Below are 55,767 nucleotides of genomic sequence, written 5' to 3'. Positions count from 1 at the left end.
CGACACCGCCCGCAACCTTGCCGCCCGCCGGCCCGAGGAGGCCGACCGGCTGCTGAGACAGGCGCGGGAGGATGCCACGGCGGCGGTCGCCGACGTACGGCGGCTGGTCCACGATCTGCGGCCGCCCGCGCTCGACGACGTGGGCCTGCTCGGCGCGGTCCGGCAGCAGGCGGCCCGGCTGCGGGCGCCCGGTCTCACCGTGACGGTCGAGGGCGGCGACGAGCTCGAGCAGTTGCCCGCGGCGGTGGAGGTGGCGGCGTACCGGATCGCCTCGGAGGCACTGGCCAATGTGGCCCGGCACGCCTCGGCCGCCTCCTGCCTGGTCCGGCTGGACGTGGCCGGCGGCGACCTGACCGTCGAGATCACCGACGACGGCGTCGGCATCCCGGCCGGCACGCCGAGCGGCGTCGGTCTCGTCTCGCTCCGGGAACGCGCCGCTGAGCTGGGCGGCGACTGCCGGATAGAGTGCCCCGGCGACCGCGGCACTCATGTCCGCGCCCGCCTGCCTCTGGGAGTGTTCACATGACCGACCCGATCCGGGTCCTGGTGGCCGACGATCACCCGATCTTCCGCGACGGCCTGGCCATGCTGCTGACATCGGTCGACGGCCTCGAGGTGGTGGGCACCGCCGCGGACGGGGTGGAGGCGGTCGCGGCCGCGACCCGGCTGCTGCCGGACGTCGTGGTGATGGACGTGCAGATGCCCCGGCTCAACGGGGTGGAGGCCACCCGCCGCCTGGCGGTGGACGCGCCCGGGGTCGGCGTCGTGGTGCTGACCATGTCCGAGGACGACGGAACGGTCTTCGCGGCGATCCGGGCCGGCGCCCGCGGCTATCTGGTCAAGGGCGCCGAGCAGGAGGAGATCGTCCGCGCCATCAGCACGGTGGCGGCCGGTGGCGCGATCTTCGGCGTCACCCTGGCCCAGCGGATCGCCGAGTTCTTCGCCGCCGGGCCGCCGCAGCCGACCGACGCGTTCCCGCAGCTCACCGCCCGGGAACGGGAGATCTTCGAGTTGCTGGCGGCGGGCCGCAGCAACGCGCAGATCGCGGCCGCGCTCTACCTGTCGCCGAAGACGGTCCGTAACAACGTCTCCAACGTCTTCGCGAAACTCCAGGTCGCCGACCGAACCGAGGCCATCCTGCGGGCGCGCGAGGCGGGTCTGGGCCGCTGACGCGGGCATTTTTGCGGGCCGCCCGCGGCTTTCGCGGGCGGCCCGGTGACGATGGTGGGCGAGGCATCCCCCCGTGTGCGACGCCTCGCCCGGCTCGGGGGCGGGAGCTGCCGACGGGCACAACGGCGCTGGGCACGCGGCGTCCACGCTCGAAGGCGCCCCGCCGCTGTCGCCTTTATAGCACGGGAAGAAAGCGCTTCCACGACGATTTTGGGAGCGTTTCCACAAATGCGCGGGTGCAGGTCAGGCCGACCACGGCCGCCAGATGTCGCACAAGACGGGCGGAACACACACATCACCCGGTCGGGTCTTACCTTCCTCGTACGTTTGCGCGCCCCGCCGCGCGGCATGATGGGTGCCGTGACGGGCGCGGTGGGCAGAGGGCTGGTCCTCGTGGTCGAGGACGAGCGGCCGATCGCCGACCTGGTCCGGCTCTACCTGAGCCGGGAGGGCTTCGGGGTGCAGGTCGAGCACGACGGCGCGGCCGGCCTGCTCGCCGCCCGGCGGTTGCGCCCGGTCGTGTGCATCCTGGACATCGCCCTGCCCGGCATGGACGGCACCGAGATCTGCCGCCGCCTGCGCGCCGACGACGACTGGACCCCGGTGATCTTCCTGACCGCACGGGACGACGAGGTCGACCGCATCCTCGGGCTGGAGCTGGGCGGCGACGACTACGTCACCAAGCCGTTCAGCCCACGCGAGCTGGTCACCCGGGTCAAGGCGCTGCTGCGGCGCGCGGCCGGACCGGCCGGGGCGGAGCGGGTGCGCAGCCTGGGCCCGCTCACCCTGGATCCCGGCCGCCGGACCGCCGCGCTCCAGGGGCGGTCGCTGGCCCTCACGGCGACCGAGTTCGACCTGCTCGCGCACCTGGTGGGCCGGCCCGGCCGGGTCTTCACCCGGGAGGAGCTGCTGGCCGCCGTCTGGGGTTACGCCTCGCACGCCGGCACCCGGACGGTCGACGTGCACGTGGCGCAGGTCCGCGCCAAGCTGGGCCCGGCCGCCGCCCTCATCCGGACGGTCCGCGGGGTGGGGTACACCGCCGATGCGTGAGTCACCTCGGGCGTGGGGCCCCGCCGTGCGGCGGTTCTTCGGCACGCTGGCCGGTCGCGCCGTCCTCGTCACCACCGCCACCGCGCTCGTCTCGGTGATCGCGACCACGATGGTCGCGGTGCCGATCGCGATCCGGTCGGTGAACACCCAGGTCCGCACCGAGTTGATGAACCAGACCGTGCTCGCGGTCGAGTTGCTCACCGACGAGCGTCCCGCCGTCCGGGCCCGGATCGTCGACCGGCTGCGCGCCGAGGGCGTCGAGATCTACCTGATCCGCAACGGCCGCGCCGACCGTGCCGGGCTTCCGCCACGGGTGGTGCGGCGGGTGGCCGCGGGCGAGACCGTCGACATCCGCGGCCAGGTCTCCGGGCGGCTGTCGTTCGTCGCGGCCCGGCCGCTTCCCGGCCGGGCCGGCGGCGTCGTGCTGACCCGTAAGGTCGCCACCAACCTGGCCGCCCGGGTGCTCGGCGGGGTCTGGGTGGCGCTGGTCATCGGCCTGGCCGGCGGGGTCCTCGCCGGCACGGTGCTGGCCCGCTTCGTGACCCGGCCGATCGCGCGGGCCGCGGCCGCCGCCGCCCGCCTGTCCTCGGGGGACCGTTCGGTGCGGATCTCCCGGGCCGGCCCGTCCGAGGCGGCCCGGCTCGCCGACGCGTTCAACCAGCTCGCCGCCGCCCTCCAGACCAGCGAGGGCCGGGAGCGTGACTTCCTGCTGTCGGTGTCGCACGAGCTGCGCACCCCGTTGGCCACCATCCGGGGATACGCGGAGGCGCTCGCCGATCGCGTGATCACCGGCGACGACGCGGCCGGCGCGGGCGCCACCATGCTCGGCGAGGCCCAGCGGCTGGACCGGCTGATCTCCGACCTGCTGGTGCTCTCCCGCCTGGAGGCCGCGGACCTGCCGCTCGACGTGACCGAGGTGGACCTCGCGGAGCTGGTCCGCGACGCGGGGCGGGCGTGGGCGGCCCGCTGCGGCCCTGACGGTCCGTCGCTGACCGTCGAGGCGCCGGACGGCCCGGTCGTCGTCCACACCGACGCCGGGCGGATCCGGCAGGTGCTCGACGGCCTCTGCGAGAACGCGTTGCGGGTGGTCCCGGCGGGCGCGCCGCTGATCCTGGCGGCCCGGCCGGCCGCCGACGGCGAGGGCCGGTTCGGAGAGGTTCGCGATCAGGAGGGCCGGCTCGTGGCGGCCTCCTCCGGCCGGCTGAGCGGGGGGATCGTCGAGGTCCGTGACGGCGGGCCCGGGTTCACCGACGACGATCTGGCCGTGGCGTTCGAGCGGGGCGAGCTGAACCGGCGCTACCGGGGTGTGCGTGAGGTGGGCAGCGGGCTCGGACTGGCGCTGGCGGCCCGTCTCGTGACCCGGCTCGGTGGCCGGATCACGGCGGGGCACGCTCCGGAGGGCGGCGCCATGTTCACCGTGGAGCTTTACCGTTCCCGAACAATGGGCTGACATGGCTCGATCGCGGTCGGCCCAGGATCGTGGGCATGACTCATACCCCGAAGATCCTGATGGCGGGCATCGCCCTGGCCCTGGTCCTGACCGGCTGTGGCGGCCCCGATGTGGACACGCCTGATGCGGGCACGCCCGATGTGGACACGGCCGCCGAGGTGGTGGCTCTCCAGGAGGTCGGCTTCACCGAGGTGCTCGCCGACGGCCCGTCCACCGCGCCCGGCAAGGTGCGGCCGCACGCCGTCCGCAAGCTGCTGCGGAAGAACGCGCTGCACGGCGAGGTGGTGGTGGAGACACGTGACGGCGGCACACGCACGATCGTGGTCCAGCGCGGCGAGGTCACCGCGGTGGAGGGTGACCGGTTCACCGTGAAGTCGTCCGACGGGTTCGAGGGCTCGTGGACCTTCGGTGACCCGTTGCGTGTGGTCGACCGGGTGAAGCGGGAGAAGACCGAGCGCGACGCCGTGACCGTGGGCGCGACGGTCGGCGTGGGCGGGGTCCGCGACGGCTCTGCCACCGCGGCCCGTCTGATCATCGTCGGCTGAGACCGGCCCGCCCCTTGGGCCGGCCTCAGCCGACGGTCCCCGACCCGGCCACGCCCCCCGCGCGGCCGAGTCTCGGGGCGATTACTGCAGGAATTCGCCGAAGGGCGACAGGAGGAGCTTGCCGAGACCGGTGGCGGTCTTGTCGAGCCGCCGCCGCTCCTTGTCGAGCTCGATCATGTCGTGGCGCAGAGCCCAGATCTTCTGAGCGTTGCGCCAGGCGACATTGCGGGTGTATTCCACCATCTCGCCCTGCCACCAGTCGTCGAGGTCGCCGTTCATCGTGTCGATGAGCACCTGCCAGCGATCGAGGTAACCGCGGCGCAGACCCGGGATCTCCTCGGCGAAGATGTCGTTGACCTGGAGGTAATCGTGGTGCTGGTCGCTGCCGTCCACCGGATCGCTGCCCAGGTGGTCGAAGGTGGTGACCAGCGCGAACGGCAGATCGAAATTGATGTGCGCGTTGACGCCGGCGACCGCCGACGGGAGCGGGCGGGCATCCGGCCCCGGCACCCGGCAGAACAGGCCGGCCCACACACCCGGACAGGCCGGGCTGCCTTCGGTCCAGTAGCGGAGCGCGTCGAAATAGCGCGCCGCGAACTCGACGTCGAGGCGGGCCAGGAACGCCGGGTCCTTGAACTTGCCGGCGTAGAGACGCTCGAGCACGTTCTCGGTGATCGTGAGATAGAGCTTGTTGAAGTCGGCCAGCGGGTTGCTGTGGAGCAACGGCGGCACCTGGCACAGGACCTCTTGCAGTTTCGCTAGCTGGTCCACCACTCCGGGCACGTCGTCGGGGTGCCGTTGCAGGATGTCGGACATCTCCTGCTGAACGGGGCCCCAGATGGGCTGGGTCATCGGTTCCTCCGTGAATGATGCAGTACAGCGGAGGGCCCCCAGCACCGCCCGGCGAAGCTGGTCGCCGGGCGGTGCTCCCCCGTGCGGCTCACACTTCCACCGGGGGTCCGCCGATCGGATCGGTAGAACTACGTATTCCGCGTACGTAAGTCACGGCGAGATAACGATTGCCTGGTCAGGCCGCTGTCAGATAGACACGACTTGCCTGGACCCGGGTCCGCACCTGCAGTTTGTCGAAGATGTGCCCGAGGTGCACGCCCACGGTGCGCTCGCTGATGAAGAGCAACTCACCGATCTCCCGGTTAGTCAAGCCCTCGGCCACCGCGGCCAGAACCTCACGCTCCCGGCCGGTCAGTGAGGACAGCTCGTCGGCGGGCTGCTCGGGCACCGCCATCGGCACCGTCTCCGCGTCGTCGGCGAGCGTGACCCGGAACCGCTGGGCCACCCCCACGATCTCGCTGGCGAGCGGCCGGGCACCCATCGCGGTCGCCGTCCCGTAGGCCTGGCGGAGCCCGGAGATCGCCGTCGCCCGCCGGACCCGGCGCTGCAACGACGCCTCGGCGTGCCGCAGGCGCGAATAGGCCGCCGGGTAGGGCTGCTGGCGCCGGTCCCAGACCGCCGCCGCCCGTGCCCACGGCTCCGGATCGTGGCGGTCCTCCACCCGGCTCAGCTCGGCGGTGCACAGGTCGAGGTAGCCGTCGACCACCGCCCGGACCGCGGGCGGCGCATCGACCACCCCCTTGACCAGCCGATCCATCACCGTGCGCAGGCGCCGGACCGCACCCGCGTCGACCGGCTGGCCGGCCACGTGCGCCTCCGCCTCGGCCCGCAGCCCGTGCCAGGCCAGCACCGCGAGCAGCGCCAGGTCGTCGGAGCGGGACTCGGTCAGCCCACGCTGCACGGCGGCCCGGGCGTCGGCGTGTTCGCCCAGCCAGATCGCCATGCCGGCCCGCAGGGTCAGCATCGGCAGCACGTGCCGGGCGCCGCCGCCGGCCAGCAGGGTCGCCGCCGCGTCCAGGTTGCGGCGGGCGTTGTCCAGCTCGCCGAAACCGACCCAGAGCCGGCACCGGGCCAGCAGCAGTTCGACCGCGTCGGCGCCGGACGGACGGTTGCGCATGGCGGAGTCCAACACCGCGTCCGCCTCGGCCCACTGTCCGCTTCTGAACAGTCCATTCGCGGCGATCGCCAGTAGCCTGGTCTGGTAGGTCCGGCCGACGCCGAGCGAGGAGAGCTTCTCCGCGCCGCGGCGGGCGACCAGGACCCCCTCCTCGACGCTGTTCAGCGGGCCGGTCAGCAGCTCGGCGAGGTGCAGGTAGGCCACCCCCAGGTCGTCCGGGTGCCCGGACCGCTCGGCGATCTCCACACCGTGCCGGATGACGGCCAGGCCGGCGTCCGGATCCTCACGGAAGGCCGCGCTGAAGCCGAGCGCGGCGCTCGCCCGGACCAGGTCGGCGGTCGCCCCGTTCACCGCGGCCAGTTCCAGGGCCTCGCGGGCGTGCTGGTTGGCGTCCGCGTACCGGCCCAGGTGCAGCAGCAGCTCGGCCAGGTAGGCCGCGGCAGAGGCGCGCTGGCGCGGGGTGCAGTCGGGCGCCTCCAGAGCGCGGTGGTACTCCGTCTCGGCGGTCGCCGAGCGCCCGGCGGCCGCCAGGTAGCGGGCCCGCCGCAGATGCACCCCGGCCTGACCGGGGGCGTCCGGCCGGCCGGCCAGCTCCTCCAGCCGGGCCAGTGCCAGCAGATGCTCGCCGCACTGGTGGGCCGACTCGGCGGCGTTGGCCAGCAGCTCGGTGCGGCGGCGGTCGGCCTCGGCGGTGAGCTGCAGCGCGATCGTCCAGTAGCGGTGCGCCTCGGCGAAGCCGTACATGCTCTCGGCGGTGCGGGCGGCGGCCACCACGGCGGGCAGCGCCCGGCCCGGTTCGCCGGCCCGCTGCCAGTGGTAGGCCAGGCGGGCGTTGTCCGGTTCGCCGTCGATCGACTCCAGGGCCTCCGCGTACCGCCGGTGCAGCGACGCCGCCTCGGCCGGCAGCACCTCCTGCTCCAGCACCTCGGCGACCAGCCGGTGCCGCAGCTTGTAGCCGTCGCCGTCACGGGCCACGAACCGGTGCGTCACGGCGGCCCGGATCGCCTCGATCAGCTGATCCTCGGGCAGCGGCACCACCCCGGCCAGCACGGCGTGCTCCACCGGCTCGACACCGGCCGCGATGGCGTGCACCACGGTGTGCGCGTGCGGCGGCAGCTCGTCCACTCTGGACAGGAAGATCTCGCGCAGCGTGTCGGACAGCTCGATCCGGCCGTCCCGAAGGTCACGGGCCAGCTCCTCGACGACGAACGGGTTGCCGCCGCTGCGCTTGAAGACCCGCTCCGCGTCCTCCACGGCGACCGTGCCGCCGACGATCGCGGCCACCAGCTCGTGGGTCTGGCTCTGATTGAGCGGGGCCAGGTCGACCACCCGCACCGACCGCAGACGGCGCAGCTCGGCCAGCACCCGGCGCAGCGGGTGGGTGCCGTGCAGCGCCTCGGCCCGGATCGCGGCGAGCACCGAGACCCGGACGTCACCGAGACCGGCGAGCAGGTAGAGCAGCAACTGCCGGGTGCTGCGGTCGGCCCACTGGAGATCGTCGAGCACGAGCAGCAACTGCTGGTCGCCGGCGATCCGGCGCAGGTCGCGCGAGACCCGGTCGAGCAGCGCGCCGGCGTCGTCGGCGGCCGCGGCCGGGCCGCTGCCGTCGTGCCGGCGCAACGCTTGCAGCACCGGGTGCAGCGGCGACGCGTCCCCGATGTCGAGACATGTGCCGAAGAGCACCGCGAAGCCCGACCCGCGCAAGGCGTCGGCGGTCTCCCGCAGCAGGCGGCTCTTGCCGATGCCGCTCTCCCCGGTCACGAACACCGCGGCTGTCCCGCCGGGACCGACGTCGCGCAGGTAGGACTGGATGTCGGCCAGCGTGCCGGTGCGCCCGACAAGCGGCCCGTCGTCCCCCTGTCTGGCCATGCCCGGCAGCCTAATCCGTATCGGCCTATCACGTTGTCGTCGGTTCGGACTGTTCTGCGTCACAAAAACGACGGAAATCGATGCTGCAGAGATAGGTAGTTCTGCGGATCCGCGTCTTGTCCAGGGCTGGCACCGTACTCCCGGTCAACGCAGTGATCTGGGGGAGCGTGAGACATGACCACCATCACTACCGCCGTACAGGAGCGGCGCCAGAACGTGACCGTGCTGTTCATCGACATCGTCGGCTTCACCGCTCTGGTGGACCGGCTGGACTGCGCGGAGGTGCGGGCGCTGCAACGGGACTACTTCTCGGTCGTGTCCGAGGTGGTCCGCGAGTGCGGCGGCATCGTCGAGAAGTACGTGGGTGACGCGGTGATGGCGGTGTTCGGCGCCGCGGAGGACGGCTTCGGGCCCGAGGCGGCGGCCTCCGCGGTACGAGCGGGCCTGTCGGTCCAGGAGACGTTGAGGGGGCGACTCCTGGCCGGCAGGTTCCCGGTCCGTACCCGGGTGGGGCTGGCCACCGGGGAGGTGATCGTCGACCTGATGGCGGCTTTCGACGGCGGCTACGGGATGATCAGTGGCAGCGTGGTGAGCACTGCGGCCCGGCTGCAGGCGTACGCGCCGCACGGCACCGTGGTGGTCTGCTCGGCCACCCGGGAGGTGACCGACGAGCTCATCGCCTACCAGGAGCTGCCGCCGGTGTCGGTTCCGGGCAAGTCCTACCCACTGGACCTCTGGCGAGCGTTGCAGCCGCAGGCCGCGCCGCTGGCCGTCGTGTCGTAGACCACTTTTGTGGTCATTTACCCCGATTTTGGCTACGGCATGGTCTAGACCTGCCTCGCCTGGGGCAGAAGTGTCGGAGGCGCCGGGTAGGCTCGCGCCGTCTTGACCACCCATGGCCGATCGGGAGTGCCGCCTCGTGACCGCACAGCCAGAGACCTTGTATGGGGCTGACGACCTCACACACCTGGAAGGGCTGGACGCTGTCCGGAAACGCCCAGGCATGTACATCGGCTCCACCGACAGCCGGGGCATCAACCACCTGGCCAACGAGATCATCGACAACTGCACCGACGAGGGTGTCGCCGGGCACGCGACCACGATCGCGGTGATCCTGCACGCCGACGGCTCGGTGCAGGTCGACGACGACGGCCGTGGCATCCCGACCGACGTGCACGCCAAGTCCGGCCTGAGCGGCGTCGAGCTGGTGCTCACCCGGCTGCACGCCGGCGGCAAGTTCGGCGGCTCCGGCTACAAGACCTCCGGCGGCCTGCACGGCGTCGGCGCCTCGGCGGTCAACGCGCTGTCCCACCGCTTCGACGTCACCGTGAAGCGGGACGGCAAGGTCCACGAGATCTCGTTCCAGCGCGGCGTCCCCGGCGTCTTCGACGGCCCGGGCCCGGACGCGTCGTTCACCCGCGAGCCCGGCCTGCGCGTGGTCCGCCGGATGAAGCGGGGCGAGCCCGGCGGCACCTCGATCCGGTACTGGTACGACGCCCGTTACTTCGAGACCGGCGCCCGCCTCGACGTCGACAACGTGCGGACCAAGCTGCGCAACACCGCGTTCCTGGTCCCCGGCGTTCAGTACACACTCTTCGACGCGACCGCCGAGGAGCCGGCCACCGAGACGTTCCACTACCCGAACGGCCTGGCCGACATGGTGGAGTTCCTCACCCCGGCCGCGGACAAGCCGGTCTCCGGTGTCCTCATGGTCACCGGCGAGGGGACGTACAAGGAGAACGCCGCCGACGCCAACGGCGTGATGCAGTCCAATGTCGTCCGGACCGCCCAGATCGAGGTCGCCTTCCGCTGGGGCACCGGCTACGAGCGCACCGTCGAGTGCTTCACCAACACCATCCGCAACGTGCACGGCGGCACCCACCGCAAGGGCTTCGAGCGGGCCCTGGTGCGGGCCCTCACCGAGGCCGTCCGCAACGCCCGCGCGCTGCTCAAGCCCAAGGAGGAGCCGCCCGTCCTGGACGACTTCCTGGAGGGCATGACCGCGGTCATCCACGTGCGGGTGCCGGAGCCGCAGTTCACCTCGCAGACCAAGGACGAGCTGTCCACGGCCGGGGTCACCCGGGTCATGCAGGGGCTCGTCGAGGCGTACCTCAAAGAGTGGATCGACGGGCGGCGCACCAAGACCGAGGCCCGGACCGTCCTGCAGAAGGTGGTGGACGCGGCCCGCGTCCGGCTCACCCAGAAGCAGCAGAAGGACGCGGCCCGCCGCAAGACCGCCCTGGAGGGCGCGTCGATGCCGGCCAAGCTGGTCGACTGCCGGGCCATCGGCATCGACCGCTCCGAGCTGTTCATCGTGGAGGGCGACTCGGCCCTCGGCACCGCCCGGATGGCCCGTAGCTCGGAATACCAGGCCCTGCTGCCGATCCGCGGCAAGATCCTGAATGTCCAGAAGGCCAGCCTCCAGCAGGTCCTCGACAACGCCGAGTGCTCGGCCATCGTGCAGGTGCTCGGTGCCGGCTCGGGCCGCACCTTCGACATCGGCCAGATGCGCTACGGCCGCGTCATGATCATGGCCGACGCGGATGTCGACGGCTCGCACATCCGGACCCTGCTGATCACCCTGTTCGCCAAGTACATGCGGCCCGTCATCGAGCACGGCCGGCTCTTCGCCGCCATGCCGCCGCTGCACAAGGTCGTCACCAAGGGCCGCAACAGCGAGACCCTCTACACCTACACCCAGCAGGAGATGGAGAGCACCGTCGGCCGGCTGGAGCGCTCCGGCCGCCAGGTGCAGAAGCCGGTGCCCCGGTTCAAGGGCCTCGGCGAGATGGACGCCGACGAGCTGTGGGACACCACGATGAACCCCGCCGAGCGGACCGTCCGGCGGATCACCATCGAGGACGCCGAACGAGCCGAAGCCACCCTCGAACTGCTGATGGGTGAACGGGTCGAGCCCCGGAAGAACTGGTTGATCGAGGCCGCCGGCCGGATCGACCAAGAGACGATCGACGCCTGAGAGGTCCGCTACCAATGGCACGCCGCAAAACCGACAAGCGCGTCGACCTGTCAGCGTTCGACCAGGCCGGCGCCCGGATCATCGACAACCCGCTGGTCACCGAGGTGGAGGACTCCTACCTGGAGTACGCGTACTCGGTCATCCACTCCCGGGCGCTGCCCGACGCGCGGGACGGCCTCAAACCGGTCCACCGGCGGATCCTCTGGTCCATGTCCGAGCAGGGCCAGCGTCCCGACCGGCCGTATGTGAAATCGGCCCGCGTGGTCGGCGACGTCATGGGTAAGTACCACCCGCACGGCGACGTGGCGATCTACGACGCCCTGGTCCGCCTCGCCCAGGACTTCTCACTCAACACGCCGCTCATCGACGGCCACGGCAACTTCGGCTCACCCGACGACGGCCCGGCCGCCGCGCGGTACACCGAAGCACGCATGTCCCGCGAGGCCATGCTGCTGGTCGGCGAGCTCGGCGAGGGCACCGTCGACTTCAAGCCCACCTACGACGGCTCCGAGCAGGAGCCCAAGGTGCTCCCGGCCGCCTTCCCGAACCTGCTGGTCAACGGCACGTCCGGGATCGCCGTCGGGATGGCGACCAACATGATCCCGCACAACCTCGGCGAGGTGGTGGCCGCCGCCCGGCTCCTGATCCGCAAACCCGGGGCCGGCCTCGACGAGCTGATGCGCTACGTTCCCGGCCCCGACCTGCCGACCGGTGGCCAGCTGCTCGGCCTCGACGAGGTGCGCCGGGCGTACGAGACCGGCCGTGGCGTCGTGCGCCTGCGGGCCCGCGCCGAGACCGGTCCGCTCGAGGGCGGCCGGGGCCGGCAGGCCATCACCGTCACCGAACTGCCCTACGGCGTCGGTGCCGAGAAGATCATCGAGGCGATCACCGACGAGGTGAAGGGCAAGGTCATCACCTCCGGCCCGCGGCGTGGCCAGCGTCAGGCCGCCCGGCTCACCGGCATCGCCGACGTCAAGGACCTCACCGACCGCGAGCACGGCACCCGCCTGGTCATCGAGTGCAAGGTCGGCGTCAACCCGCAGGCCTTGCTCGCCGACCTCTACCGGCTCACCCCGCTGGAGAGTTCGTTCGGCATCAACAACCTGGTCCTCGTCGACGGGCAACCTCGTACGCTCGGGTTGAAGGCCCTTCTCGAGGTCTTCGTCCAGCACCGCTACGACGTGGTGACCCGCCGCACCCTGTTCCGGCGCACCAAGCGCGAGGACCGGCTGCACCTCGTCGACGGTCTGCTCATCGCGCTCATCGACATCGACCGGGTCGTCGCGCTCATCCGGGCCAGCGACGACGCGGCCGCCGCCAAGACTGGTCTGATGAGCGAGTTCGGGCTCTCCGACATCCAGGCCACCTACATCCTCGACACCCCGCTGCGGCGGCTCACCCGGTTCGACCGGATCGAGCTGGAAGCCGAACAGGACCGGCTGCGCAACGAGATCGCCGAGCTCAGCCGCATCCTCGACGACGAGACCGTGCTGAAGAAGGTCGTCTCCGACGAGCTGGCCGCCGTCGCCAAGGAGTTCGGCGCGGCCCGGCGCACCACCCTCATCGACGGTGACCTCAAGGAGGTCCTCGCCGCCTCGGTGCCGGCCGGCCCGCTCGAGGTCGCCGACGACCCCTGCCAGGTCATCCTCTCCGCCTCCGGGCTCATCGCCCGGACCGCGGCGGAGAGCGAGGAGTCCACCGAGGCCCACAGCCGCAGCGGCCGGGTCAAACACGACGCGGTCCGCGCCGTCATCCATTCGACGGCCCGCGGGCGCGTTCTGCTGATCACCAACCGGGGGCGGGCGTTCAAGACCGACGTGCTGCCGCTGCCCGTCCTGCCCGAGCAATCGGGGACGGTCTCGTTGCGCGGCGGCATGTCCGCGTCCGAAGTCGTCCCCCTGCACCAGGGCGAACGGGTGGTCGGTCTCGCGCCGCTCGCGGCCGAGGGCTCGCCGGGCATCGCCATGGGCACGAGAATGGGCATCGTCAAGGTGTGCGCCCCGGAGTGGCCGGTGCGGTCCGACGAGTTCGAGGTGATCACCCTCAAGGAGGGCGACGAAGTCCTCCAGGCCACCTGGCTCACCGACGGGGGCGAGGCGCTCGTCTTCGTCACCTCCGACGCGAACCTGCTGCGCTTCCCGGCCAAACTGGTCCGGCCACAGGGCCTCAAGGGCGGCGGCATGGCGGGCGTCAACGTCGCCGCCGACGCCGAGGTGATCTCCTTCAACGCGGTGTCCACGACGGACGACACCCACGGCGCGCCGATGGTCGTCACGTCCACGGGCACCCAGGTGAAGGTGTCGCCGTTCGCCTCCTACCCGGCCAAGGGCCGGGCCACCGGTGGCGTGCGGGTGCAGCGCTTCCTCAAGGGCGAGTCGCGGCTCTCGGTCGCCTGGGTGGGTCCGCGGCCGGTCGGCGCCAGCAACACCGGCGATCCGGTGGAACTCCCCGAACCGGACGCGCGCCGGGACGGGTCCGGGGTCGCGGTCATGATGGGCCCGCAGATCATCGGCCACCTGATCGAGCGCGACTGATCGGTCTCTCCCCTCCGAACCGTCCGGTGCGCCGCTTCGGGAGCGACTTCCCGCTTCCGGCCAGGACGGTTCGGGGCGGGGCCGATTCTCGCTTTCGGTTGGGACCCTCGGGTCTCCCTTTCGGTTTGGTTTGTCGGGCTTTGCTTTCGGCTGGGTCCGTCGGGTTGTGCTTTCGGTTGGGACCTCCGGGACTTGCTTTCGGTTGAGACCGCCGGGTCGGGCGCCGACTTCTGCTTCCGGCTGGGACGGTTCGGGGGCGGGGGTGGCCGACGAAGGCCGTCAGGCTTGATACCTTTCGTTGGCCACCCCCGCCCCCGAACCTTGTCTGGCTGGGCTTTTCCGCAAACCCTTCAGCGGTACGGGCGGGAGCGTTCCGTAGGGCTACGCCGGTCCGCCGAGCCGCGCGAGGTGGGTGGGTGGTTGCGCCTGCGGCGCGGCCGGCGGGCTGAGTCCCTGCCGCTCCGCTGCGCGAAGCGGCCCTAATCGGGAGGAAGTAGGTCTACTTTCGAGTTAGATCGGTGGTCACCGTCCGGACGCTCCACCTCGTTGTCTTGAGGCGAGGGCCGCCGAGACCGGGCGTCGCCGGGGCGGCCGGGTTGGCAAGCCCGGGACTCATTCCGGCTGGGCTTGATGTTCACCCGGATTGCACGGGCGGGTTGCCGGCCGGCTCGGTGGGGGGGGCGGTCAGTTGGCGAAGCGGTGTGTTCGCCAGCCGGGTGGGGGTGGCGTTTCCGACCACAGGGAGAGCAGGGCCGCGGTGGCGGGGAAGAGCGGCTGCGGCAAGCGGGCCGAAGAGTGCCACTCCCAGCGTTCGAAGACGTGGGGTTCCAGCGGGTGGGGCTCGCCCGTGGTGAAGTCGGCTGCCACGCCGGCGGCGAGTCCGCCCTCGACAACGTTGAGCGCGACTCCGAAGGCTCGTGGGTGGGCGACGGTGAGACCGGCTTCTTCGAGGGTCTCCCGCTCGGCCGCATGCTCGAAGGACTCGCCATGTTCCAGATGGCCGCCGGGTAGGCACCAGGTCGGCGTCTCGCCCCGCTTGATCCGGCGTCCCAGAAGCACGGCGCCATCCGGCCGCAGAAGGACCATGCCGACACCGACTGCCGGTCGGGCGCCGGGCGACTCAACCAGTTCGGAAAGCTGATCAGGCATGCCGCCCATTCTGCCGTCCGGGTAGGACGCGAACACACACGAGCCGCGTCACCCACATCGACGAGAGAAGCCGGCGACGGCATCGGCCGCCCGCACCCTCAGCGTCCAACATCACCGGGGGCATCACCACCTCACCGCCCCACGATCTTGGACGTATCGCCACCTCCCGCAGTGGCAAAACGTCCAAGATCCCGGGGCGATGGGGTGGCTTCGCGAGAAGCGCCAACCCGCCAAGCGCGATCTTGGGAAATCGACCACCTGAGTGGGTGGGAAAGCGTCCAAGATCGCGCTTGGCGGCGTTGGTGTTCGTGGAGCGAGGGCGGGCGAGGGCGCGCGAGGGCGGGCGAGGGTGCGCGGGGGTGCGCGAGGGTGCACGGGCGTGGGCGGCGCGGGCGGGCGGGGGTGTGCGGTGTGGGTGAGGGCGCACGGGCGGGGTGCGCGGTGTGGGTGAGGGTGCACGGGCGTGGGCGGCGCGGGCGGGCGGGGGTGCGCGGGGGTGGGTGAGGGCGCACGGGCGTGGACGGCGAGGGTGCGCGAGGCGGGCGGGCGCGGGCGAGGGAGGGGTACGGGTGAGGGGTTCGGGTGGAAGTGCCTCCCGTCCGCCCGGGCGCGATCTTGGACGGTTTACCGCCACCGGCGGTGGGAGAACGTCCAAGGTCGCGCCTGGGTGGTGGGGCTTTGTGGGGGTCGCTGGCTTGTCTGCCGTGATCTTGGGGGGTTGGCCACCTGCGGTGGTGGGGGAACGTCCAAGGTCGCGTTTGGGGCGGTGTGGTGGTGAGTGTGGGAATGGAGGGGTGGGGTCGAGCGGTGGTGAGGGGTCGGAGATGGCGAGAGGGCAGAGGTGGTGAAGGGTCGGGGGTGGTGAGGGGTCAGGGGGTGGTGAGGGGTCAGGGGGTGGTGAGGGGTCAGGGGGTGGTGAGGGGTCAAGGGGTGGTGAGGGGGGTTAGGGCTGTTAGGGCTTCGGGGGAAAGGGGGCCCCGGGCTTCGGCGGTGAGGCATTCGGTCAGTTCGGTGCGGTTCTTGACGCCCAGGACCACGGTGGAGACTCCGGGGACCGTGAGGGCGTAGCGGTGGGCCAGGGCGGCCGGGGTCTCGCCGAGTTCGGCGGCCAGCTTGCGGTAGGGCTCGGCCCGGGCGAAGTCGACGGCGGCCGGATGGGTGGGCGGGACCTCGCGGTCCAGGGAGCTGGTCAGGGAGCCGGCCGCGACGACGCGAATGGCGGTCACCGCCACGCCGGCCGCGGTGGCGGCCGAGATCAGGGCGGCGTTGTCGGGGCGGACCGTGTCGCCGTGGATCCACAGGTCGCCGTTCTGGTTCAGGGGGTTCACGACGATCTGGGCGGTGTCGGGGCGCGGCGTGTGGTGGAACGCCTCGATGATGGGGGCGGGGTCGCCCACCGCGGTGATGCCCCAGCCTCGGATCAGGCCCTCGTCGCGGAGCGCCTCGAAGGTGGGGACGATCTCGTCGCGGTACTCCTCGGGGGAGATCGTCTCGTGCAGGGTGGTTCCGGTACGGCGGAACTGGGTGTGCAGCAGGAGCACGTCCAGGTGGTCGCGGTTCAGCCGGGTGAGGCTGGCCTGGAGGCTGCCGCGGATGCGAGCGGCGGAGGCGCCGTCGGGCAGCTGCACCTTGCTGGTGATCATGACGTCGGGGGCGGGCCGTAGGCGGAGGGCTTCGGCGACCGCGCGCTCGGATTCGAAGTCGGCGCCGTAGCTGGGGGCCAGGTCGAGCATGGTGATGCCGGCGTCGAGTGCCGCGTGGACGGTTGCGACGGCCTCGCCGCGGTCGGTTCCGCCCCACACACCGGCGATGCCGCCACCACCCAGAGTCAGCGCGCTGATCTGTCCCAGGCGGCCGAAGTCACGCAGTTCCATCACTGTTCTCCCCTCGTGGCGGGCTTGCCGGTATCGACCGTAGAACCTGGAGCGCGCTCCAGATCAAGTGATGGATTCTCTTCGGCGTGCCGTCGACGGGCGATTGTCCAGCAGGTGAATAATGCGTGCTCTCACGTTGCCGGAGCAGCGAAGATATCGATGCCGGAGCGGTGCGGACATCGTGGCGGGAAGGGGGAACGGTGGACGTCGTGGCGCAGTGGGTGAGCACCGAGTGGACCAAACGATCGCGGGGTGGCCCGGGTGCGGCGCGGCGTAACGCGGTGCCCGTGGGATTCCGTCTGCCGGGTCGCCGGTCCGGTGTCGTGCACGAGGTGTCCATAACGGAGCGTAATGACTTCGTGCCGGTCGAGTCGATCGACGTGGTGGCGCCGGAGCGGGAGCCGGGCGCGGGCCGGTCGGGTCTGCGCCTGGTGCGGGCGGACAAGGGCGTGCGGGTCGAGTTGCTGCTCGCCCGGCACGGCGCCCCGGGCCGGGATCGCCGGCCGCCGGGCGTGTGGCTGGGCCCGGGGCAGTGGCTGCGCTGGCAGGTGAACTACCGGATGTCGTGGCCGGTGATCGAGGGTGGTCGGTGGGAGTACCGGCAGGACACCCTCAATCTGGCGGTGGGCCCGGCCGATCCGGAGCTGTTCTTCGGCGAGCCCACCCGGCACGTCGACGAGCGGGGTTTCCTGAGGTGAGGAGGGCGGCTACTTGCTCGGTTCGGGGACGTCGCAGTTCACTTTCGGGTTGACGCCCATCCAGTTCAGCGGGCCGGCGAGCGTGGTGACGATGACCGTGCCGGCCTCCGCGCAGCTGGCGTCTTCGCTGTCGGAGAAGTAGCCGCGCTCGTAGGCGGCGATCACGCCGAGCACGAGCCAGATGACGATGAGAACAGCACCGATGCGCATGAGAGCCTCCAAACGGGGATGAGCAGCGGATACCCCGTTGGAGGCGATCATTAAACGGGCTTGCGGGCCTGCAACGTGTACGTGTGCGGCAATCGGAAAGGCTTTTCGGTGAGCTGCCACTCACCGTCGTCGAGCTGGCGCATCCGCCCCGGCAGCGCTTCCCACGGCACGCTCTGGTGTTCCTCGAGCCCGGTGAGGACGAGCCCGGCATCGAGGACCGCGGTGACGATCTCGCCGATGCCGTGGTTCCACTCGTGGGTGACGCTGTGGGTGAATTCGTGGTCGGTGGCCACGTAGGTCCCCGGCTCGTCGTAGATCTGCGGCTGCTCCTGCTCGAAGTACGGCTCGGACAGGGCGATCACCTGGTCGGTCCGGTCGTAGTCGAGCGCCCACAGCACCGGGTGCCCTTCGCGGATGAACAGCCGGCCGCCCGGCGCCAGCAGCGACGCCACGGTCTGTGCCCAACGTTCGACGGAGGGCAGCCAGCACAGCGCCCCGATTCCGGTGTAGACCAGGTCGAACTCCCCGTCCAGGGCATCGCGTGCGGCGTACACCTCGCTCTGAATGAAGTTGATCTTCGCGCCTGCGGAGAGGGCGACGGCGCGCGCCTCGGACAGCGAGGCGCCGGAGAAGTCGAGGCCGGTCATGTCGGCGCCGAGCCGGGACAGCGAGACGGTGTCGGTGCCGATGTGGCACTGGAGATGCACGCCCCGCAGCCCGGCCACGTCGCCGAGGCGTTGTCTGTCGAACCGCACCACGTCGCTCAGGTGCGCCGGATCCTCGGCGAACCTGGCGACGCGGTAATCGGGTGAACTCGCATGGGCGGCCGCACGGTCGTCCCAATTGGCCCGGTTGATCGAGAGATAGTCGGTCATATTCCGGACGCTATGCGATCACGGAACCAGAGCGCACTTCGTTTAGGCGTACGCGTCTGGGTCTCGTAATCGACGTGCACCAGGCCGAACCGTTTCGCGTAGCCCTCGGCCCACTCGAAGTTGTCCATCAGCGACCAGGCGAAATAGCCGCGCACGTCGGCGCCCTGGGCGCGGGCCGCGGCGACCGCGTCGACGTGGGCCGTGAGGTACGCGGTCCGCTCGGTGTCCTCGACGAACCCGTCGCCGTCCGGGTGGTCCTCGTAGACCGCGCCGTTCTCGGTGACCACGAGCGGATATCCGTAGTCGCGGTGCAGCCGCAGCAGCAGGGTGGTGAACCGGTCCGGGGTGATCGGCCAGCCCAGGTCGGTCTGCGGCACGTCCGGCTTGATCTCCCGCACCACCGGGTGACCCGAGGCGTCGACGGTGTTGCCGTCGAGGTCACGCCCGGCGAAGTCCTGCCCGAAGTAGAAGTTGACCCCGAGCAGGTCGATCGGCGTCGAGATGATCTCCATGTCGCCATCCTGGACCGGCAATTCGTAGCCGCGGGCCGCGAGGTCCGCCACCACGTCGGCCGGGTAGCGGCCGTGGCGCAGCGGGTCCAGGAAGATCCGGGCCACGTTGCCGTCGGCCCGCCAGGCCGCCGCGATGTCGACCGGATCGTCCGAGGCGGGCGTGGCCGTGCCGATGTTCAGCGGGATGCTGACCGTCTTGCCCGCCTTCTTGAGCATCGAGGCCTGTAGGCCGTGCGCCAGCAGCAGATGGTGGGTGGCCGCGACGGCCGCGCCGAAGTCCCGCCGGCCGGGTGCGAAGACACCGTATGCGTAGCCGAGGTAGGCCACACACCACGGCTCGTTGACCGTCGACCAGTTCTGGACACGATCGCCCAAGCGGGAGAGGACCAGCTCGGAGTAGTCGGCGAGCCGGTAGGCGGTGTCCCGGTTGGTCCAGCCGCCCGCGTCCTCCAGTTCCTGCGGCAGGTCCCAGTGGTAGAGCGTCAGCCACGGCTCGATCCCGTTGCCCAGCAGCTCGTCCACCAGCCGGTCGTAGAAGGCCAGGCCGGCAGGGTTGGCCGGACCGCGGCCGTTCGGCTGGACCCGGGTCCACGAGGTGGAGAACCGGTAGGCGTTCACCCCCAGGCTCTTGATCAGCTGCACGTCGGCCGGCATCCGGTGGTAGTGGTCGCACGCCACGTCCCCGGTCTCCCCGACCACCTCGCGAGCGAACGTGTCCCAGATGGACGGTGTGCGCCCGTCCTCGGCGGCCGCGCCCTCGATCTGATAGGCCGAGGTGGCCACGCCCCAGGTGAACGCCATCAGCTCTCCACCAGCCAGCACGCCACCGAGCGGTCCCCGTGCGGGGTGAGCACCGGGACCTTCGAGGAGCACGGCTCGAACGCCTTCGGGCACCGCGGGTGGAACGAGCACCCGCTCGGCATGCCCTTCAGATCGGGCGGGGAGCCGGGGATGCCGGTCAGCTCACGGCGCGGGCCGCGCAGGGCCGGGAAGGACCCCAACAGACCTGAGGAGTACGGGTGAAGCGCGTCCCGGTAGATCGCGGCGGCCGGCGCCTCCTCGACGATCCGTCCGCCGTACATGATCGCGATCCGGTTGGAGAACTCGACCAGCAGCGACAGGTCGTGGGTGATGAAGATGACCGAGAAGCCGAGCCGTTCGCGCAGCTCGACGAGCTGGCCGAGGATCTGCCGCTGCATCACCACGTCGAGCGCTGTGGTCGGCTCGTCCATGATCACCACCTGCGGCTGGAGGATCAGCGCCATGCCGATCATGACGCGCTGCCGCATGCCGCCGGAGAGCTGGTGCGGGTAGGCGTCCATCCGGTCCGGCGCGATGCCGACCAGTTTCAGCATCTCCCGGGCCCGGGCGTTGCGGCTGTTCTCGCTCATCTTCGGGTCGTGGGCCCGGAGCACGTCGGTGAGCTGGGTGGAGATCTTGTGCACCGGGTTGAGCGAGTTCATCGCGCCCTGGAACACGATCGCCGTCTCGGCCCAGCGGAACGCCTGCAACTGCCGGTCGGTGAGGCTCAGGACGTCGTACGGGTCGCCCTTCTCCGGGTGGTAGATCACCTCGCCGCCGGTGATCACGCCGGGCGGCGGCAGCAGGCGGGTCATCCCGTAGGCGAGGGTGGACTTGCCCGAACCACTCTCGCCGGCCAGGCCGAGCACCTCACCGCGGTGCAGGGTGAGGCTGACGTCGCGGATCGCGTGGACCGCCTGGTCGCCCAGGCCGTAGTCGACGTTGAGGTTGCGGATCTCGATAACCGGCTCGCTCATGCCATTCCTCCGCTTCGCTCCGGACTGGCATGGATGAAACTGAGCTCGATGGTGAGCTCCCTTCGGTCGCTCACGGGAGGGGCTCCTTACGGATGACCGGGGTGAAGCCGATGCGCATCCGTACCGTACGCCCGGTGTTGGTCTTGATCTTGGTTTTTCCGGCGCTGCGGAGCCGGGGGCTGACGAACTCGTCGATGCCGAAGTTGACCAGCGCGAGGGAGGTGCCCAGGATCGCGATGGCGAGACCGGCCGGCACGAACCACCACCAGGCGTTCTGCGCGAGCGCCTGCTGGCCCTGCGCCCAGAACAGGATGGTGCCCCAGTTCCACGTGGTGGCCGAGGTGACGCCGATGAACGCCAGGGTGATCTCGGAGAGGACGGCGAAGATGACCGTGCCGACGAAACCGGAGGCGATCACCGCGGTCAGGTTCGGCAGCAGCTCGAAGGTGATCACCCGCCAGGTCCGCTCGCCGGTCGCGCGGGCCGCCTCGACGAAGTCGCGCCGTCGCAGCGACAGCGTCTGCGCCCGCAGCACCCGGGCGTTCCAGGACCACGAGGTGAGGCCGATGACCATGGCGATCAGCCAGTCCTCGGCGTTGTTCAGGGTGGACGTGATGATGATGATCAGCGGCAGCGCCGGGATCACCAGGAACACGTTGGAGAGCGCGGAGAGCACCTCGTCGGTCTTGCCGCCGACGTAACCGGCGGTCACGCCGATGATCACCGACAGCACGGTCGCCACGATGCCGGCGAAGAAGCCGACGAACATGACGCTGCGGGTGCCTTCCAGCAACTGGCTGAACACGTCCTGGCCCAGGTGGGTGGTGCCCATCCAGTGTTCGGCGGACGGCGGCTGGACCAGATCGTCGCCACGGGCGCCCGGGTCGTACGGGGTGATCCACGGCCCGATGACCGCGAGGATCCCGTAGATCGCCAGGATGAACAGCCCGACGGCCGCCTTCTTGTTGGCCACGAACCGGAACCGTTGCCGTTTCGCGGGCACCGCGACCGGCGCCACCTGCTCCATCGTCACAGCGGAAGCGGTCATCGCCTCAGCCCTCCTTGCGGGTGCGCGGGTCGAGGAGCAGGTACGCGATGTCCGCCAGAAGGTTCGCCACCAGCACCGAGATGGTGATGATCAGGAAGATGCCCTGCATGAGCGGGTAGTCCGAGGCGCCCAGCGCCTGGAACAGCTGGAAACCGACGCCCGGGTACGAGAAGACGATTTCCACGAGCAGGGTGCCGCCGACGATGAAGCCGAGCGACAGCGCGAAGCCGGAGACGTTGGGCAGCAGCGCGTTGCGTGCCGCGTAGCTCATCGCGACCCGCCGGTCGGACAGGCCCTTGGCGTGCGCCACGGTGATGTAGTCCTCGGACGAGACGGTGACCATCATGTTGCGCATGCTCAGGATCCAGCCGCTGACCGAGGAGATCAGGATGGTCAGCGCGGGCAGCAGGCTGTGCTGGATGGCGCTCGGGATGAAGTACTGGTCGAAGGCCGGCACCAGGCCCGCGTCGAAGCCGCCGGACGACGGGAAGAAGCTGTCCGGGCCGGTGAGCAGGTAGATCGCGATGATGCCGAGCCAGAAGTAGGGCACCGACGACAGGAACGTGGTGACCGGCAGCAGGCCGTCGGTCCACGAGCCGCGCCGCCAGCCGGCCAGCACGCCGAGACCGGTGCCGAGCAGGAAGCTGATCACCGTGGTGATGCCGACCAGCAGCAGCGTCCAGGGCAGGCTGTTGCTGATGATCTCGGAGACCGGCGTGGGGAAGAAGGTGAACGACAGGCCCAGATCGCCGGAGAGCAGCTGCTTCCAGTAGCTGACGTACTCCTCCCACAGGTTCGCGTCCTTGTTCAGGCCGAACAGGACGTACAGGGAGTCGATGGCCTGGGAGCTGAGCTGGCCCTGGTACTTGGTGACCAGCGCCTGCACCGGGTCGCCGGGGATCATCCGGGGGATGAGGAAGTTCAGCGTGATCGCGGCCCACGCGGTGAACAGGTAGAACGCGACGCGCTGGAGGAAGTACTTCACTTCGCCACCTCTTCGGTGTCGTACAGCCAGCAGGCGGCCCAGTGGCCGGGCGAGTCACCGATCTGCAACGGCACCGGCAGGTCGGTCGAGCAGCGCGGCATCGCGGAGGGGCAGCGCGGGTGGAAGCGGCATCCGCTGGGCGGGCGGATCAGGCTCGGCGGCTCGCCGTTGTCCTTCGGAGAGGCGGCGTCGGAGACGCCGGTGAGCCGGTCCGGGTCCGGGGCGCTTTCGATCAAGAGCCGGGTGTACGGGTGAGCCGGCGACTGCGTGACCGTCTCGCTGTCGCCACCCTCCACCATCCGGCCCGCGTACATGACCATCGTCTGGTCGGCGAAGTACCGGGCCGACGCGATGTCGTGGGTGATGTAGAGGATCGCCAGGTTGAGGCGCTCCTTGAGATCACGCAGCAGGTTCAGGATGCCGAGCCGGATCGACACGTCCAGCATGGACACCGGCTCGTCGGCGAGCAGGGCCTCCGGTTCGGCGCCGAGCGCGCGGGCGATCGCGACCCGCTGCCGCTGGCCACCGGACAGCTCGTGCGGGAACTTGTCGAGGTACCGCTCCGGCGGGGTGAGCGCGACCCGTTCGAGCAGGGTGTGCAGCGCCTGCTCCAGCTCGGCGTCGGTCGACCCGGCGTTGCCGTGGACCTTCAGCGACCGGGTCAGGTGGTAGCGGATGGTGTGCACGGGGTTCAGCGACGCGAACGGGTCCTGGAAGATCATCTGAACCCGGGCGCAGTAGCGGCGGAACGCCGCACCCGCCTTGACCCTGGTCGACGCGCCGTGCAGCCGGATGTCACCACCGGTACGGGGATAGAGCTGGGCGAGCAGGCGGGCCACCGTGGACTTGCCCGAGCCGGACTCGCCGACCAGGGCCACCACCTGACCGCGCCGGAGGGTGAGGTTCACGTCATCGACGGCGTGAACCGCGTCATGCCGGTTGGAGAAGAGATCACGCAGTCGCCGGCGGACGGGGAAGTGCTTGGTCAGGCCGATCGCCTCGAGCACCACCTCGTCGGCCGGCGCCTTCGCGTCCGGGATCGACGTCATGCCGGAGTTCCTTCTTGCAGGGAGGGCGGGCGCCCCGGGAACGGACCGGGGCGCCCGCGAGAGGGGCGATCAGGAGTTGGCGGGCTGCAGCTTGAGCACGACGGTCAGCGCGCCGGCCTGGGTGGGCTGGAGCGGGGCGTACGAGTCGGCGTCCGACGGCCAGCCGACCCAGTTCTTGGTGCTGTACGCGCCACCGACGTTGTCCGAGCCGACCGGCAGCATCGGAGCCTGCTCCACGAAGATCTTCTGGATCGTCGCGAGCGCCGTCTTGCGGGCCGCCTCATCGGTGGCGTTCGAGTACGCCTTGAGCGCGGCGGTCGCCTCCGGGCTCTGGAAACGGCCGAAGTTGCCCTGCTGGGCGGCGGTGCCGAGCGGCTTGTAGAGGTCGCCGTCCATCACCGTCTGGTAGATGTCGAACGGGGTCGAGCCGCCGTTGGTCCAGCGCAGGGTGGCGTCGAAGTCACCCTTCTGCACGTTGGCGTCCCAGATGTTCTGGTTCGGCTTCTCGACGGTGGCCTCGATGCCGATCTCGGCCAGGTTGCTCTTGATGATCTCCAGCGTGGTCTGGTAGTCGGACCACGGTCCCGGGTCGGTCAGCTTGATGGTCACCGGCTTGCCGGACTTGTCGAGCAGCTTGGTGCCGTCGAACTTGTAGCCCGACTCCTCCAGCAGCTTCTTGGCGCCGGCCGCGTCGACCGAGAACGTCTTGCCCTTGTACTCGTCGGCGATGTAGGCGTCACCCGCGCCCTCCGGCAGGCCGGTGACGCTCTTGATCTCCGGGTGGAAGTACCCGGCCTCGGCCTGCACGAAGATGTCGTTGCGGTTGATGACCATGTTCATGGCCTGCCGCAGCTTCGGGTCGTCGAACGGCTTCTTGGTGGTGTTGATGTAGAGGCCGTGGATGCCCAGCACGCCCGGTGCCCAGACCTTGAAGTGCTCCGGGTCCTTGGCGACGAAGGTCTGCTGGTAGTTCGGGATGAAGACGAAGCTCCACTCCGAGGCGCCGCTCGACAGAGCCGTGGCCTGCGCGTTGTTGTCGGCGAAGGAGGTGTAGCGCAGCTCCTTGACAGCCGGTTTGGTACCCCAGTAACCGCTCTCCCGGGCGGCAAGGATCGTGGCCTGCTGGGAGAACGACTTCAGGACGTACGGGCCACTGCCGACCGGCTCCTTGATGGTGTCGGTGGCCGGGTCCGCGATCTTCTCCCAGATGTGCTTGGGGACGATCGGGGTCTGCCCGATGACCTTGTGGTGCGTGGTGAACTGCGAGGTCTTGAAGGTCATCTTGACCTTGTTGCCGTCCGCGGTGATCGAGTCGTACGGAATGGCGAAGATGTTGAGCGCCTCGTTGCTCTTGATCATGGTGTGCGTGAACACCACGTCCTCGGCGGTCAGCGGCTTGCCGTCGGACCAGGTGGCGCCGTCCCGGATCACCAGGTCGACGGTCTTGTAGTCGGCGGACCACTTGATCTCGCTGGCCAGCCACGGGGTCAGCGGCTCGGACGGCCGGGTGTTGTTCCACTGACCGAGGGGCTCGTAGATCATCCAGCGGTAGCCGAGCGAGGCGCCGGCCGAGGTCCCGATGAACGGGTTGTTGTTCTCGGTGACGGTGCCGTTGGGCATGCCGATCGACAGGAAGTCGACCTTGCCGCCGTTCGCGGCGTTCTTGTTGTCGTTCGGCGAGTCGCCGCAGGCGGCCAGTCCGCCACCGGCGAGCACACCGGCCAGGGCGAGAGCGAAAAGCCTTCTTCTCTGCATCGAAAACGCTCCTTGCGGAAATCAGCGCGGTGAAAGGGGTGAGAGGGGTGCCCGAGGGCGTGCGGCATCGCGTGACCGGCCGTCGGCCGGCCCCGGGTGCCACCGATCGCCGGCCGTGGGGCGGCCGGGCGGTGCGAGGACCTATGTGGGTACGGGTTACGTGTCGGAGATCAGGTGGAGGAGCGGACCGTGAAGGTCGCCGGGATGATCGTCGGCCGGTTGGGCAGCGGAGTGCCCTCGAAGTGGGCGAGGAGCGCGCGGGCCGCCGCCTCGCCCATCTCCCGCATGGGCTGATGGACCGTGGTCAGCGGCGGCTGCGTGTGCGCCGCCATCGGGATGTCGTCGAAGCCGACGACCGCGACGTCCTCCGGGATCCGGCGGCCGGACTCCAGCAGCGCCTGCATGGCGCCGGCCGCGGAGATGTCGTTGTGGCAGAAGACGGCGTCGAAGTCGATACCGGCCGCGATCGCCCGGTGGATCGCCGCGGCGCCGACGTCGAAGGTGAAGTCGCCGAGCATGATCCGCTCCTCGCTCACCGGGTGGCCCGCCTCGGCGTAGACCGCGGCGAACCCGTCCCGGCGTTGCTGGGTGCAGCCGAACTGGGACGGGCCGGTGATCATGAGCGGCTGGTGGCGCCCGATCGCGAGGAGGTGGCGGGCGGCCGCGCCGGCGCCCGTGTGGTTGGTCGTGCCGACGCTCGGGATCCGGCCCGCCTGCTGGTCGCGATCGTCGATCAGGACCATCGGCAGACCCCGGGAGTGCAGCGTGGCGATGTAGTCGAGGGTGCCCTCCGGCTCGATGACCAGCAGCCCGTCGAAGGACTTGGCCGCCACCTGCGCGGCGAACTGGCGCATCGAGTCCTCACCGCGGTTGCAGGTGAAGAGCAGCAGGCCGTACTCCTCGGCTTCGAGGACGTCGACCGCGCCCTGCACCACCTCGCCCATCCAGGGCCAGGTGAGCGAGGGGACCAGCATGGCGACCACCCGGGTGCGGCCGCGGGCCAGGTTGACGGCCCGGGCGCTGGGCACGTAGCCGAGCTCGTCGATGACCGCCCGGACCCGCGCGGCGGTGGTCTCGTCCAGCTCACCCTTGCCGTTGAGAACCCGGGACACGGTGGTCTTGCTGACCTTGGCCCGGGCCGCCACGTCGGCGATGGTGATGGCCACGCTCGCTCCTCGATGTTGCCTGTGGTGTTGCCTTTGCGTTTCGGAACCGGTTTCGGTACCGGTTCCGGCAGTCAACCCCAGTGAGGGCGGTCACGTCAACGTGCCGAGCGACCTATTTCGATTTCAAGACGGTAACCGCGCTGTTGAATCCGCATTTATCGACAGGTTCGGGAGAATGACCCCGAGTGGGGCGTCGATCACCAGATCGGCATAGGGCTCCCCACGGGTGACGCCCCGGTTCACGATCGCCACCCGGATCCCGTCCCGGACCGCGCGCAGCACGAACCGGCGGCCCGACATGACGGTCAGCGACGAACCCAGGATGAGCAGCGTGCGGGCCTGCTGGAGAAGGCCGAACGCGCCCGCCACCCGGTCCGCCGGGACGGTCTCGCCGAAATAGACCACATCCGGCTTCAACACCCCGCCGCAGGCCCGGCAGTCCACCACCGCGAACCCGGCCACCTCGGCGTCGTCCAGCTCCACGTCCCCGTCCGGGTTGATCGTGGTCGCCACCGCCGCGAACCCCGGGTTGGCCGCCGTGAGCCGCTCCTCCAGCTCGTCCCGGCCGGAGAGCGCACCACAGTCCAGACAGACGATCCGGGCCAGGTTGCCGTGCAGCTCGATCACGTCCCGGGCGCCGGCCGCCTGGTGCAGACCGTCCACGTTCTGCGTGATCACCCCGTCGACCAGGCCGCTCCCCTGGAGCCGGGCCACCGCCCGGTGGCCGTCGTTGGGGCGGGCGCCGCCGATCGTCCGCCAGCCGAGATGGCTGCGCGCCCAGTAGCGCCGCCGGGCCACCGGATCGCCGGTGAACGTCTGGTACGTCATCGGGGTGGAGCGGCGGGCCGAACCGGACGGACCCCGGTAATCCGGGATCCCCGAGTCGGTGGACAGGCCGGCGCCGCTGAGCACCACCACACCGCCCTCGCCCACGAGCGCGTCCAGCCGCCCCAACTGCTCCACCACCTGTAGGTCCATGACACACATGGTCCCTCGCACGGGTGACGGATCGAGAACCCCGTACGGGTGGCCGTGGCGACTTCGGCCGGTGCGCGCCGATTCGGCTGCGAGTAATTTGACTTGGAGGTGCTCCATGGAACCCGTCCTACAGACCATTCTCGGAGCGGTGCCGCAGGCCACCGCGTTCTGGCTGCTGATCCCGCTCGCCCTGGCCATCGCGGTCGCCGTGGCGGCGCTGCCCCGCGGCGTGCGGGCCCCGGCCGTACCGGTCGCCGACGACAACCGGTACGCCGCCGAACTGGAGGCGGCCGCCGCCGAGGCCGCCGAGACCGCCCAGCGCCGTCGCACCGAGTGGCTGGCCGCCCAGACCACCGTCGACGAGGCCTGGCAGGCGTACGAGGAGGCCTCCGAGGCGGCCCGCCGGATCGCCGCCGCCACCGCCTTCCCGCTGATGAGCCGCCGCCGCAAGCCGGGGGAGAACGTCCACCGCCAGCGCTACCTGCACCGCGTCGCCACCGAGCTGTGCCGCTCCCGGCAACTGTCGATCGCCCAGCTCGCCGACGTCTTTGCGCACCGCGGCTGGAACCCGCGACTGCACCCGGTCCAGCAGGAGCCGATCCTGCGCAACGCGGTCCGGGCGTTCCGCCTCGAGGCGTACCGGAAAGCCGTCGAGCGGGAGCGGGCCGCCTGGCGCGGGGCCGAGGCCGCCGCCGAGACATTGCGCACCCTGCGTGCCGACGCGGCCGCCGCCCGGCTGGCCGGTCCCGCGGCCGAGACCGCCGAACAGCACTGGTGGACCGAGCAATGGACACCGGCGGAACTCCACGCCGCCGTCTGATGTCCACGTCCGAGCCGCGCACCGTTCCCAGCGGACGGTGACGACCGCCCGGTAACCTGGCCGGGCGGGACGGCGGTACAGACGCGGCAAGGAGGCGATGGTGACGATTACTCCCGCAGGTGGTTCCTCGCCTGTGGTCCGGATTCACCGGGCGGCACTGATCGAGGACGCCGTGCACGAGATGGTCGAGCGCCGTCTGCGCGGTCGCGGCTGGAAGCCGTACATCACCGCGTACACCGGTTACGGCGCTCCCGGCTGGGCCCGGGTGATGGCCCGTGTGCTGCTCAGCCGCCCCGGACGGGTCCGCCGCAAGCGGGAGAAGATCCGCGGCTGGCGCAGCTTCACCACCACCCCGGTGAGCAACGCCCTGGTCCGCATCGAGGTCGGGGGGACCGTCACCGAGGCGCGCACCGACCGCAGCGGCTACCTCGACGTCATGGTCAAGGGCGACCTCGACCCGGGCTGGGGGAGCGCGAAACTCTCCACCGAGGGCACCGTCCCGATCGACGCCCCGATCCGGGTGATCGACCCCACGGTCAAGTTCGGTGTGATCTCCGACATCGACGACACGGTCATGGTGACCACCCTGCCCCGGCCGCTGCTCGCCGCGTGGAACACGTTCGTCCTCGACGAGCACGCCCGCGCCGCGGTCCCCGGCATGGCGGTGCTCTACGAGCGGATGGTCAACGCCCACCCCGGCACCCCGGTGGTCTACCTCTCCACCGGCGCGTGGAACGTGGCGCCCACCCTCACCCGGTTCCTCAGCCGCCACCTCTACCCGGCCGGCCCGATCCTGCTCACCGACTGGGGCCCCACCCCGGACCGCTGGTTCCGCAGCGGCCAGGAGCACAAGCGCAAGTCGCTGCGCCGCCTCGCCGCCGAGTTCCCGGACGTGAAGTGGCTGCTCATCGGCGACGACGGGCAGCACGACCAGGAGATCTACTCCGAATTCGCCCGGGAACACCCGGACAACGTGGCCGCCGTGGCGATCCGCCGGCTCTCCCCGACTCAGGCCGTGCTGGCCGGCGCCATCCCCGGCCCGTCCGAGACTGCCGAGGTCGTGCCCTCCGGCGGCAAGGCCTGGTTCTCCGCGCCGGACGGCGCCGGCCTGTGGTCGCTGCTGCGCGACACGGACCTGATCTCCTAGGGCTTGTCCACCTCGGGTCTGGTGGTCGCCTCGGCGACGCGCGCGTGCAGCTTGCCCCGGATCTCGTCCGGAGTGTAGGCGCGGCGCCTGCGCTCCGCCCGGGCGATCACCACACCGGTCGCCGCGACTCCCGCCAGCCCTGCCAGTCCCGCTATCTTCCACCACCGCATGAGCCGAGAATAGACACCGTGGTTGCCGAACTCAGCCTCGACGAGGCCATCGACCTGACCCGTACCGGTGACATCTGGATCTTCCGGGGTCGTTCCGGCCCGGACCGGGCCATCCAGACCCTCACCAACAGCCCGGTGAACCACGTCGGCATGTCCCTGGTGATCGACGACATGCCGCCGCTGATGTGGCACGCCGAGCTGGGCAGATCCCTTCCGGACATGTGGTCCGGCAGCTTCCAGCGCGGCGTCCAGCTGCACGACCTGCGCGACGCGGTCACCGTCTGGGCCCGCCGGTACGGTCAGCGCGGCTGGCTGCGGCAGCTCGACCCGGGCGTCACCCGCGCGATGGAGGACAAGGCGCTCAAGACCGTGGCTCGCCTGGACGGCACGCCGTTCCCGTCCACCTCGCAGCTCGCCTTCCGCTGGCTCCGCGGCCGGGTGCCGCAGATCCGTCTGCCGTGGAAGGAGGGCGAGGTCAGCGACGCCACCCTGGAGAAGGCGTACTGCGCCGAGGTGGTCGCGGTGACCTACGAGGACATGGGCCTGCTGCCGCGCGGCCGCAAGGCCAACTGGTACGACCCGGGCCGCTTCTGGAGCGGCGACGAACTCGAGCTGGCCGCCGGATTCACTCTCGGGGAGGAACTCACGGTCCGCGTGCCCGAGGCCTGACCGGGCCCGTCCGGCGGAGAATGAGCCGCATGAGCGAGCGCCCGACCGTCGGCGTGACCGGATGAGCCGCCTGGTCGGCAGGGTGACCGAGGTTGTCGCCCTGGACCGGCTGCGCGCGACGGCCGCCACCGGCTCGGGCGCCGTCGTGCTGATCACCGGCGAGGCCGGCATCGGCAAGACGGCGGTCGTCGAGGAGTTCTCCGCGCGGGCGGCCGCCGCCGGGGCCACCGTGCTGACCGGCCGCGCCGACCCGGGCGAGGGGGCGCCCGCGTTCTGGCCGTGGTCGCGCCTGTTCGACCACGGCTCCGTGCTCCCCGGCCCCCTGCCGGCGGCGGGCGGCGACCCCGGTGAGCCGCCGGCGACCGTGCGATTCCGAACCATCCACGCCACCGTCCAGCTCCTGCGGACCGCGGCGGCCGCCGCCGACGGCGGCCTGGTCCTGGTCCTGGAGGACCTGCACTGGGCCGATCCCGCCTCACTCGCCCTGCTCGCCGCCCTGGCCCGGGACGTGGCCGACGCCCCCATCCTGGTCGTCGTCACCGCCCGCACGCTGGACATCGATCTCCCCGGCGCCGAGACCCTTGCTCTCGGGCCGTGGAACCAGGCGGCCGTCACCGACTACCTGACCCAGCACACCGACGGCCCGGTACACCCCTCCTGGCCGCAGGTGGTGCACCGGCTCGGTGGCGGGAACCCGCTCTACACCCGCGAACTGGCCCGCCTGCTCACCGGCCGCCTTCGCCGTCCGGCCACCGCCGTCGACCCGCCAGACGGCCTGCTCCGCCTGGCCGGCCGCCGGACCGCCACCCTCACCCCGGCCTGCCGCGAGCTCCTCGGCCTCGCCGCCGCCCTCGGCCCGGAGATCGACGTCCCCCTGCTCGCCCGCATCACGGCCGCCTCACCGCCGGCCGGCGCCGGTATCGAGCCGCTTCTCGCCGAGGCGATCGAGGCCGGGGTGCTGGCCGAGGACCGGCTGACGCCGGCCCGCCTCAGGTTCACCCACGAACTGCTCCGCGAGGCCCGCTACGCCGAACTGTCCCGGACCGAGCGGATCACCGCACACCGCCGGATCGCCGAGACCCTGCACGGATCCGGCGCCGACCCCGCCGAGACGGCCCGGCACCGGATCCGCTGCGCGGTCGACGACGATTCCCGCCGGGCCGCCCGGGACGCCTGCGAGGCGGCGGCCCGCGAGGCCGGCCGCCGGCTCGACCATCACGCCGCGGCCACCTGGCTCGGACAGGCCCTCGACCTCTTCCCGGCCGACCCCTACCTGCGGCTGAACCGGGCCCGCGCCGCCAGCCGCGACGGCCTGCTCACGCTCGCCGTCGCGGACTGCGCCGCCGTACTCGATCTGGCCGAGGCCGAACAGCGCCCCGACCTGGCCACCGCGGCCGCCCTGGTCGTCCGCGGCTACGGCGGCCAGGTCGCCCCGGCCCTCACCCGCCTCTGCGAACGCGCCTTGACCCTGTCCGGCACCGAAGCCGATCAGGCGCCGGCCGTGCCCGGCGCTGAAGGTGGTCGGGCGGACCGCGCCGAGCTGCTGGCCCACTATGCGTTTCTGCTGGTGGAGACCGGGAACCACGCCCGGGCCGAGGATTTCAGCCGCCAGGCGATGGCGCTGGCCGAGCGAACCGGCGACCCCCGCGCGACGGCCGCCGCCGTACACGCCCGCCACGAGGTGCTGGACCCGTTCGCCGACACCGGCGAGGTTCTTGATCTGGCCGGGCGCAGCTGCCGCCTGGCCGCCGCCTCCGGCCGGGTGGACGCCGAGCTCTGGGGCCGTCTCTGGCGGCTCGACGCCCTGCTGACCCTCGGGGACCTGCCCGCCTACGACGTGGAGATCACCGGCCTGGCCACTCTCGCGGACCGGATCGGCTGGCCGGTCGCCCGCTGGCACCTGCTGCGGGCCCGCGCGGCCCGCCTGCTGCTCAGCGGCCGCGTCAAGGCGGCCCGGGAGACGGCGGACGAGGCGTTCACTCTGGCCGGGACGTTCCAGGAGCAGCCCACCCGGGAACTGCACTCGGCCTTCCTCACCTGCCTGGCCCCGTTCACCGGCGAGCCACCACCGTGGCCGGCCGATCTGCCCGGTGCGATCGCCGACTACGGCGCCGAACCGATCGTCGCCGCGAACCTCGCCCGCCTGTCGATCCAGGCCGGCGACCGGGCGGCCGGAACCGAGTGCGCCCGCCGCCTTCGCGCCATGCTGCCGGACCTGCCCCGGGACGGCCGGCACACCTTCGTGGCGCTGACCACCGGGGAACTGGCCGCCTGGCTCGGCGACCCCGATCTCACCGCCACCGCGTACGCCCTGGTGCTGCCCCGCGCGGACCGGTTCCTCAACGCGATGACCGCCTGCTACGGTGCGATCGCCCGCCCGCTCGGCCTGATGGCCGCCGCCCTCGGCGACCGGGAGGCGGCGGCCCGGCACTTCACCGACGCGATCACCCGCGAGGAGCGCTGCGGTGCCGCGCCTTTCGCCGCGCAATCTTTTGTGGGGTACGCCCGGAGCGTTCACGATTCCGATCCGCGCCTCGCCCGTACCCTTGCCGGTCAGGCTCTCGCCATCGCCCGCCGCCTGGCCCTGCCCGCCCTGGTCGCCGAGGCGGCCGAACTGACCCGTGACGAGTTGACCGCCCGGGAACGGGAGATCGCCACCCTGGCCGCCGAGGGCCTACCGAACCGCCGGATCGCCGACCGCCTGCACATCTCCGAGCGGACCGTGGAGACGCACGTCCGCAACACCCTGGCCAAGCTGGGCGTCACCAACCGCACCCAGCTCGCCGCACGCCTGCGCCCCGGCGCCGGAACTCAGTACTGACACTGAGGCGCCCGCGCCCGGTCCGCGACAGCCTGTTCCCTTAACGTCATCCCCACGGATAAATCCGGGGGATTTCCCAGCTCAGACCGCATCCGACCCACCACCCCGAAGGGAGTCGAGCCGCATGTCTTACATCGTCAGCACTGGCACGGTCACGCTCCGCCGTGGCAAAACTTCGACAACACGCATTCATTCCAGCTGGTTTGGTTCTCACCGGCCGGACGTGGCGAACGTTAGCACATCTGTTCACTTGCGCCCCACGGGTGGGACGCCGGATCCGCCTTGGCGGCGAACCGGCTTTCCGTGTCCTGCTCCGCAGGGAATCCGTTTCCTCCCCACGGCTGAAGCCGGGGGTTTCCACGGAGGTTTTCGATGACGACGAATCAGCTCACCGGCATCCGTCCCGGCACCTACCTCCTGGACCCGGCCCGCTCGTCCTGCCGGATCACCGCCACCCACGTGTTCGGCCTGCGGCCGGTGACCGGGACGGCGGCGGCCGCCGTTTCCTGGACACCGCGAACCATCCGGAGATCGGCTTCCGCAGCACCGGCCTGCACCCGGACCCGGCGGGCTGGCGGATGACCGGCGTGCTGGCGGTACGCGGCGGCTGCTGCGACGTGACCCTCGACGTGGACCCGGCCGTCCCGGTCGGCGACGGCTACCGCCTCACGGCCGTCTGCCGGGTCGACCGGGTCGCGGCCGGCGTCACCGCCGGCCGCCCGCTGATCGGCCGGCACATCCGGGTCGAGCTCGACCTGTGGGTCAGCGGCCCGAACGGCGGTCGCTGAAACGGGTCGAGAACGCGGCTGCGCCTCCGCCCGAGGTGGTGCGCTGCTGGGGCGTACCGGATCGGGGTGTGGAAGCGGAACCACGCGCCTGGCCCGACCCGCGCTGAGCCTGGCCGGAGCCACGCGACGGCTCCCGCTGGGCCTGGCCGGATTCGGGTGACTGACCGGATCCGGCCCCCCGGCGAGCACCACGCCGCCGGCCCGGGCTCTGCACCCGGCCCTGGCTCTCCCCGCCGGGTTCCCGTGCCGGGCCGGCCGTTCGGGGCCGGCCGGTGGGTTCCTGGGCCGCCGTTCGGGGCCGGCCGGTGGTCGCCGGAGCGGACGGCTGCGCCGCGGACGCCGAGGACTCGGGGGAGGCGCCGCGGCCGCGGCGGGGACGACGGGAGCGGCCCGCCGTGCCCTCGGCCGGAGCCTCCGGGGAGGCCGGGCGGGACGGGGCCGGACGGGACGCCGGCGGAGTGGTCACCGGGGCGGTGAAGGTGCGCTCGCCCGGCGCGAGTTCGGCGAGCAGGGCGTCGCCCGGCCGGGTCCGGGTGGTCACCGGCCGGATACCGGCCTTGCGGGCCAGGTCACGGACGTCGGCCTGCTGCTCGTCGGTCATCAGCGTGATCACCGTGCCGCGGGCGCCGGCCCGGGCGGTACGGCCGGAGCGGTGCAGGTAGGCCTTGTGCTCGACCGGCGGGTCGGCGTGGATGACCAGCGCCACGTCGTCGACGTGGATGCCGCGGGCCGCGATGTCGGTGGCGACCAGGGTCCCCGCGGTGCCGTCGGAGAACGCCGACAGGTTGCGGTTGCGGGCGTTCTGCGCCAGGTTGCCGTGCAGTTCGACGGCCGGCACCCCGGCCGCGTTGAGCTGCCGGGTCAGCACCTTGGCCCGCCGCTTGGTCCGGGTGAAGACGACCGAGCGGCCGGGCGCCGCCAGCAACTCGACGAGTACGCCGAACCGGTCGTCGTCGCGCACGTGCAGCACGTGGTGGTCCATCTCGACGGGCGCCTGGGCGGCCGAGTCGACATGGTGGGTCACCGGCTTGTGCATGAAGGACCGCACCAGCACGTCCACCCCGTTGTCGAGGGTGGCCGAGAAGAGCAGCCGCTGGCCGCCGGACGGGGTCTGCGACATGAGCCGCCGCACCACCGGCAGGAAGCCGAGGTCGGCCATGTGGTCGGCCTCGTCGAGGACGGTGACCTCGACGGCCTCCAGTGAGGCGTGTCCGCCGCGGATGTGGTCGTCGAGCCGGCCGGGGCAGGCCACCAGCACGTCGACGCCCGCTTTCAGGGCTTTGATCTGCGGGTTCGGCCCGACGCCGCCGAAGACGACGAGGGTACGCAACCCGGCCGCGTCGGCGAGCGGGCGCACGGTGGCCTCGATCTGGGTGGCCAGCTCCCGGGTGGGCGCAAGGATCAGCGCACGCGGGCGGCCGGGCCGGGCCGGGGCCCTGGACGCGGCGAGGCGGGCCACCACCGGGATGGCGAACGCGTACGTCTTGCCGGAACCGGTGCGTCCTCGGCCCAGCACGTCGCGGCCGGCCAGTGAGTCGGGCAGGGTGGCCGCCTGAATGGGGAACGGGGTGGTGATCCCGAGCCGGTCCAGTGCCGTGGTGAGGACGGCGGGCACGCCGAGCTCGGTGAAGGTCTGCATGAAGATGGGAACTCCGGGTGGTCGATTGCTGATCATTTTACCCGGACACGGTCCGCAACCACTTCGCACCTCAAGGTGAACCCCGCGGCACTCAGCGCGCCGCATCTTTTTCCTCAGCGCCGGAGATCCCCTGCCGGCCGGTACCTGAGGAGACCCCCTGATGAGTGGTGAAGGGCCTTTCATCGAGCGGCGTGGCGAGGAGCGGCGTGGCGAGGACATCGTCCGGGCGAACATGCCGCTCGTCGGGCACCTGGTGAGGGAGATGCTGGCACGCGTGCCGTCGCACGTGAACCGGGACGATCTGCTCTCCGCAGGCTACGCGGCACTGGTCTCGGCGGCTCGTGGTTTCGACGCCGAGCGTGGGGTGCCGTTCGCCCGGTTCGCCGCCGCCCGGGTGCGCGGCGCCCTGTTGGACGAGCTGCGGGGCCTGGACTGGGCCAGCCGCTCGGTACGCCAGCGGGCCCGCCGTGTCGACGCCGCCCGGGAGGGGCTGATGGCCGAGCTGGGCCGGACGCCCACCGTGCAGGAGGTCGCCGACAGGCTGGGCTGCACCGTCGAGGACATCGAGCACGGCGAGGGCGACGTGCACCGGGCCACCGTGTTCAGCCTCCAGGGTTTCGCGACCGCGACCGCCGACGACATCGTCACCGAGCCGGGCGCCGGTCCGGAGGAGATGCTGCTGCGCCGGGAGCGGTTCGGCTATCTGCGGCACGCCGTCGAGGCACTGCCGGAGCGGCTGCGCACGGTGGTGCAGGGCTACTTCTTCGAGGAGCGGCCGATGGTCCAGATCGCGGCCGATCTGGGGGTCAGCGAGTCGCGGGTGTCGCAGTTGCGTGCCGAGGCGCTGGTCCTGCTCCGGGACGGGCTGAACACCCACCTGGACCCGGCCATGGCGGCGGAGAGCCCGGCGAAGGAGGGCTGTGTGGCCCGGCGCCGGGCCGCCTACTACGACAAGATCGCCAGCCGGGGCACCCTGCGTACCCGGCTCGCCCTGACCGGCCCGGACGGCCTGCCGCTGGCCGCCTAGACAGCACCTGGGGGCCCGGGGCCCGCCGCGGATCGCGGCGGGCCCCGGAGGATCAGCCGCCCGCGCAGGTGCCGGCCTTCTTCTGCGCGGCGATCGCCTTGTCGGCGCCCAGCTTGTAGAGGGTCAGGCCCTCCTTGGCCGGTTCCAGCCGCCACGCGTCGGCCTCGTAGACCATGGTGTACGACTGGGCCGCCACCAGTTGCTTCGCGATCACCACGGCCCGGTCGGTGCCCTCCATCCGGGCGCTGGTGAGCTGGATCGCCAGGCCCTTGCGGGAGCAGGCGGTGTTCAGCTTGACGTAGTCGTCCTTGCTGATCGCCTGCTTGCCGGACGACGTGTACATCTCCCACGCGCCGGCGAAGTCGCCACCGCTGAACCGGTCGAAGACGGTCTGGGCGGCGACCTTCGCGCCCTCCAGGGTCTTCGGCTCGGGACCGCCGGCGGCCGCCGCCGCGGCGTTGCCGGCCGGGGCCTCGCTGTCCTCGGTGCAGGCGGCGGAGAACGTGAGGGTGGCGGCCGCGGCGAGGGCCAGGGCAGCCAGACGTCGACCTACGACGGCTGGGCGTGGTGGTTGTCCATGTGAGTTTGCAGCCAGGGCGCCCAGACGTCGATACGGGTGGTGGTTGTCCATGACCCGCTTAATCCCATCGACAGGGCTGGCGTAACGGGCCGCCGGGGGCGATGACGGGTTCCGGACAGTCCCGCCCGGGGCCGTAACCTGCGGTGCCTCCGCTATTCTGGTCGTTTGCCGAAAGCGTTGCGGCAAACAAAAAAGGCAACCATAAGAATGGCTGCCGAACGCCGGAATGATAGCACGAAAAGGGGCGACTTTGTCAAGCTCGAACGCCGACATCGATTCCGAGCAGGCGTACTTGACCACGCTCTACCAGCGGCTGGATCAATTGCGTGACCAGGCCGACAGCAGGCTGCGCGCGATCCTGCTGGAAGCGGGCGGAACCCCGCAGGGCCGGACCCAGCGGGAGGCCACCCGCGGCCACTACGCCGAACAGCTGGCCCAGTTCAATTCGGTGGAGAACGGTCTCTGCTTCGGCCGGCTCGACTTCTCCGCCGGCCGGCCCCGCTACATCGGCCGGCTCGGGCTCTTCGCCGAGGACCGTGATCAGGACCCCCTTCTGGTGGACTGGCGGGCCCCGGCCGCCCGGCCGTTCTATCTGGCCACCGCGGTCAGCCCGGAGGGGGTGACCCGGCGGCGGCACCTGCGCACGCGGGGCCGGGTGCTCACCGGGATCGACGACGAGGTGCTCGACATCGAGGCCGGCGACGGCAGCGGCCGGGAGGACGTGACCGGTGAGGCGGCGCTGCTGTCCGCGCTCACCGCCAAGCGGACCGGCCGGATGCGCGACATCGTCGAGACCATCCAGGCCGAGCAGGACGAGGTGATCCGTTCCGGACTGCCCGGTGTGCTGGTGGTTCAGGGCGGTCCGGGCACCGGGAAGACGGCGGTGGCACTGCACCGGGCGGCGTACCTGCTCTACACCTACCGGGAGCAGCTCACCCGTACCGGTGTGCTGATCCTCGGGCCGAACACCACGTTCCTGCGCTACATCTCCCAGGTGCTGCCGTCGCTGGCCGAGACCGGTGTGCTGCTGGCCACGCTGGGTGACATGTTCCCGGGGGTCCGCGCGCACGCCGCCGAACCGCCCGCGGTCGCCGCGGTCAAGGGCGGCCTGGGCATCCTCGACGCGCTGGAGAACGCGGTCGCCGACCGGCAGACCGTGCCGGACGACTTCGTCGAGGTCGACCACGACGGCTACCCGCTGCGCATCGAGCGGGAGGTGCTGCTCGCCGCCCGGACCGCGGCCCGCCGGTCGGAAAGGCCGCACAACGTGGCCCGGCAGGTCTTCGTGACCGAGGCCATCCACCAGCTCTCCCTCCAGATCGCCGAGCGGATCGGCGCCGACCCGCTGGGCGGCGAGAACCTGCTCTCCGAGGCGGACCTCGCGGAGACCCGCCGTGAGCTGCGCGAGGACATCGATGTCCAGCAGGCACTCTTCGACTTCTGGCCGGTACTCACCCCGCGCCAGGTGCTGCGCGACCTGCTCTCCGACGCCGGCCGGCTGGAGTCGGCCGGGCTGCCGGCCACGCTGCTGCGTGAGCGCGGCCACGGCTGGACACCGGCCGACGTGCCGCTGCTCGACGAGCTGGCCGAGCTGCTCGGCGTCGACGACACGCTCAAGGTGCGTGAGCAGCAACGGCAGCGAAAGGCCGCGATCGAGTACGCGGAAGGCGTACTGGAGATCGTCGAGGGCTCCCGGTCGCTGGACTTCGAGGACGAGGGCGCCGAGAAGGACGAGATCCTCTCCGCGCTCGACGTGGTCGACGCCGGTGCGTTCGTCGAGCGGCACGAGGTGATCGACACGCGGACCGCCGCCGAACGGGCCGCCGCCGACCGTAGCTGGGTGTTCGGGCACGTGATCGTCGACGAGGCGCAGGAGCTGTCGCCGATGGCCTGGCGGCTGCTCATGCGCCGCTGCCCGAGCCGTTCGATGACCGCGGTCGGTGACGTCGCGCAGACCTCCGAGCTGGCCGGGACCACCACCTGGGAGCAGGTCTTCGAGCCGTACGTGGCGCAGCGCTGGCGGATCGTCGAGCTGAGCGTCAACTACCGGACGCCGTCCGAGGTGATGGCGGTCGCGGCCGACGTGCTGGCCGCGGTCGATCCCGCGCTACGGCCTCCGCGGTCGGTCCGCTCGGCCGGCGTGACGCCGTGGGCGCGCCGGGTGCCGCCGGCCGCGCTCGTCGAGGAGCTCGTCGCGGTGGTACGCAAGGAGGCGTCCCTGATCGAGGAGGGCCGTCTCGGTGTCCTGGTGCCGGAGAGCCTGGAGTCGTCCCTGGGCGCCGAGCTGGTGGCCGCCGTCCCCGGCGCGGCCGTGGGGGAGCAGCCCGATCTGCTGAACCACGTGGTGCTGATGACCGTCCGCCAGGCGAAGGGCCTCGAGTTCGACTCGGTGCTGGTGGTGGCGCCCGACGAGATCATCACCGAGAGCCCGCGCGGTCTCTCCGACCTGTACGTCGCGGTCACCCGGGCCACCCGGAGTCTCGGCGTCCTGCACACCACCGACCTGCCGAAGGTCCTCTCCTCGCTGGCCTGACGTGTGAAGCGACGAAACGGGCCCGGCGTCGGAGACGCCGGGCCCGATCGTGTGTCAGGCGGCCGTAGCGGGCTTGACGCCGCGGCCGATCGCGGTGTGGCCGTTGGCGTTGGTCATCGCCAGGCGGCTGCGCATCGACGTGTTGCCGGCGATGTTGGCGTAGTAGGTGGCGCGGCGGCGGGCCGTGATGCTGTCCGGGTTCTCCGGGACCGGGGCCAGCTCCGGGCTGAGGTGGGTGTTCAGGCCGTCGCGCAGCAGCGAGAGGGCCTCGGCGCGCAGCTGTGAGACGCGCGACTCGGTGACGCCCAGGTCGGCGGCGATCTCCGCCATCGGGCGCTCGGCGAGGAAGTACTCGTTCACCACGGTCTGGAGGCGCTCCGGCAGCGAGCCGATGGCGTGGTGCAGGTAGCCGATCTGCTCGCGGCGCAGCAGCATCTCCTCCGGGCCCGGGGTCGGCTCGGTGACCAGGTCGTCGGCGCTGCTCGTGGTGAAACCCTGCAACGACAGGACGGTGGCCCGCTGCACGTCGGTGTCGGTCTGGTGCAGCTCGCTGGTGGTGGTGCCGAGCGCCTGGGCCAGCTCCTCCGGCGTGGGCGTACGGCCCAGCGTGGTGGTGAGCTGCTGACGGGTCACGTCGGTGTTGCGGGCCTTGGACCGCACCGAGCGGGTCGCCCAGTCCAGGGCGCGCAGCTCGTCGAGGAGGCCGCCGCGGATGCGGGTGGCGGCGAAGCGGTGGAACGGGACGCCGCGGGCCGGGTCCCAGCCGCGGGCCGCGGTGACCAGGGCGTGCAGGCCGGCGCTGGTCAGGTCGTCGCGGTGGATGTGGTTCGGGATCCGGGAGAGCATGTCGCGGACCAGGTGGCCGACCAGCGGCATGTGCGTGCGGATCAGCTCCTCCTGCTCGACGGCGGAGAGCACGGGCGAGGCGGTGTCGGCGATCATGTCGGCGGCGGTCGTCGCGGTGCTGGTCATTCGTTTCCCCCGGTTGCTCGTCGGCGCCCCTGGCTGGATGGGCACCGGCTGACGAGAGAAACTTTCGAGTGCGGGGGGTGCACGCTCCGGTCACTTACGGTTGTCTACCGGTTGCATCGGGTCGTTCTTCCCGTGACGGCTCTTGGATCGGCGGGCGAGGGCTCCGGTTGAGGGTTCGCAAGCGGTACGGCAGTGTGTGCGCATGGATTTGAGCGACACCGGTTCGGCCATCGCCCTCATCTCCGGCCTGGTGATCCTGACCGGCGTGGTCGGGGTCCTGGTGCCGGTGCTCCCCGGCCTGCTGCTGACCTGGTCCGGGGTGATGCTCTGGGCGGTCCTCGGCGACGGCGGCGGCGGCGCCCGGCTCCTGGTCGCGGTGCTCGCCACGGTGCTCACCGGCCTGGGCCTGGTGATCAAGTACCTGTGGCCGGGGAAGAAGCTCAAGGACAGCGGCGTGCCGGCGTCGGCGTTGCTGGCCGGCGGCGTGCTCGGCATCGTCGGCTTCTTCGTGGTGCCGTTCGTGGGCCTGATCCTCGGCTTCGTGCTCGGGATCTGGCTGGTCGAGCTGAGCCGGCTGGGCCTGGACCGGGCCTGGCCGTCGACCCGCTCGGCGCTCGGGGCGGTCGGCCTGGCCCTGCTGGTGGAGCTCGCGGCGGCGCTGGCGATCGCGGTGATCTGGCTCTTCGGCCTGGCGTTCGCCTGAGGGCTACCTATGGGCGGGTGGGTCCTAGGAGCGGGTCATCCGGCGGCGTCGACGGACGGCGAACAGCAGCAGCAGCGGCGTGCCGGTGAGCAGCACCGCCACCGAGGCCGCCGCCGCGACGGTCAGCCCGGCCGGCGCGGACGGTCGCTCGTTGCCGGCCCCACCGCCACCGCCGTCGGCCGCCGTCGTCTTCTCCACCCGAGGTGAGCCGGCGGCCGCCACCTCCTCCGGGGTGACCAGCCGGCCCACCGACGACCCGGCGGGCAGCGAGAACCCCCAGTCGAGCAGCTTGGCGCCCTGTTCCCAGCCGCGCAACGGCCGTGCCTCGGCGCCCAGCAGGGTGGCCACCAGGGTGCGGCCGTCGCGGGTGGCCGCGCCGACGTAGCTGTGCCGGGCCAGGGTGGTGAACCCGGTCTTCCCACCGAGCGCGCCCGGGTAGTTGTAGATCAGCTTGTTCTCGTTCTGGAACTGGAAGCCGCCCACCTTCGGCTTCTTCTGCGCGGGCAGCCGGGCCGTCTTCGTCAGCACGTACTTGCGGAAGTCGTCGCTGGCGAAGCACACCCGGGCGATCAGCGCCAGGTCGTACGCGCTGGTGAACTGCCCCTTGCCGTCCAGCCCGGACGGGGTGACCGCGTGCGTCTGGCGGGCGCCGAGCGCGGCCGCCTTCGCGTTCATGGCGGCGACCGTCGTGGCGAGGCCGTCCTTGCCACCGCCTCCGGCCAGCCGGGCGAGCGCGTTGGCGGCGTCGTTGCCCGAGTTGAGCATCAGCCCGAGCCAGAGGGTCGCGATCGTGTACTGCCCGCCGACCACCAGGCCGACCGCCGAACTGCCGGGCTCGATGTCCAGGTCGCCGCGGGTCACGGTGATCCTCTGAGCCGGGTCGAGCTGATCGATCGCGGTCGCGGCGAGCAGCATCTTCTGCACGCTGGCCGGGGTCTGGTGGACGTGCGGGCCGCAGGCGCCGAGCACCTCGCCGGTCTCCAGATCGGCCACCAGCCAGGTGGTGGCGGTCAGGGCCGGTGGCTTCGGGCTGTTCTCCGGGACGACCAGGCCGTGGGTGGCGAGGTCGTCGCCGCCGACCCGCATGTCCTCGGCCACCTCGGCGGGCGGGGTGGGCCGGGGCGGCGCGCTCGGCTTGGCGATCTTCGGCTTGGGGCACGGGATCTCGGCGCGGGCGGCCGACGCCGTCGCCGGGACTCCGGTGAGCACGAGGAGCACGGCCACGCACGTCGTCACGAGAGCTCTCACGGCCAGACGTCCCCGGCCGTCAGCCGCTTCTCCAGCAGGGTGGCCAGGGGGATCGAGTCGCCGTCCCGCCCGCCGGCGCCCACGATCAGCCGCGGCATGCTGGGGGAGAGGTCGGCGCCGGTGAACCGGGCCCGCAGTGACGGCGTCACGGTGAGCACGTAGTACTCCCCGTCGTCGCCGACGGCCACCGAGCGGTCGAATTTCAGGTACCACCCGCGGATGTGCGTCCGGTACGTCGACCGGCCGTCGAGACTGCGCGCGGCCAGCGTGTGCGGGGCCAGGCCGGCCTCGGCGGCACGGCGCACGAAGTCGTCGAGCAGCGCCGCGGCCTGCCGCGCCTCCGCGCTCCGGTCCGCCTCGAGGGCGGCGGCGCGAACGGCAACGGCCCGGCGCTGCTGCTCCCGCCAGGCGGCCTGCTCGTCCTGCATGGCGCCGACCCTAACGCGAGACGCCGGGTTCCGGTCAACCGGGCTTTCCCGGATTCTGCTCCAATTACCAGGTTCCATTCCGATAACCGGGCCCAAAGAATTGCCGGATCGCGGTGGGGAGTTGCGCCGCGAGCCTTCCGCGCGCCAGACTGAGGCTTATTCGGGACCCACCTTGAGTGTCACTCAGCGTAGGTCGGCGGCGGCGGCCTCCACCGTCGTGAATGAGCCTCACCGGGCGCGGTTGATTAATTCTTCTCGGGAGTCGTTATGGCGCGGCAGGTAATCACCACCCTGATCGACGATCTGGACGGCAAGAAGGCGGATCGGACGGTCGAGTTCAGTCTGGACGGCGTCAGCTACACGATCGACCTTTCCGAGGCCAATGCCGGAAGGCTGCGTAAGGCCCTGGACCCGTTCATCTCCGCGGGCACCCGGCTGGGACGCACCACGTCGGGGCGTATCCCGTCGCGTGGCGCCGTCCCGGTCCGTACCGCCGGTTCCCGTGACGAGAACCGGCTGATCCGGGAGTGGGCGATCCGGAACGGGCACAAAATCTCCGAGCGGGGCCGCATTCCGCAGGAGGTCAGCAACGCCTACCGGGCGGCGCACGGGCGCTGATTCCCAACGGTTGTCACCGTGCCGGCGGCCCCCCACCGGCACGGTGCGTGACGTTGCCTTGACGCGGTGCGAGACCCCGTCGATCTCGGTGTGTAGAGCCGTCGATAACCGGCGGTAAACGGACCGGCCGCCGGAGACCGTGATAAATCCCACTCGATCATCGAGGGAATCGCAATCGGTCCGAATGGGACCCGGCTTTACCGATTAGTGAGACGGGGCAGCTCCGCGGCGACGGCCTCCAGCACCTTCTCGTCACCCGCGTACCAGCTGGACTCCCGCGGCCAATGCGTGATCACATCGGTGAATCCCAGCTCCTGGGCCCGCCCGGTCGCTTCGGTGAAGGCATCCACGCTGGTCATCGAGTAGACCGGCGACGAGTCCAGGTTGAGGTAACGGTCCACCGATTCCAGTGGGCGGCCGGCGGACTCACACGCGGCGTGGAAACGGTCCCGGATCTCGGCCACCGCCCGCCACCATTCCTCGGCGCTGTCGGCCTGCGGGCCGGTCGTCACCCAGCCGTCGCCGTAGCGGACGGCGAGACGCAGCGCCCGCGGGCCGTTGGCGGCGACCACGAACGGCGGCCGCGGCTGCTGCACCGGGCCCGGATCGTTGCGCGCGTCGACCGCCGAATACCAGGAACCGGACCAGGTGGTCGCCGGCTGCCGCAGGATGCCGTCGAAGAGCTCGAGGAACTCGGCGAAACGGTCCACCCGGGCGCGCGGCGTCAGCTCCGGGGCGCCGAGGACGGCCGAGTCGAAGCCGATGCCGCCCGCGCCCAGGCCGAGGACCAGCCGGCCGCCGGAGATGTCGTCCAGGGCGGTGACCTCCCGGGCGAAGTGCACCGGGTGGCGGAAGCTCGGCGAGGCCACATACGTCCCGAGGCGGATCCGGGAGGTGACCATGGCGGCGGCGGTGAGGGTCGGCACGGCGTCGAACCACGGGCCGTCGACCAGATCGCGCCAGCCGAGGTGGTCGTACGTCCACGCGTGGTCGAAGCCGAACTCCTCGGCGAGCCGCCAGCGCCGGCTCGCGTCGGCCCAGCGCCGGTCGGGAAGGATGACGATGCCGATACGCACGGCGGAAGCCTACGTCAGGCCGTCTGCCGGCCCTCTTCTGGTTGTTCCATGGGGTGCTCGGCCGCCGCGGTGAAGGCCTGGAGGGCGCGCAGCAGGTCCTCCCGGGCGGCGACCGGCATCCGCTCCAGCACCTCGGCCAGCGCGGCCTGCCGGCGCTCCCGCAGGTCGGTCAGCAGCCGCCGGGCCGCCGAGGTGAGCAGCAGCCGCACCTCGCGACGGTCCCGGGGGTCGGCGACCCGGCGCAGCAGGCCGGTGGCCTCCAGCCGGTCGCAGAGGCGGCTCGCCGAGGACGGCACCACGTCGAGGGCCTCGGCCAGGCGGCTCATGTTGGTGTGCCGGTTGCCGGCGACGATGGTCAGCACCCGGAGCTGGGCCGGCGGCACCGCGGGCTGCTGGGCCAGTCTGGCCCGTTCGAGGACGCCCACCAGCGACTCCACCGACGACTCGACAGCCGCGGCGATCTCGGTGGCGTGCTCCATCCCGTTTCCCGTCATCGCCAGTCGCGGACCCGTGAACTTACACGTATACCCGCCGGGGAAAAGTTCGGAACGTCGAAGCCGAGAAAATCTCAGCGTCGCCAGTCCAGGCAGACGGTCACGGCGTCATCCTCCGGCTCGGCGCCGGCGTGATAGTCGCGCAGGCCCCTCATCACCGTACCCACCGCCTCGGTGGCGGGCTGCAACCGTGTCCGGCGAACCGCGCTGAACAGGGCGGACGCGCCGTACCGGGCGAGCCCGCCGGGAGTGGCCGAGTGGACGCCGTCGCTGACCACGAGCATCCGGTCGCCCGGCTCCAGCCGGAATCGCTGGATCTCGTAGTGCGCCTCGCCGAACATGCCGAGCGGCAGCTGCTCCTCCAGCGGGACCTTCTCCGTCCCGCCGCCGCGGGCGATCAGGCAGTGCGGCGAACCGGCGTCCACGGCGGCCACCCCGCCGCCGACCAGGTCGATCTCCAGGAGCAGCGTGGCGGTGTGCACGGCGCCGCCGTACCGGGAGTGCACCGCGTCGGAGGCCAGCTCGGCCTGCTCCACGATGTCGGCGCCGCACCGGCGGGCGTTGCGCATGGCGTTGACCGCCAGCGAGGTGAGCAGGGCGGCCTCCATCCCGTCGCCGCAGCCGTTGAGCACCGTGACGGTCAGCCGGTCGCCGTCGAGGGCCCAGTCGAAGTGGTCGCCGCGCACGTCGTACGCCGGTTCCAGCTGGCCCGCGATGAGGAACCGCTCGTCGCCGAGGGACCGTCCGGGCAGCAGGTCCCACTGCAACTCGGCGGCCATCGTGAGCCGGGCCCGCCGTTGCGCCCGCCGGTAGCGGTCGGTCGCGGCGGAGGCGGCGCGCAGCGCGGTGGCGAGTTCGTCGGCGTCGGCGGTGAGCCGGTCGCCGAGATCCCCGCCGGGTCTCTCGGGCAGTTCGAGGCGCAGCACCCCGACCCGTTCGCCCCAGCAGCTCAGCGGCAGGTGCAGCCGGACCGGGCCGCCGTTGGCCCGCTCGGTGCCGGGACGCTGGCTGCCGAAGCAGCGCAGCGCGGCGGCGTCGGGGAGGTCGCCGGGGCCGAGCAGCGGGTGCAGCCGGGTGAAGGTGAGGTCGGGCACCAGCACCTCGACGGTGTCGGCGGCGTAATGACGGCGCAGGTGCTCGGCGGCCACCTCGGGCAGCCGGTCGGGCGGCGCGGCCCGCAGCAGCGAGCCGAGGGGCGCCGGTTGATCGGACATTCCGGACTCCTCTCCACGACGTCACGTTCGACCGGGCAACAACGACAGGTATTTGTTATACGGCAAGCAAATCGCGCCGGAACCACCCCCCATGCGGGTGGCCCGGCGCGATACCCGCTGCCTCAGGCGAAGGACTTCTCGAAGTGGATCAGGCTCCCGGTGCGCGGGCTCGACTGCATGCGCACGTTCTCGCCCAGCGCACGGATCAGGAAGAGGCCACGGCCCCGCTCGCTCATCGCCGAAGGAGCGGCGTCCACCACGGGATCGAAACCGGTGCCGTCGTCCACCACGTCGATGGAGCAGCGGTCCTCACCCACGTCGAGGTGCACCTCGAAACTCTCCGCCCCGGCCGCGTGCTTCACCACGTTGGCACACGCCTCGGTCAGGGCGATCTCCAGATCCGCGCCGGCCTGGCGATCCACTCGCAGGATCGTCAGGGCGCAACGCAACAACCGGCGCACCGCCGGAACGCTGTCCACCTCGCGGGGCAGATTGAGCCGGACCGACATGCGCATGGCTTTTCTGTGCCCGATCCACCGTCCGGCTAACCACGGCCGAATGGTGATCAGCGCGCCGAAACGTGTTATCCATGGTGCCCGCGCCCGTCTCCACCATCGGTGCGACCCGCGCCCGGAGGGCAGGAGCAGACATGTCACGACAACCCGGCATCGCGATCGTGACGGCCGCCCGCGCGGGCGACCCGGCCGCGGTCGACCGTCTGGTCGCCGGTTACCTGCCGCTGGTCTACACCATCGTGGGCCGGGCCCTGGAGGGGCACGCCGACGCCGACGACGTGGTGCAGGAGGTCATGCTCCGGGTGCTGCGCAACCTCGGCGAGCTGCGCGACCCGGCGGCGTTCCGCTCCTGGCTGGTCGCGATCACCGTGCGCCAGGTGCGGGAACGCTTCCGGAACCGGCCGCCGGCCGTGGAGCTGGATCCCGAGCTTCGCGATCCCGGCGCCGACTTCACCGACCTGGCGATCACCCGCCTGGAGTTCTCCGGACAGCGCCGGGAGACCGCCGAGGCGACCCGCTGGCTCGACGAGGAGAACCGGGAACTGCTCTCGCTCTGGTGGCTGGAGGCCTCCGGCGAACTCACCCGCGACGAGATCGTCGAGGCCACCGGCCTGGGCCGCCAGCACGCCGCGGTCCGAATACAGCGGATGAAGGGCCAGCTGGAGACCGCCCGCGCGGTGGTCCGGGCGCTGCGCCCGCCACGCTGCCCGGAGCTGTCCACCACCCTGTCCGGCTGGGACGGGCGGCCCGGCGCGCTCTGGCGCAAACGCATCGCCCGGCACACCCGCGACTGCCGGCACTGTGCGCCCGCCTGGCAGGACATGGTGGAGGCCGAGCGCCTGCTCGCCGGCATGGCGCTGGTGCCGCTGCCGCCCGGCCTCGGCTCCGCCTTCGGAAAGATCCAGATCAACACCGTTCCCGGTACGGGTACGCCGGCCGCGAACGCGACAGTGGCGGTGCAGACCGGTGGCGCCGTGACGTCGAAGGTGCTGGCCGGGGTGCTCGCCGCGGGCCTGGTGACGGGCGGCGGCGCGCTCGCCTACGCGTACCGGGAACCGGCGGAGCCGCCCAGACCGGCGGCGGTCGTCGCGGCGCCGGAGGTCTCCACCACCCCGGCCGCGCCCTCTCCCGCGCCGTCGCCCTCGGCCGTGCCCACCACGAAGTCGCCGTCACCGTCGGGGAAGGCGACCGCCGTGCCGGCCGCCCGCTCGCCGAAGAAGGGCGCCGGGGTGTGGAGGTTCGCCGGTGCGAAGGGTGCGCTCAAGGACGTCGGCGCGGGCTGGTACTACGACTGGGGACCGGCCGACGACGAGGTGCCGGGCCCGGCCGGCGTCGAGTTCGTGCCGATGATCTGGGGCGCCGCCGACGTCACCGGCGCGACCCTGAAGCGGGCGAAGGCCGAGGGCGACGTGCTGCTCGGCTTCAACGAGCCGGACCTGGCCGAGCAGTCGAACATGACCGTCGAGGCCGCGCTGGCCGCCTGGCCGAAACTGGAGGCGACCGGGATGAGGCTGGTCAGCCCGGCCGTCGCGTTCGGCGGCGACACGGCCGGCGGCTGGCTCGACCGGTTCATGACCGGCGCCGGGGCGAAGGGGCTGCGGGTCGACGCGATCGCCCTGCACTGGTACGGCTCGGACTTCAGCGCCGCCGCGGTGAACCAGTTCCTCGGCTACGTCGACGCCGTCCACCGGCGCTACGGCAAGCCGATCTGGGTCACCGAGTTCGGTCTGATCAATTTCGGTAGCTCGCCGCGCTACCCGAGCGACGCGCAGAAGGTCCGGTTCATCAAGGGCGCCACCGCCGGCCTGGAGAAACGGTCGTACGTCGAGCGGTACGCCTGGTTCGGGCTCCCGGCCGTCGGCGACAGTGTCGACTTCGGCCTCTACACCGATGCGGACAGCCCCACGGCAGCCGGAAAGGCCTACCGCGCCGCCGGATGACCGCCGTGAACCCCCGGCCGGCTCTCCGGGCTGTCTCACGGCTCGTGAGACAGCCCGGAGAGCCAGCCGGACCGGGGATAGGCTTCGGTGATGATTCGCTTCGGCTACAAGGCGTCGGCGGAGCAGTTCGCGCCGGCGGAGCTCCTCAAGTACGGCATTCTGGCGGAGGAGCTCGGGTTCGACTCGGTCTTCGTCAGTGATCACCTGCAACCGTGGCGGCACGACGGCGGCCACGCTCCGGCGGCTCTGCCCTGGCTGGGGGCGCTCGCCGCGCGTACCGAGCGGGTGCTGATCGGCACCAGCGTGCTCACACCGACGTTCCGCTACCACCCGGCCGTGGTGGCGCAGGCGTTCGCCACGCTCGGCTGCCTGGCGCCGGGCCGCGCGATCCTCGGCGTCGGCTCCGGCGAGTCGCTCAACGAGGTGCTGCTCGGCACGCGGTGGCCGGACGGCAAGGAGCGGTTCGCCCGGCTCAAGGAGGCCGTGCTGCTCATCCAGAAGCTCTGGGCCGAGGACCGGGTCACCTACGAGGGCCAGTTCTACCGGACCGAGAACGCGACGATCTACGACAAGCCGGATGTGCCGGTGCCGATCTACATCGGCGCCTCCGGGCCGGCCGCCACCCGGCTGGCCGGGCGGATCGCCGACGGGTTCATCACCACCAGCGGCAAGGGGCACCCCCTCTACACCGACACGCTGCTGCCGGCCGTCACCGAGGGCGCCGAGAAGGCCGGTCGCAAGATCGACGACCTGGACCTGCTGATCGAGGTCAAGGTCTCCTTCGACGACGACATCGAGCGGGCCCGCAACGACACCCACTACTGGGGTGCGCTGGCCCTCTCCCCGGAGGAGAAGACCGGCGTCGAGGACCCGGTGGAGATGCAGCGCCTTGCCGACGCCCTGCCGGTCGAGCGGACCGCGACCCGCTGGATCGTCTCCTCGGACCCGGCCGAACACGCCGCGAAGGTCGCCGAGTACCTGGACATGGGCTTCAAGCACCTGGTGTTCCACGCGCCCGGCCCGGACCAGGAGCGGTTCCTGCGCCTCTACGCCGACCAGATCCTGCCGCAGCTCCGCGCCCGCGGCTGACCCAGCCGGATCCTCACACCGAGCGGAGGTCGCCCCGGTCGCCGTCGGAGCCGCCGCCCTCGCCGTTGATCACGCGCAGGTTGGGACGGGCCTGGGCGCGGTGCTGGCCGGTGGTGTCCGGGTTTTCCCGCCAGCGCCGCCGGTTCGGGATCTCCCCGGCCGGGCGGGCGGCCGGCGGCAGCGAGGCGGGCCCGGTCGCCGAGAACGAACGGCCGGGCGCGCCGGAACGGCGTTCCGCGCCGCGGCGTTCCCCGCGGCGCCGGTCCGGGAATCCGAGCCCGGCGCTGTTCGGGTAGTCGAGGCCGGCGCCGTCGGGGACGGCCCGCTCGGGATGCCCGGCGACACCGTTCGGGGACGGCCAGCGGTGTGGCCCCGGACCGGCGGGCATCCGGTCGATCGTCGGGCGCCCGGTGGCGTTGAGTTCCGTGACGCCGGGTTCCGGGCCCACGATGATCGGCGGCGCCGGGCGCGCCGTCCCGTTGGTGAGCACCACGATGCTCTCCGGTGTGGTGGCCCGCGCCGCCCGGCGCCGGGCCAGGAACTCCCGGAACACGGCCGACATGCCGGTGAGCAGTGGGGTGCCGGTGAAGGCGGGACGCCGGGCCACCGGGACCTCGGTGACCCGCAGGCCGGCGGCCCGGGACCGGACGGTGATCAGCGGTTCACCGTCCCGGCCGTCGCCGCGGGCCGGTTCGGTCCCGGCCACCCGGGGCAGTCCCAGTCGATCGGCCCGGTCACGCCGGAACGCCCGGAGACCGGAGCCGGGGCCGGACGGGCGGCAGCCGAGCAGGACGCTCATGAACCACAGCAGGATCAGGTCGGTGAACCGGGCCGGGGTGTGGACGCCCTCCGCCACGTCGGCGCCGGAGCGCAGCGCCTCGACGAGGCGGGGCAGCTCGGCCGGGTCGGCCGAACCGTCGCCGGGCACCGTGACGACCACGTCGCCGACGGCCGCCTCGACCCCGCAGACGAGGGCGTTGCCGGCCCCGGTGCGGGTCTGGCGGATCATCCGGGCGGCCCGGGGCAGCCCACGGACGATCTCCTCGCCGGGCCCCACCACCACGATCACCTCGTGCACCGGAGGCAGCGCGCCGAGCAGGATCGGCAGCCGGTCCGCGGTGGGGACCGGAATCACCACACTCACGGAGGGTGATAACGGGGCGTTCGGCGCTGGCATGTGGGACGGGCTCCCCGGCTCGACGTCAAGGATGTGCCCGAAGCTACCGTTCCGCCACCCGCCTGCACCCTGGCCTATCGGGTGAGTGTGATCATCTGCGCGGACCGAACCGGCGGAGACACCCCTCCTGCGTCGTGGGAGTGTGACCGAGCGTACAGAAGCGTTTGGGTAGGGTGATCGATGTGCGAGCCGGTGGAGGAGCTGTGAACATCGAGGCGGTCGTCTTCGACCTGGACGGGGTCATCATCGACACCGAGGAGGTCTGGGAGGAGGTCCGGCGCGCCTACGTGGCCGAGCACGGGCGGGAGTTCCGGCCCGACAGCCAGGACCGGATGATGGGCATGAGCACCGGGGAGTGGTCGGCGCACCTGGCCGACGAGGTGGGCGTCCCCCGTACCGCTCCGGAGGTCGCCGCGGACGTCCTGGGCCGGATGGCCGGGCGTTACCGCGAAGCCCTGCCACTGATTCCCGGGTCCGTCGAGACGGTCCGGGCGCTCGGCGCCCGCTACCGCCTCGCTCTGGCCAGCTCCTCGGCGCGGATCCTGATCGACCAGGTGCTGGAGACCGCCGGGCTGACCGGTGCCTTCGAGGTGACCCTCTCCACCGAGGAGGTGCCGCGTGGCAAACCGGCGCCGGACGTCTACCTCGAGGCGGTCGGCAAACTCGGCCTCACCCCCGGCGCCTGCGCCGCCGTGGAGGACTCCAGCAACGGTCTGCGCTCGGCCGCGGCGGCCGGTCTCACCGTGATCGCCGTCCCGCACGGCGTCTACCCGCCGGCCGCGGACGCGCTGGCCGGAGCCCGTCTGGTGGTGAAGTCGATCACCGAGGTCACGCCGGAGGCGATCGCCGCCCTGTGACGGTGGTGTGAAAGCCCGTCGATCGGGGTAGACCGCGGCCACTGAGGGAGGTGGCCCGTGGCGGGACTCCGGCTCGACGTGGGGTTCGTCGACTATCTGATTCTGGCGGTCTATTTCGTCACCGTGCTGGGGGTCGGGTTCGCCGCCCGGCGCGCGATCCGCTCCAGCGCCGACTTCTTCCTCTCCGGCCGGTCGATGCCGGCCTGGGTGACCGGTCTGGCCTTCATCTCGGCCAACCTGGGCGCCCTGGAGATCGTCGGCATGGCCGCGAACGGCGCCCAGTACGGCCTGATGACGCTGCACTACTACTGGATCGGCGCGGTGCCCGCCATGGTGTTCCTCGGCATCGTGATGATGCCGTTCTACTACGGCTCCAAGGTGCGCAGCGTCCCGGAGTTCCTGCGGCTGCGCTTCAACCGGCCGACGCACCTGTTCAACGCGGTCAGTTTCGCGGTGGCCCAGGTGCTGATCGCCGGCGTCAACCTGTACGCCCTCGCGCTGATCCTCCAGGCCCTGCTCGGCTGGCCACTCTGGACGTCGATCGTGATCGGCGCCTTCATCGTGCTGGCCTACATCACGCTCGGCGGCCTCTCCTCGGCCATCTACAACGAGGTGCTCCAGTTCTTCGTGATCGTGGCCGGTCTGCTGCCGATCACCATCATCGGCCTGGTCAAGGTCGGTGGCATCGACGGCCTGTTCGACAAGGTCCGGCAGAGCCCGCTCGGCGATGCCGGCCTGCACACCTGGTCGAACACCGGCGGCACCGACAACCCGCTGGGGGCGAGCTGGATCGGCATCGTCTTCGGGCTCGGTTTCGTGCTGTCGTTCGGCTACTGGACGACCAACTTCGCCGAGGTGCAGCGGGCCCTGAGCGCCAAGGACATGAGTGCGGCCCGGCGGACCCCGATCATCGGCGCCTTCCCGAAGCTGCTGATCCCGGCCATCACCGTGATCCCCGGGCTGATCGCCCTGGTCACCGTGCAGGGGCTGGGGGCGGACGAGGGGGCGTACACGTACAACAACGCGATCCCGCTGCTGATGCGTGACCTGCTGCCCAACGGTGTGCTCGGGGTGGCGGTGACCGGCCTGGTGGCGTCGTTCATGGCCGGCATGGCGGCGAACGTGAGCGGGTTCAACACCGTCTTCACCTACGACATCTGGCAGACCTACGTCCGGAAGGACCGCGACGACGCCCACTACGTGCGGGTGGGCCGGATCGCGACCGTCGGCGGCATCGTGGTCGGCATCGGCACCGCCTTCATCGCGGCCGGGTTCGACAACATCATGAACTACATCCAGGCGCTGTTCTCCCTGTTCAACGCGCCGCTGTTCGCCACCTTCATCGTCGGCATGTTCTGGAAGCGGATGTCGGCGTGGGCCGGGTTCTGGTCGCTGCTGCTCGGCTTCCTGGCCGCGTTCACGCTCTACATCCTGCACCTGACCGAGGTGATCGAGTTCAACTCCGACCTGGAGCAGAGCTTCTGGGGAGCCGGGCTGGCCTTCGTGACGGCGGTGGTGGTGGCCGCGCTGATCACCCCGTTCACGCCGGGCAAGAGCGAGGACGAGTTGCGCGGTCTGGTCTACGGGACCGCCGGCGACACCCTCGTCGAGGACCGGGTGTGGTGGCGCAACCCGGTGCTGCTCGGGGTGATCGCGGTGATCCTGGCGTTCGTCCTGTACATCCCGGTCTGGTGAGGAGGCCCGAACGATGGCGAGGCTATTCGACGTACGGCGGGTGATCGGTGGCCTGTTCGTGCTCTACGGCGTGATCGTCACCCTGATCGGGATCCTCGACGGTCCCTCCGAGCTGGAGAAGGCGCAGGGCGTACGGATAAATCTCTGGATGGGTCTCGGCATGCTGGCCTTCGGTCTGCTGATGCTGCTCTGGCTGCGGCTGAACCCGCCGCCTCCGCTGGAGGCGGACGACGACCGCGAGACCTGAGGGCCGGACGGGTGTGATCCGGGTGCGAAGCGGTTGCACGGGCTCCTCATATCGTAAGGACGGGAATCCGTGCACCGATGACCCCGGGCATGGGACCCCTCGCCTCGATCAGTCGGCTCGCCGGTTCGGCGAGCAGCCCGCCGGTGGGCTCGCAGGTGCAACTGCGTGTCGACTACGTCGTCAACATCGTGACGCAGACACATCGCGGTCAGTCCGAGGACGCCGTCAGGAAGGCGATCGAGGACCAGCTCCGGTCCTTCGGCGTGGTGCCCAACAACCGGCAGGTCGCCCAGTACGCCTGCGCCATCTCGTCGCTGCCGCCGATTCCCCTCGACAGCTGACCGGTCAGCGTGCCGGGAAGCGCAGGATCCGGTCGTCGCCGTCGCGGATGTCGCCGCGGCCGTCGGTGTTCGAGGTGGTCAGCCACAGAGAACCGTCCGGCGCCACGGCGACCGTGCGCAACCGGCCGTATCTCCCGGTGAACTCGGCCTTCGCCGAGCCGCCGCCGAGCGGCACCGTCCACAGTCGTTCGCCCTTGAGCGCGGCGACGTAGAGGGTGTCGCCGGCGACGGCGGCCCCGCTCGGGGAGGCGTCGTCCGTGCCCCACTGGACGATCGGGTTCGCAAACCGGTCGTCGCTGCCGCGGCCCTCCACCTCGGGCCAGCCGTAGTTCTTCCCCGGCTCGATCAGGTTGACCTCGTCCAGGCGGTTCTGCCCGAACTCGATGCCGTACATCCGGCCCTGTGCGTCCCAGGCCAGGCCCTGCACGTTGCGGTGACCCAGGCTCCAGACCGGGGAACCGGACCACGGGTTGCCGGGCGCCGGGTCGCCCTCCGGGGTGAGCCGCAGGATCTTTCCGGCCGGGTCGTCGCGGTCCTGCGAGCGCGACCGATCGCCGGCGTCCCCGGTGCCGGCGTAGAGCATGCCGTCCGGGCCGAACGCGATCCGGCCGCCGTTGTGGTTCCCCGCCTTGGCGATCCCGTCGAAGATCACCTCCGGGTCGCCGCCGGACCTGCGGAACCGGACGATCCGGTTGTCGTCGGCGGCCGTGTAGTACGCATACACCCAGTCGTCCTTGACCGCGAGCCCGAGCAGGCCACCCTCGCCGCCGGCCTCGACCGCCGCGAGCCGGCGCAGCTCGGTGGGCTCGCCGCCCGGCCGCACCTGGAGGATGCGGGCGGTGTCGCGCTCGGCCACCAGGGCGGTGCCGTCCGGCAGGAAGGCCAGACCCCACGGCACGTCCAGGCCGGTGGCCACGGTCTCCGGCGCGGAGAGATCCGGGGTCCGCGGGGAGGTGACCGAGGGCGCCGGAGCACCCGAGCGGGCCGGCACCGGCGCCACCGTCGGCGACACCGCCTCCCCGTTGGAGGAGCAGGCGGTCAGAACGGCCACACTGGTCGCCGCGAGGGCCCGGCGGATCGATGCCATTCCCCAACCCTGCCACGCATTCCCGGAGACGGCTCGCCGAGATGTGCCCTATATGCGGTAAATGATGCTGTTTGCCGGATCAGCCGGGTCGATCCGGCCCAAGATGGGGCCGCGTGGTGCCGAGCCGCGTGGGGCGGAGGTCTGGGCTTTGCGAGCTTTGGCACGGCGGGTCACGGCCGCGATCCTCACCCTCACGACCCTTCTGGCGTACGCCCCACAGCCGGCCCACGC

At 71.5% G+C, this 55,767-nt stretch carries 52 protein-coding genes (2 of these 52 running past the window's edge); 26 read left to right on the top strand and 26 right to left on the bottom strand.

Going from position 1 to position 55,767, the window contains the following annotated elements; all coding sequences use genetic code 11:
- The 5 genes from IEZ13_RS00775 to IEZ13_RS00755 all read left to right on the top strand — a co-directional run.
- Positions 1–526: the 3' portion of a sensor histidine kinase gene (locus IEZ13_RS00775; protein WP_183215613.1), read on the top strand. The gene continues 1,511 nt to the left of window position 1, outside the view; the window shows 526 of its 2,037 coding nt (coding positions 1,512–2,037); the start codon falls outside the window, past its left edge; its stop codon occupies positions 524–526.
- Positions 523–1,170 carry a response regulator gene (locus IEZ13_RS00770; protein ID WP_183215611.1) on the top strand — a complete coding sequence of 216 codons (648 nt, stop codon included), beginning with the start codon at positions 523–525 and terminating at the stop codon, positions 1,168–1,170. Before IEZ13_RS00775 ends, IEZ13_RS00770 begins: the two co-directional genes overlap by 4 nt.
- Before the next feature lie 351 nt (positions 1,171–1,521).
- A complete protein-coding gene (locus IEZ13_RS00765) occupies positions 1,522–2,220 on the top strand; it encodes a response regulator transcription factor (RefSeq protein ID WP_229794446.1) in 699 nt (232 codons plus the stop codon).
- The gene (locus tag IEZ13_RS00760; protein ID WP_183215609.1) at positions 2,213–3,670 is read left to right on the top strand and encodes a HAMP domain-containing sensor histidine kinase; all 1,458 of its coding nucleotides are present in this window, start codon (positions 2,213–2,215) and stop codon (positions 3,668–3,670) included. The genes IEZ13_RS00765 and IEZ13_RS00760 overlap by 8 nt, the downstream gene beginning before the upstream one ends.
- 35 nt (positions 3,671–3,705) lie before the next feature.
- Entirely contained in the window at positions 3,706–4,215 is a 510-nt protein-coding gene (locus IEZ13_RS00755) for a hypothetical protein (protein ID WP_183215607.1), read from the top strand.
- An 81-nt stretch (positions 4,216–4,296) separates the two neighbouring features.
- On the opposite strand, the gene IEZ13_RS00750 is transcribed toward IEZ13_RS00755, so the two are convergent.
- Both IEZ13_RS00750 and IEZ13_RS00745 read right to left on the bottom strand, forming a co-directional pair.
- On the bottom strand, positions 4,297–5,067 hold the full coding sequence (locus IEZ13_RS00750) for a DUF5995 family protein (protein WP_183215605.1): 771 nt from the start codon (positions 5,065–5,067) through the stop codon (positions 4,297–4,299).
- 175 nt (positions 5,068–5,242) lie between these two features.
- The gene (locus IEZ13_RS00745) at positions 5,243–8,053 is read right to left on the bottom strand and encodes an ATP-binding protein (protein WP_183215603.1); all 2,811 of its coding nucleotides are present in this window, start codon (positions 8,051–8,053) and stop codon (positions 5,243–5,245) included.
- Between the two features lie 174 nt (positions 8,054–8,227).
- Between IEZ13_RS00745 and IEZ13_RS00740 the strand changes: the two genes are divergently transcribed.
- The 3 genes from IEZ13_RS00740 to IEZ13_RS00730 all read left to right on the top strand — a co-directional run bounded on the left by IEZ13_RS00740 (position 8,228) and on the right by IEZ13_RS00730 (position 13,564).
- Positions 8,228–8,836, top strand: coding sequence for an adenylate/guanylate cyclase domain-containing protein (locus IEZ13_RS00740; RefSeq protein WP_183215601.1), 609 nt, complete (start codon positions 8,228–8,230; stop codon positions 8,834–8,836).
- Between the two features lie 112 nt (positions 8,837–8,948).
- Positions 8,949–11,030, top strand: coding sequence for a DNA gyrase/topoisomerase IV subunit B (locus IEZ13_RS00735; RefSeq protein WP_183215599.1), 2,082 nt, complete (start codon positions 8,949–8,951; stop codon positions 11,028–11,030).
- A 14-nt stretch (positions 11,031–11,044) separates the two neighbouring features.
- Complete coding sequence (locus IEZ13_RS00730; protein ID WP_183215597.1) at positions 11,045–13,564, top strand: DNA gyrase/topoisomerase IV subunit A; 2,520 nt, start codon at positions 11,045–11,047, stop codon at positions 13,562–13,564.
- 684 nt (positions 13,565–14,248) lie between these two features.
- Here the strand turns inward: IEZ13_RS00730 and IEZ13_RS00725 are convergent.
- Both IEZ13_RS00725 and IEZ13_RS00720 read right to left on the bottom strand, forming a co-directional pair.
- Positions 14,249–14,713 (bottom strand): nucleotide triphosphate diphosphatase NUDT15, encoded by a 465-nt coding sequence (locus tag IEZ13_RS00725; RefSeq protein WP_183215595.1) that lies wholly within the window; start codon positions 14,711–14,713, stop codon positions 14,249–14,251.
- 923 nt (positions 14,714–15,636) lie between these two features.
- On the bottom strand, positions 15,637–16,587 hold the full coding sequence (locus tag IEZ13_RS00720; RefSeq protein WP_183215592.1) for an aldo/keto reductase: 951 nt from the start codon (positions 16,585–16,587) through the stop codon (positions 15,637–15,639).
- Positions 16,588–16,919: 332 nt separating this feature from the next.
- Here IEZ13_RS00720 and IEZ13_RS00715 point away from each other — a divergent pair, with 332 nt between their 5' ends.
- The gene (locus IEZ13_RS00715) at positions 16,920–17,285 is read left to right on the top strand and encodes a hypothetical protein (RefSeq protein ID WP_221244910.1); all 366 of its coding nucleotides are present in this window, start codon (positions 16,920–16,922) and stop codon (positions 17,283–17,285) included.
- A gap of 9 nt (positions 17,286–17,294) precedes the next feature.
- Here the strand turns inward: IEZ13_RS00715 and IEZ13_RS00710 are convergent, their stop codons facing one another.
- The 10 genes from IEZ13_RS00710 to IEZ13_RS00665 all read right to left on the bottom strand — a co-directional run bounded on the left by IEZ13_RS00710 (position 17,295) and on the right by IEZ13_RS00665 (position 27,650).
- Complete coding sequence (locus IEZ13_RS00710) at positions 17,295–17,495, bottom strand: hypothetical protein (protein WP_183215588.1); 201 nt, start codon at positions 17,493–17,495, stop codon at positions 17,295–17,297.
- 50 nt (positions 17,496–17,545) lie between these two features.
- Positions 17,546–18,370, bottom strand: coding sequence for a class I SAM-dependent methyltransferase (locus IEZ13_RS00705; protein ID WP_183215586.1), 825 nt, complete (start codon positions 18,368–18,370; stop codon positions 17,546–17,548).
- Positions 18,367–19,683: a GH1 family beta-glucosidase gene (locus tag IEZ13_RS00700; protein WP_183215584.1), complete on the bottom strand. Its 1,317-nt coding sequence runs from the start codon at positions 19,681–19,683 to the stop codon at positions 18,367–18,369. Before IEZ13_RS00700 ends, IEZ13_RS00705 begins: the two co-directional genes overlap by 4 nt.
- Positions 19,683–20,660, bottom strand: coding sequence for an ABC transporter ATP-binding protein (locus IEZ13_RS00695; RefSeq protein WP_183215582.1), 978 nt, complete (start codon positions 20,658–20,660; stop codon positions 19,683–19,685). Before IEZ13_RS00695 ends, IEZ13_RS00700 begins: the two co-directional genes overlap by 1 nt.
- Positions 20,661–20,730: 70 nt before the next feature.
- On the bottom strand, positions 20,731–21,708 hold the full coding sequence (locus IEZ13_RS00690) for an ABC transporter permease (protein WP_183215579.1): 978 nt from the start codon (positions 21,706–21,708) through the stop codon (positions 20,731–20,733).
- A 4-nt stretch (positions 21,709–21,712) separates the two neighbouring features.
- On the bottom strand, positions 21,713–22,693 hold the full coding sequence (locus tag IEZ13_RS00685) for an ABC transporter permease (RefSeq protein WP_183215577.1): 981 nt from the start codon (positions 22,691–22,693) through the stop codon (positions 21,713–21,715).
- On the bottom strand, positions 22,690–23,742 hold the full coding sequence (locus IEZ13_RS00680) for an ABC transporter ATP-binding protein (protein ID WP_183215575.1): 1,053 nt from the start codon (positions 23,740–23,742) through the stop codon (positions 22,690–22,692). Before IEZ13_RS00680 ends, IEZ13_RS00685 begins: the two co-directional genes overlap by 4 nt.
- Before the next feature lie 69 nt (positions 23,743–23,811).
- Positions 23,812–25,497 (bottom strand): ABC transporter substrate-binding protein, encoded by a 1,686-nt coding sequence (locus tag IEZ13_RS00675; protein WP_183215573.1) that lies wholly within the window; start codon positions 25,495–25,497, stop codon positions 23,812–23,814.
- Between the two features lie 170 nt (positions 25,498–25,667).
- Complete coding sequence (locus tag IEZ13_RS00670; RefSeq protein ID WP_183215571.1) at positions 25,668–26,663, bottom strand: LacI family DNA-binding transcriptional regulator; 996 nt, start codon at positions 26,661–26,663, stop codon at positions 25,668–25,670.
- Positions 26,664–26,786: 123 nt separating this feature from the next.
- A complete protein-coding gene (locus IEZ13_RS00665) occupies positions 26,787–27,650 on the bottom strand; it encodes an NAD-dependent protein deacetylase (RefSeq protein WP_183215569.1) in 864 nt (287 codons plus the stop codon).
- Between the two features lie 106 nt (positions 27,651–27,756).
- Between IEZ13_RS00665 and IEZ13_RS00660 the strand changes: the two genes are divergently transcribed.
- Complete coding sequence (locus tag IEZ13_RS00660) at positions 27,757–28,461, top strand: hypothetical protein (protein WP_183215567.1); 705 nt, start codon at positions 27,757–27,759, stop codon at positions 28,459–28,461.
- Between the two features lie 97 nt (positions 28,462–28,558).
- Complete coding sequence (locus IEZ13_RS00655) at positions 28,559–29,608, top strand: App1 family protein (protein ID WP_183215565.1); 1,050 nt, start codon at positions 28,559–28,561, stop codon at positions 29,606–29,608.
- Here IEZ13_RS00655 and IEZ13_RS00650 read toward each other — a convergent pair.
- A complete protein-coding gene (locus IEZ13_RS00650) occupies positions 29,605–29,778 on the bottom strand; it encodes a hypothetical protein (RefSeq protein ID WP_183215564.1) in 174 nt (57 codons plus the stop codon). The two genes, IEZ13_RS00655 and IEZ13_RS00650, sit on opposite strands and share 4 nt — an antisense overlap.
- A gap of 18 nt (positions 29,779–29,796) precedes the next feature.
- On the opposite strand from IEZ13_RS00650, the gene IEZ13_RS00645 reads away from it, so the two are divergent.
- The 4 genes from IEZ13_RS00645 (at position 29,797) to IEZ13_RS00635 (ending at position 34,056) form a co-directional block, all read left to right on the top strand.
- Complete coding sequence (locus IEZ13_RS00645; RefSeq protein ID WP_183215562.1) at positions 29,797–30,447, top strand: hypothetical protein; 651 nt, start codon at positions 29,797–29,799, stop codon at positions 30,445–30,447.
- A 61-nt stretch (positions 30,448–30,508) separates the two neighbouring features.
- Positions 30,509–33,268: a helix-turn-helix transcriptional regulator gene (locus IEZ13_RS00640; RefSeq protein WP_183215560.1), complete on the top strand. Its 2,760-nt coding sequence runs from the start codon at positions 30,509–30,511 to the stop codon at positions 33,266–33,268.
- 372 nt (positions 33,269–33,640) lie between these two features.
- Positions 33,641–33,850 (top strand): hypothetical protein, encoded by a 210-nt coding sequence (locus tag IEZ13_RS46255; protein ID WP_229794461.1) that lies wholly within the window; start codon positions 33,641–33,643, stop codon positions 33,848–33,850.
- The gene (locus IEZ13_RS00635) at positions 33,775–34,056 is read left to right on the top strand and encodes a YceI family protein (protein WP_229794445.1); all 282 of its coding nucleotides are present in this window, start codon (positions 33,775–33,777) and stop codon (positions 34,054–34,056) included. Before IEZ13_RS46255 ends, IEZ13_RS00635 begins: the two co-directional genes overlap by 76 nt.
- Here IEZ13_RS00635 and IEZ13_RS00630 read toward each other — a convergent pair.
- Entirely contained in the window at positions 34,031–35,695 is a 1,665-nt protein-coding gene (locus tag IEZ13_RS00630; RefSeq protein ID WP_183215558.1) for a DEAD/DEAH box helicase, read from the bottom strand. The two genes, IEZ13_RS00635 and IEZ13_RS00630, sit on opposite strands and share 26 nt — an antisense overlap.
- Before the next feature lie 160 nt (positions 35,696–35,855).
- Between IEZ13_RS00630 and IEZ13_RS00625 the strand changes: the two genes are divergently transcribed.
- Positions 35,856–36,722, top strand: coding sequence for a sigma-70 family RNA polymerase sigma factor (locus tag IEZ13_RS00625; RefSeq protein ID WP_183215556.1), 867 nt, complete (start codon positions 35,856–35,858; stop codon positions 36,720–36,722).
- Between the two features lie 52 nt (positions 36,723–36,774).
- Here IEZ13_RS00625 and IEZ13_RS00620 read toward each other — a convergent pair whose 3' ends face one another.
- A complete protein-coding gene (locus IEZ13_RS00620) occupies positions 36,775–37,353 on the bottom strand; it encodes a hypothetical protein (RefSeq protein WP_183215554.1) in 579 nt (192 codons plus the stop codon).
- A gap of 175 nt (positions 37,354–37,528) precedes the next feature.
- Here IEZ13_RS00620 and IEZ13_RS00615 point away from each other — a divergent pair, with 175 nt between their 5' ends.
- Positions 37,529–39,835 (top strand): HelD family protein, encoded by a 2,307-nt coding sequence (locus IEZ13_RS00615; protein WP_183215552.1) that lies wholly within the window; start codon positions 37,529–37,531, stop codon positions 39,833–39,835.
- A gap of 54 nt (positions 39,836–39,889) precedes the next feature.
- On the opposite strand, the gene IEZ13_RS00610 is transcribed toward IEZ13_RS00615, so the two are convergent.
- On the bottom strand, positions 39,890–40,807 hold the full coding sequence (locus tag IEZ13_RS00610; protein WP_183215550.1) for a sigma-70 family RNA polymerase sigma factor: 918 nt from the start codon (positions 40,805–40,807) through the stop codon (positions 39,890–39,892).
- A gap of 202 nt (positions 40,808–41,009) precedes the next feature.
- Between IEZ13_RS00610 and IEZ13_RS00605 the strand changes: the two genes are divergently transcribed.
- Positions 41,010–41,510, top strand: a complete 501-nt coding sequence (locus IEZ13_RS00605; protein WP_183215548.1) for a DUF456 domain-containing protein — start codon at positions 41,010–41,012, stop codon at positions 41,508–41,510.
- Positions 41,511–41,534: 24 nt separating this feature from the next.
- On the opposite strand, the gene IEZ13_RS00600 is transcribed toward IEZ13_RS00605, so the two are convergent.
- Positions 41,535–42,764, bottom strand: a complete 1,230-nt coding sequence (locus tag IEZ13_RS00600; protein ID WP_221244977.1) for a D-alanyl-D-alanine carboxypeptidase family protein — start codon at positions 42,762–42,764, stop codon at positions 41,535–41,537.
- Positions 42,755–43,186 (bottom strand): hypothetical protein, encoded by a 432-nt coding sequence (locus IEZ13_RS00595; RefSeq protein WP_183215544.1) that lies wholly within the window; start codon positions 43,184–43,186, stop codon positions 42,755–42,757. Before IEZ13_RS00595 ends, IEZ13_RS00600 begins: the two co-directional genes overlap by 10 nt.
- A 267-nt stretch (positions 43,187–43,453) precedes the next feature.
- On the opposite strand from IEZ13_RS00595, the gene IEZ13_RS00590 reads away from it, so the two are divergent.
- Positions 43,454–43,804: a histone-like nucleoid-structuring protein Lsr2 gene (locus IEZ13_RS00590; protein WP_183215542.1), complete on the top strand. Its 351-nt coding sequence runs from the start codon at positions 43,454–43,456 to the stop codon at positions 43,802–43,804.
- Positions 43,805–44,001: 197 nt separating this feature from the next.
- Here the strand turns inward: IEZ13_RS00590 and IEZ13_RS00585 are convergent, their stop codons facing one another.
- The 4 genes from IEZ13_RS00585 to IEZ13_RS00570 form a co-directional block, all read right to left on the bottom strand.
- Entirely contained in the window at positions 44,002–44,880 is an 879-nt protein-coding gene (locus IEZ13_RS00585; protein WP_183215540.1) for an LLM class flavin-dependent oxidoreductase, read from the bottom strand.
- A gap of 14 nt (positions 44,881–44,894) precedes the next feature.
- Positions 44,895–45,359, bottom strand: coding sequence for a MarR family winged helix-turn-helix transcriptional regulator (locus IEZ13_RS00580; protein WP_183215538.1), 465 nt, complete (start codon positions 45,357–45,359; stop codon positions 44,895–44,897).
- An 89-nt stretch (positions 45,360–45,448) separates the two neighbouring features.
- Complete coding sequence (locus IEZ13_RS00575) at positions 45,449–46,588, bottom strand: PP2C family protein-serine/threonine phosphatase (protein ID WP_183215536.1); 1,140 nt, start codon at positions 46,586–46,588, stop codon at positions 45,449–45,451.
- A 122-nt stretch (positions 46,589–46,710) separates the two neighbouring features.
- Entirely contained in the window at positions 46,711–47,103 is a 393-nt protein-coding gene (locus tag IEZ13_RS00570) for an ATP-binding protein (protein WP_183215534.1), read from the bottom strand.
- A 134-nt stretch (positions 47,104–47,237) separates the two neighbouring features.
- Between IEZ13_RS00570 and IEZ13_RS00565 the strand changes: the two genes are divergently transcribed.
- Positions 47,238–49,043, top strand: coding sequence for a sigma-70 family RNA polymerase sigma factor (locus IEZ13_RS00565; RefSeq protein WP_183215532.1), 1,806 nt, complete (start codon positions 47,238–47,240; stop codon positions 49,041–49,043).
- A 90-nt stretch (positions 49,044–49,133) separates the two neighbouring features.
- Complete coding sequence (fgd, locus tag IEZ13_RS00560; RefSeq protein WP_183215530.1) at positions 49,134–50,132, top strand: glucose-6-phosphate dehydrogenase (coenzyme-F420); 999 nt, start codon at positions 49,134–49,136, stop codon at positions 50,130–50,132.
- 13 nt (positions 50,133–50,145) lie between these two features.
- On the opposite strand, the gene IEZ13_RS00555 is transcribed toward fgd, so the two are convergent.
- Positions 50,146–51,270 (bottom strand): glycosyltransferase, encoded by a 1,125-nt coding sequence (locus IEZ13_RS00555; RefSeq protein WP_183215528.1) that lies wholly within the window; start codon positions 51,268–51,270, stop codon positions 50,146–50,148.
- Between the two features lie 242 nt (positions 51,271–51,512).
- Here IEZ13_RS00555 and IEZ13_RS00550 point away from each other — a divergent pair, with 242 nt between their 5' ends.
- From IEZ13_RS00550 to IEZ13_RS00535, 4 genes are all read left to right on the top strand, one after another.
- On the top strand, positions 51,513–52,166 hold the full coding sequence (locus IEZ13_RS00550) for an HAD family hydrolase (protein ID WP_183215526.1): 654 nt from the start codon (positions 51,513–51,515) through the stop codon (positions 52,164–52,166).
- Between the two features lie 57 nt (positions 52,167–52,223).
- Positions 52,224–53,861, top strand: a complete 1,638-nt coding sequence (locus tag IEZ13_RS00545; protein ID WP_183215524.1) for a sodium:solute symporter family protein — start codon at positions 52,224–52,226, stop codon at positions 53,859–53,861.
- 13 nt (positions 53,862–53,874) lie between these two features.
- Positions 53,875–54,108 (top strand): hypothetical protein, encoded by a 234-nt coding sequence (locus tag IEZ13_RS00540; protein WP_183215522.1) that lies wholly within the window; start codon positions 53,875–53,877, stop codon positions 54,106–54,108.
- An 89-nt stretch (positions 54,109–54,197) separates the two neighbouring features.
- On the top strand, positions 54,198–54,449 hold the full coding sequence (locus IEZ13_RS00535; protein ID WP_229794375.1) for a hypothetical protein: 252 nt from the start codon (positions 54,198–54,200) through the stop codon (positions 54,447–54,449).
- A gap of 4 nt (positions 54,450–54,453) precedes the next feature.
- Here IEZ13_RS00535 and IEZ13_RS00530 read toward each other — a convergent pair whose 3' ends face one another.
- Positions 54,454–55,536, bottom strand: coding sequence for a PQQ-dependent sugar dehydrogenase (locus IEZ13_RS00530; protein WP_183215520.1), 1,083 nt, complete (start codon positions 55,534–55,536; stop codon positions 54,454–54,456).
- Between the two features lie 148 nt (positions 55,537–55,684).
- Between IEZ13_RS00530 and IEZ13_RS00525 the strand changes: the two genes are divergently transcribed.
- Positions 55,685–55,767: the beginning of an alpha/beta fold hydrolase gene (locus IEZ13_RS00525; protein WP_229794374.1), read on the top strand. Its footprint extends 1,390 nt past the window's final position; the window shows 83 of its 1,473 coding nt (coding positions 1–83); the start codon lies at positions 55,685–55,687; its stop codon lies beyond the right edge, outside the window.

Source organism: Actinoplanes campanulatus (genome assembly GCF_014647795.1).
In the GTDB taxonomy this organism is placed as follows: Bacteria; Actinomycetota; Actinomycetes; order Mycobacteriales; family Micromonosporaceae; genus Actinoplanes; species Actinoplanes campanulatus.
Note: the sequence above shows the minus strand (reverse complement) of the source record. Positions and strands in the feature narration are given on the sequence as shown.

Excerpts from the sequence above, each read along its gene's own strand:
- IEZ13_RS46255 (WP_229794461.1), top strand. The coding sequence starts at position 33,641 with ATGACGACGAATCAGCTCACCGGCATCCGTCCCGGCACCTACCTCCTG.
- IEZ13_RS00530 (WP_183215520.1), bottom strand. The coding sequence starts at position 55,536 with ATGGCATCGATCCGCCGGGCCCTCGCGGCGACCAGTGTGGCCGTTCTG.
- IEZ13_RS00750 (WP_183215605.1), bottom strand. The coding sequence starts at position 5,067 with ATGACCCAGCCCATCTGGGGCCCCGTTCAGCAGGAGATGTCCGACATC.
- IEZ13_RS00620 (WP_183215554.1), bottom strand. The coding sequence starts at position 37,353 with ATGGACAACCACCACCCGTATCGACGTCTGGGCGCCCTGGCTGCAAAC.
- IEZ13_RS00595 (WP_183215544.1), bottom strand. The coding sequence starts at position 43,186 with ATGCAGGACGAGCAGGCCGCCTGGCGGGAGCAGCAGCGCCGGGCCGTT.
- IEZ13_RS00580 (WP_183215538.1), bottom strand. The coding sequence starts at position 45,359 with ATGGAGCACGCCACCGAGATCGCCGCGGCTGTCGAGTCGTCGGTGGAG.
- IEZ13_RS00760 (WP_183215609.1), top strand. The coding sequence starts at position 2,213 with ATGCGTGAGTCACCTCGGGCGTGGGGCCCCGCCGTGCGGCGGTTCTTC.
- IEZ13_RS00605 (WP_183215548.1), top strand. The coding sequence starts at position 41,010 with ATGGATTTGAGCGACACCGGTTCGGCCATCGCCCTCATCTCCGGCCTG.
- IEZ13_RS00575 (WP_183215536.1), bottom strand. The coding sequence starts at position 46,588 with ATGTCCGATCAACCGGCGCCCCTCGGCTCGCTGCTGCGGGCCGCGCCG.
- IEZ13_RS00630 (WP_183215558.1), bottom strand. The coding sequence starts at position 35,695 with ATGCAGACCTTCACCGAGCTCGGCGTGCCCGCCGTCCTCACCACGGCA.
- IEZ13_RS00665 (WP_183215569.1), bottom strand. The coding sequence starts at position 27,650 with ATGTGTGTCATGGACCTACAGGTGGTGGAGCAGTTGGGGCGGCTGGAC.
- IEZ13_RS00590 (WP_183215542.1), top strand. The coding sequence starts at position 43,454 with ATGGCGCGGCAGGTAATCACCACCCTGATCGACGATCTGGACGGCAAG.
- IEZ13_RS00540 (WP_183215522.1), top strand. The coding sequence starts at position 53,875 with ATGGCGAGGCTATTCGACGTACGGCGGGTGATCGGTGGCCTGTTCGTG.
- IEZ13_RS00615 (WP_183215552.1), top strand. The coding sequence starts at position 37,529 with ATGATAGCACGAAAAGGGGCGACTTTGTCAAGCTCGAACGCCGACATC.
- IEZ13_RS00650 (WP_183215564.1), bottom strand. The coding sequence starts at position 29,778 with ATGCGGTGGTGGAAGATAGCGGGACTGGCAGGGCTGGCGGGAGTCGCG.
- IEZ13_RS00755 (WP_183215607.1), top strand. The coding sequence starts at position 3,706 with ATGACTCATACCCCGAAGATCCTGATGGCGGGCATCGCCCTGGCCCTG.
- IEZ13_RS00675 (WP_183215573.1), bottom strand. The coding sequence starts at position 25,497 with ATGCAGAGAAGAAGGCTTTTCGCTCTCGCCCTGGCCGGTGTGCTCGCC.
- IEZ13_RS00625 (WP_183215556.1), top strand. The coding sequence starts at position 35,856 with ATGAGTGGTGAAGGGCCTTTCATCGAGCGGCGTGGCGAGGAGCGGCGT.
- IEZ13_RS00690 (WP_183215579.1), bottom strand. The coding sequence starts at position 21,708 with ATGACCGCTTCCGCTGTGACGATGGAGCAGGTGGCGCCGGTCGCGGTG.
- fgd (WP_183215530.1), top strand. The coding sequence starts at position 49,134 with ATGATTCGCTTCGGCTACAAGGCGTCGGCGGAGCAGTTCGCGCCGGCG.
- IEZ13_RS00610 (WP_183215550.1), bottom strand. The coding sequence starts at position 40,807 with ATGACCAGCACCGCGACGACCGCCGCCGACATGATCGCCGACACCGCC.
- IEZ13_RS00765 (WP_229794446.1), top strand. The coding sequence starts at position 1,522 with ATGGGTGCCGTGACGGGCGCGGTGGGCAGAGGGCTGGTCCTCGTGGTC.
- IEZ13_RS00710 (WP_183215588.1), bottom strand. The coding sequence starts at position 17,495 with ATGCGCATCGGTGCTGTTCTCATCGTCATCTGGCTCGTGCTCGGCGTG.
- IEZ13_RS00725 (WP_183215595.1), bottom strand. The coding sequence starts at position 14,713 with ATGCCTGATCAGCTTTCCGAACTGGTTGAGTCGCCCGGCGCCCGACCG.
- IEZ13_RS00770 (WP_183215611.1), top strand. The coding sequence starts at position 523 with ATGACCGACCCGATCCGGGTCCTGGTGGCCGACGATCACCCGATCTTC.
- IEZ13_RS00705 (WP_183215586.1), bottom strand. The coding sequence starts at position 18,370 with ATGACCGACTATCTCTCGATCAACCGGGCCAATTGGGACGACCGTGCG.
- IEZ13_RS00655 (WP_183215565.1), top strand. The coding sequence starts at position 28,559 with ATGGTGACGATTACTCCCGCAGGTGGTTCCTCGCCTGTGGTCCGGATT.
- IEZ13_RS00695 (WP_183215582.1), bottom strand. The coding sequence starts at position 20,660 with ATGAGCGAGCCGGTTATCGAGATCCGCAACCTCAACGTCGACTACGGC.
- IEZ13_RS00535 (WP_229794375.1), top strand. The coding sequence starts at position 54,198 with ATGGGACCCCTCGCCTCGATCAGTCGGCTCGCCGGTTCGGCGAGCAGC.
- IEZ13_RS00640 (WP_183215560.1), top strand. The coding sequence starts at position 30,509 with ATGAGCCGCCTGGTCGGCAGGGTGACCGAGGTTGTCGCCCTGGACCGG.
- IEZ13_RS00680 (WP_183215575.1), bottom strand. The coding sequence starts at position 23,742 with ATGACGTCGATCCCGGACGCGAAGGCGCCGGCCGACGAGGTGGTGCTC.
- IEZ13_RS00730 (WP_183215597.1), top strand. The coding sequence starts at position 11,045 with ATGGCACGCCGCAAAACCGACAAGCGCGTCGACCTGTCAGCGTTCGAC.
- IEZ13_RS00565 (WP_183215532.1), top strand. The coding sequence starts at position 47,238 with ATGTCACGACAACCCGGCATCGCGATCGTGACGGCCGCCCGCGCGGGC.
- IEZ13_RS00745 (WP_183215603.1), bottom strand. The coding sequence starts at position 8,053 with ATGGCCAGACAGGGGGACGACGGGCCGCTTGTCGGGCGCACCGGCACG.
- IEZ13_RS00570 (WP_183215534.1), bottom strand. The coding sequence starts at position 47,103 with ATGCGCATGTCGGTCCGGCTCAATCTGCCCCGCGAGGTGGACAGCGTT.
- IEZ13_RS00735 (WP_183215599.1), top strand. The coding sequence starts at position 8,949 with ATGGCCGATCGGGAGTGCCGCCTCGTGACCGCACAGCCAGAGACCTTG.
- IEZ13_RS00740 (WP_183215601.1), top strand. The coding sequence starts at position 8,228 with ATGACCACCATCACTACCGCCGTACAGGAGCGGCGCCAGAACGTGACC.
- IEZ13_RS00660 (WP_183215567.1), top strand. The coding sequence starts at position 27,757 with ATGGAACCCGTCCTACAGACCATTCTCGGAGCGGTGCCGCAGGCCACC.
- IEZ13_RS00700 (WP_183215584.1), bottom strand. The coding sequence starts at position 19,683 with ATGGCGTTCACCTGGGGCGTGGCCACCTCGGCCTATCAGATCGAGGGC.
- IEZ13_RS00720 (WP_183215592.1), bottom strand. The coding sequence starts at position 16,587 with ATGGAACTGCGTGACTTCGGCCGCCTGGGACAGATCAGCGCGCTGACT.